The organism is Bacteroides faecichinchillae JCM 17102 (assembly GCF_000614145.1).
GTDB classification, from domain to species: Bacteria; Bacteroidota; Bacteroidia; order Bacteroidales; family Bacteroidaceae; genus Bacteroides; species Bacteroides faecichinchillae.
On sequence record NZ_BAKK01000022.1, the window covers coordinates 1 to 57,671 of the forward strand.

Genomic DNA, 57,671 nt, shown 5'->3' on the forward strand with positions numbered 1-57,671 from the left:
AAAGTTGCAAGGGCTTTCTTTTTATAAGAATTTACATGTTTATAAGAATGTACTAGGACCAAGTATATCGTGCATATATGTTACATTACGTTTTCGTAACATCATTCCACTAGGAGTATAAAAAAGCTGATATTTGATATCTACATTGTCTTGCCCTACTTTTATCACGATAATGGCTTGCCATTTAGGAAATTCTACCATTGTAACATCATCTACTACCCAACTGGCATAAGGACCTGCTACAAAGGAATTGTAAACTGTTGGAGAAAGTTGATCAAGACTTACAAGATCAGTTTGTGTCATTTCCCATTGAGCTTGAGCGTTGAACCAGACGCTTTTGGTGAATCCGTTCATAACAAAGTTGGCACAATAGTAACCGGAATCTTGTGACCAAGCTACACCGCTTGCTTTTGGGTACATCTTTTTAAAAGCTGCCTGTACAATTGAAGGAGGTGCAATGGCAAAGATAGATACAGACAAGAACAACATAATTGTCAATAGACTAAATTTCTTCATAAGCTGTTGGTTTAGGAGATTTTTATCTAACTAAACAGCTTCCAAGAATTTTTGTTTTGTCATGGAAGTATAATTAAGGGTATATCTAGAACTATGTTGGTAATGATAGTTTTTTGTCATCGTCATATTACTGTCTATTTATTAGTGGTACAGCTGTTTAAATTGCTTCATTTAATCTTACAGAACGGTCGTCTTATAAAAGAAATAACGGTTCGTTTTGCATAAACGACCGCTATTTCTTTTAAATTAAGTATATTTTATTCGAATCATCTTTAACTTTTGAAAGACTTTAATCTTTTTGACGATTCTTATATAACTTCTATAAAACTTTTGTCAACCAATTTAAAATGTAATCTTTAATATTTTTGCATTATATCCTCCTACAGAAACTTCTGTAGCCTTATAAGGTAATAAACAAATATCTTCTTTTGCGCTTGTCAATAAATCTATTGCCTGATAAGTGTCCATTTGGGGAATCTGCAAAAAGTCGAATGCGTGTGAAGGTACATTAATTGCAATATTTACCAGCTGACTGTCAAAATTGACAACAATAAACAATAATTCGTTTTTGAATTTTCTCATGAAAGTATACTGTTTATGTTCGTTGAAGCGCCATCCATTTTGGTTAGCATACATAAGATCGAAGAAAACGCCATGTGCAATGGCTCGTTCTTCGTTACACAACGTCAATACTTTCTGATAGACATTGTATAACCTCTTATGCTCTTCAGACAACATCTTACCATCAAACTTTCCACCATTTCGCCAACGACGAATAGTATCTACGCTCCAGTAGTCAAAAATCGTTGTTCTGCCATCTCTTCCACTGAATCCTTCACTATCCATTCCCATTTCTCCAAATTCCTGACCGAAATAAATCATCATAGGATTGGTACTCATACAAGCAGAGACAACGAGAGCAGGAATACCTTTGCGTGGATCACTAGCAAAGAAATCAGAAGCGATGCGCTGTTCATCATGGTTTTCCAGGAAGTTCAGCATTTTCTTTTCAATCCCGTTAAGGCTTTGCCAGCAATGTGTGATAGCCGATGCGGATGTGTATCCACAAGCTACATTGCGAAGTGTGTCGTATAAACCGACTTTATCGTATAGATAATCAAATTTTCCGCGGAACAGATAATTTCTGTATTCATTCGGATTATAGATTTCTGCAATAAAAAGAATATCAGGATATGCTTCTTTAATTTGAGGTATTGCCCATTCCCAGAACTCTACAGGAACCATTTCCGCCATGTCACAACGGAACCCGTCAATATTCTTTGATGCCCAGAATAAAAGGATATCCAACATCTTAATCCAAGTATCCGGAGTCGGGAAGAAGTGGCAAATTCCGCCGTTCTGATAATCTACTCCATAGTTTAACTTGACTGTTTCGTACCAATCGTTAATATTGGGGGTTGCATCGAAACGGTTATTACCTGTAGCTTTAGCAGGAAATTCTCGATAAGGCTCAGCCGCACTTTCTTTCATATCAAATTGTCCACGAAGTTCGGCTTGTGGAATGTAGTAGAAATTGTTGTAAGGACTAAAAGAGTAGCTTGGATCATCATTTGCTCCAAGTTCTGTCGTTCCATCCGGTTGTGCGTCAGAATGATATTGGCGGGCAACGTGGTTAGGAACAAAATCAATGATCACTTTCAAACCTGCACGATGAGTACGGTGTACCAGATTCTCAAACTCTCTCATTCGTTCCGGTACATCATTTGCCAGATCTGGATCTACGTCATAATAATCTTTGATTGCATAGGGTGAACCGGCTTTTCCTTTTACAATTGCCGGATGGTCAGGACGTATATTATATCTTCGGTAATCAGTCTGTGTGGCATGTTCGATAATTCCTGTATACCAAATGTGGGTGGTTCCTAACTTTTTAATTTCATTTAAAGCTTTGAGAGTAAAGTCTGCCATTTTACCACATCCGTTAGTGGTAATATCTCCATTATATATGCAATGGTTGTTATTGTTCCCAAACAGGCGGGTAAACACCTGGTAAATGATTATTTTCTTATCGTTATTCATATAGAGTAGATTTTTATTTCCAAGTTTTTCCTTTCTTTTCAAGCAGTTGCTTTATTATATTATTAGCAGTCTGGTAACCTTGTCCGAAGATCTCTTCCGCTTTTTCCAATTCCGTATTGCCATAGCCATAGAGATTGTATGGTTCGACTAACAGATCGCATTTTTCTCTTTCGGGAAAGGTATTGGCACGGAACATAAAATGAAAAGAACGCATAGCAATACTTACAATATTCATTTTATAATCTTCTGCCATGATAGGACTTACATTGATTGCTACTACTTTGTCGCAAATCCTGCGGATGGTGGAAACTGGAAGATTCATCATTAATCCACCGTCTACATAGTTTGTTCCTTCGATATTGACAGGGGCAAACATAACAGGCATACAGCAGGAAGCTGCAACTCGTTCGGCAATGGAACCGCGATGGAAATGGACCATACGTCCATGATCGAGGTCAGTAGCTGTGATTATAAGTGGGATTTGGAGCTCCTCCAGATTCTTTACTTTCAGATTGGTTCGGAGAAAGTCCATGAATTCGCATAAATCGAATAATCCCTTTTTAGGAATCACGAGCTTTGTCAAATCCTGAAATTTATGTCCGGAAAAGTAATCGAGTACTTTATGTGGTTCATTGCCGTCAGCATAGAAGACTCCTGCAAGTGCTCCGGCACTAACACCAGAGATGATATCAGGTTTGATATCATGCTCTAACAATGCTTGCATTACTCCCAAATGTGCAAATCCTTTAATAAATCCTCCGCTTAAAGCGTATCCTATTTGATATTTACGGTTATTCCAATTGTTGGTAATTACTCCATGAGTTATTTCCTTTCTTTTATTCGGTACGAATTTAGTGAAATTATTGATAGTAGAAGGAATATAACAAATAGTTTTTTGAATAGTTCCCAATTCCGGGAACGATTATTCGTCTTTGTATTACAATTTAGAATCCGAAATCGTCTACTTTTACATTTTGTTCTTCTGTCTCTTTGAAGGGTTTCGCTTCTTTCTGAATGGAATTTCCTTCAATATATACTGCACGAAATGGGCGGGATGGACATACATATTCACATCCGCCACAGCCTACACATATTTCTTTATTAATTTTGGGGAGAGTTAATCCATTTCTGAAAGGTACCATAGAAATAGCCTGTGTAGGACAGTGTTCGGAGCATGCTCCACAACTTGTCCCTTCAGTATATACAATACAATTCTCCTCAACAAAAACGACATATCCCATTTGATTGAGATGTTTTTGTTCTACAGTTAGCGGACGAATAGCACCATTGGGACAAACATCACCACAAACTGTACAGTCAAAATTACAAAAACCTTTATCGAAGTTTACGGTAGGTTGCATCATGCCTGAAAGTCCATATTCGGAGAAAGATGGTTTCAATACATGAGATGGACATTTGCTCACACAAAGATGACATGATGTACATTTCTGTTGGAATTCTTCTCTGCTAACTGATCCCGGAGGAGTAATTGGATTTTTCTTCGTGTATGGCTTCTGGCCTCCCATAGTAGCAACAGAAGCTTTGGCTTTAGTCAGAATCTTAGGAGTTGTTCCAGCCATAATGCCTGCTGTCAAGAAACGGCGTTTAGACATATCTACAGCCGTTATTTCCTTTTCTACTGAAGTTTTCCGCTTTTTCTTAGGAGTGTTCTCTTTTTGCTTTAAGGAAGGGCTATATATTAAAGCTTTCTGTTTACAAACATTTAAACAATCGAAACAATTTACGCAACGACTATGGTCGATAAAGTGTTCTTTACTATCAATACATGCTGCTTTACATTTAGTTGCACAAAGACCACAGCCATTGCATTTGTTGGTATCGATCCGGATTTTAAACAGTGAAAATTGACTCAAGAATCCCAAAACAGTTCCTACAGGACAAATTGTATTACACCATGTACGTCCATGCTTCCAAGCAAGTATAATGATGATTCCTAACGTAACGATCGCAATGACAAAAGATGAAAGACTAAGAATAGACGCATCTACCCGATAGAACGTATAATTATCAAACTTAGAGAAAATAGATTCCAGCAGGTTGTTGCCTAATATGTATACAGGTTTGAATACATTGGTAATAATTCGTCCGAAAGCACTGTATGGATCAAGCAAACCCAGTAATAGAGGGAGTTTGCATAAAAAAGTAATGATAACTACCCCCAGTATACCCCAGCGTAATATGTTTTTAGCTGCACTGTAATTATATCTTTTTTTCTTTTTTCCGGTTGATTTTGAAATCCTAGCAATAATATCTTGCAAAATTCCCATCGGACAAATGGTAGAGCAGTAAATACGGCCGAATAATAGACTAAGCACTATCAATACAATAAGTATACCTACACTGAGCGAAAGCAGGGCAGGAACGAATTGTATATGTGCCAACCTATGAAAACTGTTAGGTAATAGCTCTGCAAAATCGAGAAAATAAAAAGTTATCAGTGCAAATAATATAACTGATATTCCTATACGTATCTTTCTTAACATTGTGTTTTACATCTTAATTCGCTTCACATTCAGTTTGTCGATATCCATTGTTCCTACTTTCAGTGCTTCTCCTTTAGAGAGATGTCCTACTGTATCCAAAGGCATATCCCGTACTTGATTGAAGAATTTGGCAGCAGCAGTATCTACTGCTACAATATCCGGAGAAATGAACAATCCTTTTGCCAACACTACATCTGATTCGGAACGTCCACGTGGACCATTTGTTTTCATGATACGATAGGCATCGACGACATTGAGAACTGCTTTCTTTTCCATGGTACAAATATCTGCAATACATTGTTGTAAATCATGTTGATGGAAGAATCCGCGATCCCATACAATGCCCATATGGTTCTTCATAGAAATCGTCAGATTAGCTCCTCCATGGTTTTTGAGTATAGGCACATTGATCCATGCATCACAGTTTACGATAGCCTCATGTACTTTTGCCTTTTTCATATTTACACCGTTTGGTAAGTCTATCTGTTTATAATAAGATTCCAGATGAGCTGGCATTATTTTTGCGCCGGTGTTTTTTACTACAGCTTCAATACCACTATTTTTGTAACATTTCTGCCAATCGTCACAAGTGTGATCGAATACAGTTACTTCTTTTGCTCCGGCAGCAAAACATTGTTTGATGATTTCAGCCACTAATTTAGGGTTGGTGTTTCCAGCTAACTCAGGAACTTTATCCCAACCAATATTGGGTTTAACGACTACTTTTTGACCGGGCTTTATGAATTGTTTCATGCCACCTAATTCTTTAATAGCACGTCGAAACATCTCTTCCGGTTCTCCACCCATAACAGCCACCAAGTCCGGTTTACCTCCTTTAGGTGCATTGATTGTCTGAGTAAGAACTTCCATTGCCTCAGACCGTTGTATTGTAAAAGCAGCACCAGTAATTGCTACTGCTTTAAAGAAGTCTCTTCTATCCATTTTTATAGTTTTAAAGTTTAGCTATTGCTTTCAGCAAGGCGTAGCCGCCGAACCATTGAATAAGCATTCCCGGTATACCCATGCGGAAATCCTGTGCTGCTACATAGAAATCTCCTACAAGTATCCATTCGAATGCAGTCCCTATGATTTGATAAGAGAGCACAACTCCGAGAACTGCTAACAGGGAGACTGACTTTACAGTTCGAGCTGCAATTGCAGCAGTTCCTGCAAGTAAAGTTGATTTTATCAATATTGCTGGTAAAACTGCGGCTGCAGGCATTGCAAATAGCAAATGATTGATGACAGGTGAGAGAATAGCCGTTAGCAATCCTACCCGAAAACCATATTTATACGAAGCAATTAACGTGAAAAAATAGAGGGGCAATAAAGTCGGACCACCAAAAGGAACGAGATGACATAATTGTGGTAGAGCGATGTTACCTGCTACAAATAATAAAGCGAACAGGTATGTTTTCACGTTGCTGTAATTCAGCGAATAGAGTTTGGCAGATGTTTCCATTTTCATTAATAACTTTAATGTTTAGATTATAATATCTTAAGAATTAGACCTTTCTTGATGGAAAAGGTTTAATCAGACTTGTATAATTTCGTAATTCATTGTTCCTAATCCGATCTTTTCGGCATGTTCCAGTCCGGCAAGCCAATTGGTATTGGGGTGCATCAAATGAAACTTATCGTGTCCGCAGAGATCATTATGTTCATGTTTTTCGGATAATCGGTTACCACTGTGTAGAATAGGGGCTTTGATTACCATATCGGCGCAAGCTTTATCCAGTGCTACCGGATCGAGTGAAGCAAGTATTCCTAAATCTGGAATAATAGCTGCATCGTTATGATTCCAACAATCACATTCGGGTGATACGTTCATAATAAAACTGACATGGAAGTGAGGTTTGTCTTTAACCACTGCTAATGAGTATTCTGCGATCTTATAATTTAGCCGTTCGGAAGTATCTTCATCGCCCATAATAGCTCCGTTATACTGGCAAAGGGCTACACATTGACCGCAACCGATACATTTGTTATAGTCAATTTCTGCTTTTCGCCGAATATTTAAATGTACGGCATCGTGGGCGCAATGTTTTACACAGATGTTGCATCCTATGCAGCTTTCCATATCTATTTTAGGTTGAGAGGCACTATGAAGTTCCAACTTACCGGCAACACTAGCACATCCCATACCTAGATTTTTCAATGCTCCACCAAAACCTGCCTGCTCGTGCCCTTTGAAATGATTCATACTGATGATAATATCTGCATCGGCAATGGCAGTTCCTATCTTTGGTGCTTTGCAATATTCACCATCTAATGCTATTTCTTTACAGTCTGTTCCTTTCAGGCCATCACCAATAATAACCTGACATTGAGCAGAGATTGGATTGAAACCATTTTCCATTGCACTTTGCAAATGATCTACAGCATTAGCTCGACGACCGGAATAGAGTGTATTACAATCTGTCAGGAATGGTTTAGCACCAGAACTTCGAAGTAAATTAGCCATTCTTGCAGCATAATTGGGACGAATATATGCTAGGTTTCCTGGTTCTCCAAAGTGTATTTTGATAGCGACAAAACTGTCTTTCAGAGGTAGGGTAGTGATACCTGCTTTCTTTACCAGACGTTCCATTTTATCCAAAAGATTGGACGTAGGAGTAGTTCTAAGATTTGTATAATATACTTTTGACGTTTGCATAGTTAGTAATTTGTGAGTTTATTGCTTACAAAAGTAATGTAATTTTTGAATAGCACATTGTTATTCTGTTGTTTTTTCGCAAAAAAAGCTGAAAAAAGGCAGTCATTATCCAATTTTTAACGCTCTTATGTACCCTATGTTTTCTCATTTTTAAAGACTATTGTGAAAGTAAATCTAATCAAGAGGAACCCGAATATAATGTAAAGTGAAATAGAAACTAAAGCAAGAGACCGTAAGAGGTAATCAAATTTTAGTTTTGCAATAGGTTTACGTTTAGTTTCATTAGGATGAAACTTCTAGTTTCACACTTTGAAACCAACAGTTTCATCGGGTGAAACTATTGGTTTCAAGGCATGAAACTGTTTCTTGTATTAGATGGAACAAAATTTTGTGACTTTATATTAGATATAGAGGCATGGACTATGATTGGTAAAGGTTCTTATTCAGTCGTTCTTCTCATAATATTTCATAGTCTATATGGGGGTACTTCAATAAAATTTGGAGGAGACAATAATGACCAATGACACACTGTTCTTTTTTATGAATATGTATGTCATAACAATAAAAAGGGCTGATACTCAAGAACTATTGAATTTTACGATAAACGTCATCAAACGGCACCCTGCACCGTTCTCCCCAGATTCCTTTATTTCCATCCCGTATACCGCAGGGGATAACCATATTTATTTCAGCTCCATAAGGCAATTTCAGGGCTCTTTTAAGCCTCCGACTATCCAAACCTTCTAGCGGACAGGTATCATACCCTTCGTTTGCCATTGCAATCATAAATGTCTGAGCAGCGAGTGCACAAGATTTATGTGCAACAACACGCATATCATTTTCAGAAACCTCGAGCATCATCGGACGGAAAATACTGATGACGTTAGCCAGCAGTTTTCTGAACAGCCCTAAAATTCCGAAGAAACGGGCATAAACAAACGGCATTAATATCCCATAGTACAATTCTCTGTCTTTAATACGTTTAGCTTGACGTTCTTTCGGACTATTACGGTGAATATTTTCCTTCTCAAACTTAAGTACATACTTTGCACGCTTCCTATATAGATCTCGTCGTACAACAAAAACGACCACTTGTGAAGCAGTGGCGGTCGATTTCTGGTCGAGACAAGCTTTTGAAACTTTTGCTAGCAATTCTGGTTGTATGATATGGTAAAATTCCCACAATTGCATATCTGAACTGTTAGGAGCTAACGTTGCCAGTTCCAAGCAATGTTTTACCTTTTCCGGGTCTATAGTTTTTTCTTTATCATACGCCCGTACGGAACGACGGTAATGGAGAACTTCATCTATATTCATAATTCTGCTAATTTGATTAAAATACTTTTTTTAGATTTAATAATTGCCTGAACTGTGTCGGAGAATCAGACATTTCATTTTTGAACAAACGATGGAGTAATTGAGAATGTTCAAATTTCTACTTCATTTGTTTAAACTCAGGGTTCCTTACTTGAAACAATTTATAGTAAGGTAACATTGGTTTTACCTAATCTATGATTATATTCTAATGTATACTGTTTTTATCGTCTTTGTTTTTATTTTATCATATGGTGTCTATATCCTAAAATCTTTATATATTGTTTTTGTTTACATCGATATACATTTAAAGAAGAACTACTTAACCTTTTTATTCAAGAAAAAACTATTTTCGGGATATAAACTATGGAAGTTGCATCCTTTCCTTAATCTTTCCCCACGCATGTGTATCAAACAGACAACTTTGGCGCATTGTCTGATACATCTCTTTGAATCTGGAAATTGGTATCGTATAGCTCAATTTATCCGGTTCAAAATAAGGTCGCACAGATGGATCAAAGAAACCGATAAAAGTTCGTTTGCCATTTTTTCGGTTTTCAATGGTGGCTTGTGTCACCACTGTGCTACAGCCAGAACCAAAGGTAGTTACGACACAATCATGTGCATTATTATCAAAGAAAGCCCAAGTTGTCAATCCTGATAGCATATCAGGATTTGCCAGAAATATAATTCCTTCTTTATCCTCTAAATCTTCTATCATATCTATACGAGCAAAATGAAGATATTTCTTCTCGGTTCTGGGTACTTCCATTTGACGAATAAAGTCAGTCACCATTTCAGGAGTTTGCTTGTATCGCTCTTTAAGGGAAACGAATGTTGGTATATGTTCCGACATCTCAGTAAATCCTGTATAGAATTTACCTCCTCCACAACCGATTGTTTCAGCATTCAGACTGATAATTCCCCCGTTTCTAACGGTTTTCATTCCTTTGAAGAAACAGCCATTTATTTTCTCAGTTTCTCCTTCCAGAGTATCAGAGTACCAGAAGACAAGAGGTAGTTCTGCTGATTCACCGAATGCCTCTTTAAAGTTTTGAATAAATGTTTTGATTTCCATGACACATTGGTTTTTATTTAACTTTGAAGGTTATATACAAAGTTAGAATAAAAAAAGCGATACACCAATTGTTGAGAAATTAATAATTATAAAATTAGAAATTAATATCGGAAACCTTCTTCTTACATTTTTCAAGCTTCTCCAATCCTTCTTTTGAGAGTGTGGGATAATGTAAATTCAGTCTTTTTATACGCTCACCAATGATTTTGCCTACTGCATAACGCATAAACCATTTATTATCAGCGGGAATAACGTACCATGGAGCCACTTCTGTAGAAGTTTTTGTAAGTACATCTGCATAAGCTTTCATATATTCATCCCAAAATTGACGTTCTTTGATATCAGCAGAAGAGAACTTCCAATTTTTAGACTTATCTTCCAGTCGTTCCAAGAAACGTTTTTTCTGCTCGGCTTTCGAGACATTAAGAAAGAACTTTAGGATAACTGTTCCGTTTTCCGTCAGGTATCGTTCGAAATCATTAATTTGGCGGTAACGACGTTTCCAGAAATCAACATCTATATCATCTATTTTTTCAATGCCTGGGAGTTTATTCGACAGAATAATTTCAGGATGCACTTTAGCAATCAATACGTCTTCATAATGTGAACGGTTGAAAATACCTATTCTTCCTCTTTCAGGAAGGCAACGATTAATACGCCAAAGGTAATCATGATCCAGTTCTTCGGTAGATGGTTGCTTGAAAGAGAAAACTTGGCAACCCTGTGGGTTGATGCCGGACATTACATGTTTAATGGTTCCATCTTTTCCGGCAGCATCCATTGCCTGAAAAATGATAAGAATGGAATACCGGTCCTGTGCATAAAGCATACTCTGGAGGTCGGAAAGTTTTTCAATATCCTTTGCTAATTGTTCCTTAGCATCTTGTTTAGAGATACCTCCTGTAAAAGAAGAGTCGAAATCAGATACCAGATGATTCTTTCCCGGTTTAGCCAATAAGTCCTTAAAAATGTCTTTTTCCATAAGTTTGAAATTTGAAAGTTTCTACTACTCTAATAAAAACATTTAGAGAGATTGATTAGTTTTTTGATGGCGATAGATAAAATATGTGTTTTAACTATATGTCTTAAAAGATAATTACTTATATTTGTCTCTGTGACTTTAAAATGGTTATCATGAAAAACAATTTTAAGATTATTGTATTAAAACTATACAACAATAAAAACAACCAATTATGAATCAAGAACTATCAATGAATGCCAATCAATTGGTGGCATACTTGCAAAAGCCTACCTCAGAGTTTACTAAGGCAGACATTATCTCATTTATTCAGCAGAACAACATTCGCATGGTGAATTTTATGTATCCGGCGGGTGACGGGCGTCTGAAAACATTGAATTTCGTTATCAACAATCAGGCTTATCTGGAAGCTATTCTTACTTGTGGAGAGCGGGTCGATGGTTCCAGCCTTTTTTCTTTTATAGAAGCGGGGAGTAGTGATCTTTATGTTATTCCTCGTTTCCGTACCGCATTTGTAGATCCTTTTGCGGAAATTCCCACATTAACCATGCTTTGTTCTTTCTTTAATAAAGACGGCGAACCTTTGGAAAGTTCTCCTGAATATACACTTCACAAAGCTAGCAAGACATTTACGGAGGTTACAGGGATGGAGTTTCAGGCGATGGGCGAACTGGAATATTATGTAATTGCACCGGATATAGATATGTTTCAGGCAACCGACCAACGCGGATATCATGAATCGGGGCCTTATGCTAAGTTTAATGAATTCCGTACGGAATGCATGTCGTATATCGCACAAACCGGTGGGCAGATAAAATATGGGCATTCTGAGGTCGGAAATTTCACTTTGGATGATTGTGTTTATGAGCAGAATGAGATTGAGTTTCTACCTGTGCGTGTGGAAGAAGCTGCGGATCAATTAATGGTGGCAAAATGGGTGATACGTAATTTGGGATTACAATATGGGTATAATGTGACATTCGCTCCTAAAATTACAGCAGGAAAAGCCGGATCGGGACTACATATTCATATGCGTATAGTCAAAGATGGTAAAAATCAAATGTTGAAGGATGGAGTTTTGTCGGAAACAGCACGTAAAGCAATTGCAGGTATGATGGTTCTTGCCCCTTCAATAACAGCTTTCGGAAATACGAATCCAACTTCTTATTTCCGTCTTGTCCCTCATCAGGAAGCACCGACAAATGTATGTTGGGGGATCGTAATCGTTCTGTATTAGTTCGTGTCCCTCTGGGATGGGCTGCTCAATCGGATATGTGTGTACTGGCAAATCCGTTGGAGGTTGAAAGTCATTATGATACCAGTCAGAAACAGACAATTGAGATGCGTTCACCAGATGGTTCGGCAGATATTTATCAATTGCTTGCTGGGTTAGCTGTTGCTTGTCGGCATGGTTTTGAGATAGAGAATGCTCTGGATATTGCTGCTAAGACTTATGTGAATGTAAATATTCATCAGAAGGAAAATGAAGATAAATTGAAATCGTTGGCTCAGTTGCCGGAAAGTTGTGTGGCATCTGCTGATTGCTTGCAGCAACAACGTGCTATCTTTGAACAATATAATGTATTTAGCCCGGCAATGATTGAAGGGATTATTCGTAAACTTCGCAGTTATGAGGATAAGACGTTACGTGCGGAATTGGAGGGTAACCCACAAGCAATGCTTGATTTAGTGAATAAGTATTTCCATTGCGGATAATGAAATCAATGTAATAATATACTAAAGCTTAAATCCTATATTCATGATGAAGTCGGATTTAAGCTTTTTGTTTTTCTATAAATTTCTGGTTAAATCTGTAAAATGAGTCATTATTCCACAACTGTGTATTGAAATTCCACATCATTCTACACTAATTTTACATTTATACTTGCTAGACTTTTTGTTATTTTGTTGAATATCAATGGATAATTGTGTAATATCCACTTTGGCATTTGCTTTGTATTAAGATAAGCATTGGAGAGAATAAATAAATGTTTTATCATTTACATTTAAACAATTACGATTATGAAAAAGGTATTAGTAGCAGTATTAATGGGATTAGGAAGTTCTGTAGCATTTGCACAGGTAGTTAAGGACTCTATAGCAGTAGAAACTGTAGTACAAAATCCACAGGATGAGTTTACCAAAATTGAGATGAAGGATTTACCCGAAGCTGTAACACAGACAATTGCGAAAACCTATGAAGGTTCTTCTATTAAGGAAGCTTTTGTTGCAGAAAAGGAGAGTGGTAAAGTTTATAAAGTGATAGTTACTACAAAAGAAGCTAAAGATGTAACCGTTTTGATGAATGAAAAAGGGGAAGTCGTTGAATAAAAGTATCACTAAATTAGTTTATGTTATATAGACTGTAAACTTCTCCATAAAGAAGATAATGAATATAATATAAACTAATGAAGATGATGCAATTAAGCAAAACTTTATTGTAATAAATAGCCTATGGTAAAGTTCCGGTTCGTGATGAATCGGAACTTTACAATGTTTATATAGGTATAGATTATTCTATCTTTTTACGAATATGGCTAATCGTTTCCGGAGTAACCCGGAGAAAAGAGGCAACTTCTCTGAGTGTAATGTAATTTTGAAAGTCAGGGGAGCGGCTTACCAAATCCCAATATAGTTCAGTTGGAGTTTTACAATAGACATCCAATAAACGTTTATAGGTTTGTACAAACAATTCTTCTGCCAAAATTCGTTCCAATTGTTGGTTAGCTTCATTAGTTGTGAAGAATTTCCTCATTTCTTCAGCCGGGGCATAATAGATTATTGAATTGGTGGCAGCCTGTATACTTACCATTGCTTTTTCTCTTCTGAGACAAGCAGGATAATCACCTACATACTCTCCGGCAAAAGAGTAGCCTACGATATGCTCGCATCCTCTGTCGTCTGTACAAACATATCGAAATAAGCCTTCTTGTATATACGCTCCATTCCCTGTCTGAAATCCCTGTTGGGCAAAATACTCTTTCTTTTTAATCTCTTTGTATTGACCATATTTCAGAAAAAACTCTTTGAACGCAGAGAACTCTTCACGTTCAGCATAATGGTTGAAGTTCTTCATACATAGTTGTTTTCGTGTTTTTATTGTCAGCAAATATATTTGAAAAAGTAATATTGCGACTAATCTTTGTTTATTTAAAAAGATAATTTAAATATGTGCCCGTTTCTGAACACAACTTTTTCATTTATTAAAACTATGTATGATTTATCGTAGATACTTATTGTCAAAGAATAAATGAATGTATTGAATATTAATGTGCATATCAATCCAATCGTCTGAGACAAAATTCTGTTGCAATAACTCACTTTTTCTAATACGCGCATAAAATATATGGAAAAGAAAGCTCATTCTGGCAATTATCCCATATCTTTTTATTATTCAGATGCTTAGATAGCCAATGACTGGACATCTGAATCTTTCCAAGTTCGGAGTATATATTCTATAATCTTTCTGATTATTTAATCTCAAATCTAGCCTTCATTTCATATTTATATTTAATTTTTCGGAGTGCTGTTGAATTTGGATCTCCCGGTGAGGCAAAAGCAGCATTGCTAAATGAAGTTTGCGCAGGCATGAAATGATTGCCTTGTTCTTCTGGCTCTATAATACGTATAATATCTCCCAATCGTTTCCCCATACAATCGACAAGATAAGTTGCTTTCACTTTTGCAGCTTTTAAGGCTTCTATTTTTCCCAGTTTGCGATATGTTGCTTGATCTTTATTTTTCAATTCTCCGAAGTGGAGTGCATTTATTCCTTTATGTTGATATTCTTGATAATTGTATCAACGATCTTGAAATTATCAAGCTTCAGATCGAATTCTTTGCTGACTAAGAAGTCTTTACCAGTTTGGCGCCAATAATTACCTATTTCCCATACACGAATATTAGAAGAGGCAACTCCTATGCTTTGCAAAGTAGCCATTAAGTCCTTTTCGATGTTTTCGATAGGAACTTTTGTCTTGTATTGTTCAGGTTTGGTATTATCCTGAAACTCTTCTTCCCAATATTCTTGAATCTGGATGATTAGATGAATTTCATCCGGATCTACTTCAATTTCAGAGCTACCGGTTACTTCAATGTACTTTGATGAATCATCATTCTGTGCATGAACCATTACTGAATAACTAATCAATAAAACGCTTAATAAAATAACTTTTCTCATATTGCTGATTATTTTGAGTTTGATATATGGGCAAAGTTAAAATAAAAAAGTAACTAATGTGGATAAAGCTGTAAAATATATATTGGAGGTCATTATTCGCAGATATTTTATTTGAAAAGATAATGTTAAGTATTGGACTATAATTATAAAAAAGATGTTTTATGATAAAGAAAATGAGTATTTATAGTGCATTATTCGTAGAAAATAGCTTTCTTTGTACCGAACAACAATAAAAGGTTTATTTCGATTTGATTATTTCATATGTATTTTCTCATTTATTGAGTATATCCATTTCTGATTAAGAACTTCCAAAAAACTTTCTTGTTGAATTATTAATTTTTTATATTTGAATTTTATGAATTTGTATGTTGGAAATCTTAACTATAATGTTAAGGAATCAGATTTGAGACATGTAATGGAAGAGTATGGAGCAGTTGCTTCAGTTAAATTAATCACTGATCGTGAAACAAGAAGATCTAAAGGTTTTGCGTTTATCGAAATGCCGAATGATACCGAAGCTGCAGATGTTATCAAGAAATTGAACGGTGCAGAATATGTTGGTCGTCCAATGGTTGTAAAAGAAGCATTGCCGAAGAACTAATTGAAAATCAATATTAGTATAAAGAAAGAGTGCGTTATCTGCTGATAGCGCACTCTTTTTTACATTGATTACTAATCCTCATTGTTATCCTCTTCGTCATCCACCATATTATTGAGTTCCAGTTCCAGATTTACCAAGTTTTGTTCCCATAATTTCAGGATATCTTTTGGTGTATCCTTTGCTGCCTTTTTAATCCTTTCCTGAGCAACAGATACTTCATGTTCTAATTGACTACGTCTACTCATATTTGTTATTGATTTTTAATTGACGAGATTATAACATGCAAGTATAACAAATGGTTCAACAAAATCAATAATGATAATATAGGGTGAACTATTCGTTATAGTGGCTGTTGTAAATCAGAATCTTTTAATACATATAATTATGCTCAATCTGATCGCTGTATTTTTAGTATGTTCAGGTGTTGGAATTGCTGTTCATATAGCAATAGACCTGTCTCGTCATCCGCAATCTATGAAAATAATGAATACAGTATGGATATTGACTGCGCTTTGGGGAAGTTATCTGGCTTTATGGGCTTATAATAAATTTGGTCGAAGTACTCCAATGGAATCGGGAGATATGAAAATGGATATGTCTGGCGTGAAAGGGACAGATACGTCTGAAATGCAGGGAATGTCATTGGATATGTCCATGGGGGGGATGAGTCGCTCTCATTGGCAGTCCGTAGCATTGTCTGCACTCCATTGTGGAGCTGGTTGTACACTAGCAGATATTATTGGCGAGGGGTTCACAAACTATGTCCCTGTAACAATTGCAAGCAGTCAGGTATTTGGGAACTGGGTACTTGATTTTATATTAGCTTTGATTATTGGAATTAGTTTTCAATTTTATGCTATTCGTGAAATGGAAAAGATTTCTGTGAGGAATGCTTTGTTTCGTGCTTTCAAGGCTGATTTCTTCTCACTTTTGTCTTGGCAGATTGGAATGTATAGTTGGATGGCTATTGTTATATTTATTTTATTTGCCGCTACTCCGTTGCCGAAAGATACTTGGATGTTCTGGTTTATGATGCAAATTGCCATGCTTTTCGGTTTTATTTGTGCTTATCCGATGAACGCTTTATTAATAAAAAATGGAGTAAAGAAAGGTATGTAATTTGATAACTTATTAACAAATGAGGGAGACTAGATTAATTTTTAGCTTCCCTCACTTAATATTATTCTATTCACTTAGCAGTGATTTTAGAAGTATGGGAATTTCAGCCGGTTCCTTGGCCACTTGAATTCCCGCAACTGTAAGTGCAGTGATCTTTTCTTGAGCAGAGCCGGAGCTTCCAGAAATTATAGCTCCTGCATGTCCCATTTGTTTTTCCGGAGGAGCGGACTGTCCTGCAATAAAAGCAACTACGGGTTTGGTGATATGCTTTTGTATGTACTCGGCAGCTAGTTCTTCGGCATTTCCACCGATCTCTCCAATCATAACAATTGCTTCTGTTTCATCATCATTTTGAAACATTTCTAATAATTCACGGAAATAAAGCCCAACGACCGGATCACCCCCCATACCAATGGCAGTCGATTGTCCCATGCCATTTGTTGTCAGATGATAAACAATCTCATAAGTTAAAGTTCCACTACGACTGATTACTCCAATATTTCCTTTCTTAAATACGTTTCCCGGTAGAATACCCACAAGGCTTTCTTCCGGTGAAATTAGTCCAGGGCAATTCGGACCAATTAATTTAGCACCTTTGAGCTGGGTGAAACGATAGGCTTTGATGACATCTAATGTAGGCACGCCTTCAGATATACAGATAATTAATTTGATTCCTGCATCTGCTGCTTCCATGATAGTATCAACTGCATGACTTGCGGGGACAAAAATGATAGAGGTATTAGCTTGCGTTTGTTTTACAGCTTCATACATCGTATTGAATACCGGAAGTCCGTCGATTTCAGTTCCTCCCTTTCCTGGAGAAGTACCTCCTGCGACATTGGTACCATATTCTTTCATTTTCACAGCATGAAAATGTCCGTCTCTTCCTGTTATTCCTTGTACTAATAAGCGAGTCTCTTTATTAATAAGTATGCTCATACATTTCCTCCTTTCACTGATTGTACTGCTAATAAAGTTGCTTCATTCATTGTTTCTGCTACTTGAAAATGACTATGGTCTCTTAATAATCCTCGACCTATATTTTCATTCGTTCCGGTCAGACGAACGATGACTGGAATATCTGTTTGTAGTTGGTCAAAAGCTTGAATTAATCCTAACGCTACATCGTCACAACGAGTAATGCCACCGAAAATATTGATGAAAACAACTTCTACTTTTGAATCATTTAATAATAGCTTCATAGCTTCAACTACTTTTACAGGATTTGAGCTTCCTCCGATATCCAGGAAGTTAGCAGGAGAACCTCCATGAAGTTTAATCATATCCATCGTGGTCATTGCCAATCCGGCGCCATTTACCATACAGCCAATGTTTCCGTCCATATGTACATAACTAAAGCCTCTGTTTTTTGCTGTCACTTCTATTCGCTCTTCAGGAGTTGGCTCAAAAAGAGCATGTATTTCGGGGTGCCGGTACAATGCATTATCATCGAAAACCATTTTGGCATCAAGAGCTATAAGTGTACCTTGGGGTGTTAGTACCAGTGGATTGATTTCGGCTAACGAAGCATCAGTTTCTATAAATGTCTTGTAAAGTTTTTGTAGAATAGAACTCATACGTTCTACTAATTCATTTTGCTTGAAGAATGAAAAAGCGAAACGATGTGCCAAATATGCAGGAAGTCCGATAAATGGATCAATGCTGTAACGGATAATTTTCTCTGGAGTTTTGTGAGCTACTTCTTCGATATCTATTCCACCGGATGCACTTATGATCAAAACAACTGATCGCGTATTTCGATCGATCGTAAAACTAAGATAATATTCGGCAGCTATATCAACAGCCTCACTAACAAGTATTTGTTTTACAGGAAATCCTTTAATAGTCATGTTTAAGATTTCATTAGCATATTGACGTACGGATTCTTTGTTGTTGGCAAGTTTAATGCCCCCGGCTTTTCCGCGGCCACCTGTCAATACTTGAGCTTTTATAGCTACTTTGTCTGTTACTATTTCTTGATAGGCTTTTATAGCTTCGTTGGCAGTGTGACATAACACATGCTGTTCGACTGGAATCCCATACTGAGAAAAAATCTCTTTTGCCTGATATTCATGTACTTTCATGGATGATGGATTAAGTGTTTCTTATATAGAAAACAATCAGGCTAACCAAAAAGTTGTAGGATAAGTAAATGAAAGAGGATAAATAAAAAGGAATGCTCCCATGAAAAGAGCATTCCTTTCTGTGAATTATTTAATTTATTCGATTATGCTATGCCGTGAGCAACAACCGTAGAATCAATTTTCTTGATCAAACCTTGCAACACTGCACCAGGACCACATTCTGTGAAATCTGTTGCGCCATCAGCAACCATATTCTTAACAGTTTGAGTCCAACGTACAGAAGCAGTCAGCTGAGCAACCAGATTCTTTTTGATTTCTACAGGATCAGTATGTGGAAGTGCATCTACATTCTGATAAACCGGACATTTGGGAGTATGAATTTCAGTAGCGTTGATTGCTGCTTCTAGTTCTATTTTAGCAGGGCCCATCAATGGGGAGTGGAATGCACCACCTACCTTCAGCGGGAGTGCACGTTTTGCTCCGGCAGCTTTCATCAGTTCGCAAGCTTTTTCGATACCTGGAACGGATCCGGAGATAACGATTTGTCCTGGACAGTTGAAGTTAGCAGGAACACAAACATCACCTTCAGCATTTACTGCAGCACAGATTTCTTCTACTTTTTCATCCGGCAATGCGATGATAGCAGCCATAGTAGAAGGAGTAGCCTCACAAGCCTTTTGCATAGCCATCGCACGTGCATAAACCAATTTCAAACCATCTTCGAAACTCAAAGCTCCGGCAGCAACCAATGCAGAAAATTCGCCTAAAGAGTGACCGGCAGTCATTTCAGGTTTGAAATCGTCACCCATGCAAAAAGCGGAGATTACAGAGTGCAAGAATACAGCCGGTTGAGTAACTTTTGTCTGACGCAGATCTTCGTCAGTTCCGTTGAACATGATATCTGTTATGCGATATCCGAGGATATCATTTGCTTTTTCAAACAATTCCTTTGCTAAAGCAGAATTTTCATACAGGTCTTTACCCATTCCTACGAATTGAGCTCCTTGACCGGGAAATACAAATGCTTTCATCTTATTCAATATTTAAATTTATTGTTAATTGCGGGTGCAAAGGTACAGATTTTTATAATATAATGGCACAATTTGTTTATTTTTGTGCAGTTCGGTTGGGAAAATGCCATAATGGTCCATTGCCATGACCAATATTTAATTCCTTTCCTGCTGCAATTGCGCTATTGATATATTCTTTGCTCTGACGAACAGCTTCATTCATTGAGTATCCTTTTGCCAGATAGGTTGCAATAGCTGAGGAGAGAGTACAGCCTGTACCATGTAGGTTTTTACTTTTGATTTTTTTTTCTTTATATACATAGGTATTACCATCTAATGTATGAAGTACGTCACACATTTCGTTGTCTGGTAGATGTCCTCCTTTTATAAGAACAGAAATATTATATAATTCAGAGAGTTTCCAAGCTACTTCTGTCATTTCATCCGGAGTATATAATGTTTTTCCTATAAGAACCGCAGCTTCATCCAAATTAGGAGTAATTAAAGATGTAAGTGGAAATAGTACTTTTTTTATTTCTAGAATTGCATCTTCGGTCATTAATTGGCGTCCGCTGGTAGATGTCATAACTGGATCATAAACTATATTTTGGGGCTTATATTTCTTGATACAATCAGCTATAACGTGAACAATGGAAGTGTCATCAACCATTCCTATTTTGATACTATCCGGTTGCATATCGTCCATCACAGCTTCAATCTGTTTGCAGACAATTTCAGAAGGTAATGGGTGTACAGCTTGTACTCCTAATGTATTTTGAATCGTAATGGCTGTAATAGCAGACGCTGCATAGCCTCCTAGTGCAGAAATAGTTTTGATATCTGCCTGAATGCCTGCCCCTCCCGAACAATCAGAACCGGCAATGGATAAAATGATCGGATAACATTTCATTTTAGACTTTTTTTATCGTTCTTCCGCAAAGATAGAATAAAAATAGTAAGGTACAAAATGACATATTGTTTTAAAATTCAATACATTGCTCATGATTATGTTAGTGTTCGTGGTTTTAAAGGTACTTTTCTGATTGAACTGCAATCCATGAAACCGATTAAACATCAATATAATGTAGATATGGTGACTGTAATTGGCTTTTTTGAAAGTTCATAGACTGGATAAAGACTTCATAGTGAGTATCGAGGTAAACCATGCTACTTTAGCCGGACACACTTTAGATTTCGAATTGATGCAAACAATGATGCAAATTATCCGTAACGGTGGATTGGGTATTAGTGGTACGAACTTCGATGCTAAAACCCGTCGTAAGTCTACTGACCTGAAAGATATTTTCATTGTTCATGTTGCAGGTATGGACGCTATGGCATGTGCACTTGAAAATGCGGAACTTTGTTGAATGAATCTCCTTACAAGAAGAAGTTGACTGACCGTTATGTTTCTTTTGATACAGGCAAAGGTGAGGAATTCGAAGAAGGGAAATTACCATTGGAAGATGTAGTTACTTTTGCTAGAACCAAAGGTGAACCAAAACAAATTAGCGGTAAACAGGAACTTTACGAAGCGTTTCTGAACATGTATCATTTTAAAAAAATGTGGCAGTTTCAAACAAAATGACCGCTAAATTAGGTCGCATAGAGGTTAATTCTCTCCAAATTATACGGTCATTTTATCTTCAATATCTTCTATCCTTTACCGGATGTTCCGCTTTCCAAAATACTAACGATAGAGAATAATGTGAAGCAAATAGCTCCGAGCCCTGTCAGAACGCGAGATGGAATAAAGTAATCATCATGCATTGAAGCAAGCTCAAATACGAAAGCAGCAAGGAACAAACAACTCAGTGCTGTCATTATTGGTATCAAAGGAATGCGATTGGATAGTTTGAATTCGTGTCTCCAGATTTTTGCCAGTAAAATCACTTTGCTGGAAATACTGTAGCAGACTAATCCCAATCCGATCATGATATATCCGATTACACCATTTGTACTACTTGAATCAGCAAAAATAACAAAAAGTCCCCAAACGAGAGAGGTTGTTCCCATCAACAAAACGAGTTCCGGCCATTTGCTGCGTTCCTTCTCTGAGTATACATTACGAATTTGACGAGCAATCGTAGCTACTAAAGCAATCAAGCTAGTACAAATACATGCAATTCCTGCCATGACATGACCTGCTACGAAATAGGCGGGATGTGAGTGACTGCTTCCCAATAGAATAAATGCCCATATCCAAGCAACTGTTGATGTGACAATAGCTACTAATTTTAAGATACGTTCCTGTCCTTCTGAAAAAGCTCCATTAGGTATGTCATTTCCGATACTTTTAGAATTAGCAGGAATTAGAGAAAAACGTGTGGAAGAAGTTGCAGCCGTTGCTACGCACATGGTTATCAATCCTACACCTGCTACTACATGACCTGCGACAAAAGAAGAAGAGGAAGTCGAATTTGTGAATATGCATATACCTCCGATGATGGTAATGACTGCAGCTGCATAGGCAAGTATTGGTAGACCATACTTTGACGATTTATTATAAGTATGTATGATTTGCCTAATGATTGTTGCTGCTGTACAGAACAATGCAATACATATCATACCTAGTGAAAACACAACAGGACCAGCCACTACGCGGCTTGGTGCATCTCCATATCCGTAAATAAATGCACCATATCCGAAGCAAAAAACAGCCATTATCAGAGGGATTGCTCTGAATAAAATACTCATTCCGTAATTCATAATTAGATTGCTTTAAAATTTCAACTAAAACAAGGGTACACTCGTTTTGTTTAGGTCCAAAGGTAATTTCTAATTGATAACTTCATGTGAATCCTATTAAAAGTCATCGCTTTTTGCTCGATTAAACAAATGTTTTTGTAAATTTGCACCCTTAAAAATGGGGATACCCCTCAAATTGTAAATTGTAAATAGTAAAATCGTAGATGCAACCATGGGTAAGAGATTTACTGAATATTCGCAGTTTGACCTTTCACAGGTGAACAAAGATGTGCTGAAGAAATGGGACGAAAATCAAGTTTTCGCCAAGAGTATGACAGAACGTGAAGGCTGTCCTTCGTTTGTATTTTTCGAAGGACCTCCCTCAGCTAACGGTATGCCGGGTATTCACCATGTAATGGCTCGTACTATTAAAGATATTTTTTGCCGTTACAAAACGATGAAAGGTTATCAGGTAAAGCGTAAAGCTGGATGGGATACTCATGGACTGCCTGTAGAGCTGGGTGTGGAAAAAGCATTGGGCATTACGAAAGAAGATATTGGTAAGAAAATCTCTGTTGCTGAGTATAACGCAGCTTGCCGTAAGGATGTGATGAAGTTTACCAAGGAATGGGAAGACCTGACTCACAAGATGGGATATTGGGTAGATATGAAACACCCTTATATCACTTATGACAATCGTTATATTGAAACATTGTGGTGGCTGCTGAAACAGTTACATAAGAAAGGTTTACTCTATAAAGGATATACTATTCAACCGTATTCACCAGCGGCCGGAACAGGATTGAGCTCTCATGAGTTGAATCAACCCGGTTGTTATCGGGATGTAAAAGATACAACGGTTGTTGCACAGTTTAAGATGAAGAATCCTAAACCAGAAATGGCAGAATGGGGAACACCTTATTTTATCGCTTGGACAACGACACCTTGGACATTGCCCTCAAATACAGCACTTTGTGTTGGTCCGAAAATTGACTATGTAGCTGTACAATCATACAATCCTTATACAGGAGAACCCATAACAGTAGTTTTAGCGAAAGCTTTATTGAATACTCATTTCAATCCCAAAGCTGCTGAATTGAAATTAGAAGATTATAAGTTGGGAGATAAACTAGTGCCATTCAAAGTGATAGCCGAATATAAAGGTCTGGATTTGGTTGGTATGGAGTATGAGCAACTCATTCCATGGGTGAAACCGGTTGAAGTATTCGAAGATGGTAGTTGGAAAGCTAGTGATAAGGCATTTCGTGTGATTCAGGGTGATTATGTAACCACAGAAGATGGTACAGGTATTGTTCATATCGCGCCTACTTTCGGTGCAGATGACGCAAATGTAGCACGCGCTGCTGGAATCCCGTCTCTTTTCATGATCAATAAGAAAAGTGAGACTCGTCCTATGGTAGACCTGACAGGAAAATTCTATTTATTGGATGAATTAGATGAGACCTTTGTAAAGGAGTGTGTAGATGTCGATAAATACAAAGAGTATCAGGGAGTTTGGGTAAAGAATGCATATGATCCACAATTTACAGTAGATGGAAAATTTGATGAGAAGTCAGCACAGGCTGCCGAATCGTTAGATATTGCTATCTGCATGATGATGAAAGCAAATAATTTAGCTTTCAAAATAGAGAAGCATGTTCATAATTATCCACATTGTTGGCGTACAGATAAGCCTGTACTTTATTATCCGTTGGATAGTTGGTTCATCCGTTCTACAGCATGTAAAGAACGCATGATGGAATTGAATAAGACTATTAGCTGGAAGCCAGAATCTACAGGAACTGGTCGTTTTGGTAAATGGTTGGAAAACTTGAATGATTGGAATCTAAGCCGTTCCCGTTATTGGGGAACTCCATTACCCATCTGGCGTACGGAAGATAATACGGATGAAAAGTGCATTGAATCAGTAGAAGAACTTTATAATGAAATTGAAAAATCGGTAGTGGCCGGATTCATGAAATCGAATCCATACAAGGATAAAGGTTTTGTGCCGGGTGAGTATAGCGAGAATAATTATAATAAGATTGATCTTCATCGTCCATATGTGGATGATATCATTCTTGTATCTAAGAATGGAAAACCGATGAAACGTGAGATGGACTTGATCGATGTTTGGTTTGATTCAGGTTCTATGCCTTATGCACAGATTCATTATCCTTTTGAAAATAAAGAATTGTTGGATAGCCGTCAGGTGTATCCGGCTGATTTTATAGCGGAAGGAGTAGATCAGACACGTGGTTGGTTCTTTACATTACATGCTATAGCTACAATGGTATTTGATAGTGTATCTTATAAGGCTGTTATTTCTAATGGTTTGGTACTTGATAAGAATGGTAACAAGATGTCTAAACGTCTTGGTAATGCTGTTGATCCATTCTCAACCATTGAAAAATATGGTTCTGATCCATTACGTTGGTACATGATTACTAATTCTTCTCCATGGGATAACTTGAAGTTTGACGTGGAAGGTATTGAAGAAGTGCGTCGTAAATTTTTTGGAACTTTATATAATACATATTCATTTTTTGCACTATATGCTAATGTGGATGGATTTGAATATAAAGAAGCTGATGTGCCGATGACTGAACGTCCGGAAATTGATCGTTGGATTTTGTCTGTACTGAATACTTTGATTAAAGAAGTTGATACTTGCTACAACGAATATGAACCGACTAAAGCGGGTCGTCTGATTTCAGACTTTGTTAATGACAACTTGTCTAACTGGTATGTACGCCTGAACCGTAAACGTTTCTGGGGTGGTGAATTTACTCAGGATAAATTGTCTGCTTACCAAACTTTATATTCTTGCCTTGAGACAGTGGCTAAGTTGATGGCTCCGATTTCTCCATTCTATGCAGATCGTTTGTATATGGACTTAATTGCAGCTACAGGACGTGATAATGTGGTTTCTATTCATTTGGCTGAATTCCCGAAATATCAGGAAGACATAATAGACAAGGAATTGGAAGCACGTATGCAGATGGCTCAGGATGTTACATCTATGGTGTTGGCCTTGCGTCGTAAAGTGAATATTAAAGTTCGCCAACCATTGCAATGTATCATGATTCCGGAAACAGACGAAGAGCAGAAAGCACATATTGAAGCTGTAAAAGCTTTAATTATGAATGAAGTTAATGTGAAAGAGATCAAGTTCGTTGATGCTGCTGCTGGAGTATTGGTTAAGAAAGTGAAATGTGACTTTAAAAAGCTGGGGCCGAAATTCGGCAAACAAATGAAGGCTGTTGCTGCTGCCGTAGCTGAAATGTCACAAAAAGCAATTAATGAATTGGAGAAGAATGGCAAATATTTACTGAACTTAGATGGTGCTGAAGCTGTTATTGAAGCATCGGATGTTGAAATCTTCAGTGAAGATATTCCGGGATGGTTGGTTGCTAATGAAGGTAAGCTGACTGTAGCACTTGAAGTTACAATAACCGAAGAATTGCGTCGTGAAGGTATTGCTCGCGAATTGGTAAACCGTATCCAAAATATTCGTAAATCAAGCGGTTTCGAGATTACAGACAAAATAAAAATAACAATCTCGAAAAATACGCAAACGGATGATGCGGTAAAAGAATATAATACTTATATTTGTAACCAAGTTTTAGGAACATCGCTCGATTTGGTAGATGAAGTGAAGGATGGTACAGAGCTAAACTTTGACGATTTCTCTTTGTTTGTCAATGTGATAAAAGACTAATACTAAATTATTGATTAACCTTTTAAACTAGTAAAGTTATGGCAGAAAAGACTAGATATTCGGATGCGGAACTCGAGGAATTCCGTGCCATTATTATGGAGAAGTTGGAATTGGCTCAACGAGATTATGATCAGTTGAAGATGAGTCTGATGGGATTGGATGGTAATGATACCGACGATACATCTCCTACATATAAAGTTCTTGAAGAAGGAGCAAATACGCTTTCCAAAGAAGAAACAACTCGTTTGGCGCAGCGCCAACTAAAGTTTATTCAAGGATTGCAAGCTGCTTTAGTACGTATTGAGAATAAGACATATGGCATTTGCCGTGAAACTGGAAAGTTAATTCCTGCCGAACGTTTGCGTGCTGTTCCTCATGCAACGTTAAGTATCGAAGCAAAGAACAGTGGTAAGAAATAATAGTTAGCTACAAGCTACTAGTGACGAGCTACAAGTAGCTGCGCAATATTTTCGCACGGCACTTGTAGCTCGTTATTTTTAATTTTAGATAGACAAATGAAGAAACTACTTACAAAAGGGAGAATTGCTCTGCTTGTTATCTTTTCTGTATTAATTATCGATCAAGTTATTAAAATATGGATCAAAACACACATGTATTGGCATGAAAGTATACATGTGACAGATTGGTTTTATATTTATTTCACCGAGAATAACGGAATGGCTTTTGGAATGGAAATATTCGGAAAACTGTTCCTTACTACTTTCCGTATTGTGGCGGTTGGCTTGATTGGTTGGTATCTTTATAAAATTATTAAGAAAGGTTTTAAAACGGGTTATATTATCTGTGTATCTCTGATCTTGACAGGGCTTTGGGGAATATTATCGATAGTGTATTTTATGGAGTAATATTCAATGAAAGTACTCATTCACAGATTGCTAGTTTTATGCCTGAGGGAGGAGGATATTCTACTTGGTTCTATGGAAAGGTAGTAGATATGTTTTATTTTCCGATAATTGAAACAAATTGGCCGACATGGATGCCGTTTGTAGGTGGAGAGCATTTTGTTTTCTTTAGTCCAATCTTTAATTTTGCAGACGCTGCCATAAGTTGCGGTATTATTGCTTTATTACTTTTTTATAGTAAATATCTGAATGAATCTTACCATTCATTGGATAATAAAAAGGAAAATGTGGATCATGAAAAATAGATTTCGATTTCATCTGTGTTACATCTGTATATTCGCGCTGGCGATTGCTGGATGTAAAGTGAAAAGACCCGACGATGTCATTCCGGAATCGAAAATGGAAGATATATTGTATGATTATCATATAGCAAAAGCTATGGGAGAAAATTTGCCTTATAATGAAAATTATAAGAAGTCTCTTTATATCGATGCTGTTTTTAAGAAGTATGGTACTACAGAAGCTGTGTTTGATTCATCAATGGTTTGGTATACACGTAATACAGAGGTTTTATCGAAAGTCTATGAAAAGGTGAAAAACCGTTTGAAGAGTGAGCAAGAGACTATAGGGGATTTGATTGCTAAACGCGATAAAAAGCCAAAAATAACAAAGAATGGTGATAGTATTGATGTTTGGCCTTGGCAACGTATGATACGTCTGACAAGTGGGATGATGAATAACCGATATTCATTTGTTTTGCCAACAGACTCGAATTACAAAGATCGTGATACATTGGTATGGGAGGTACGTTATAGTTTTTTGGAACCGGTACTTGCTGATTCTTTGAGAGCAACGACAATGGCTTTACAAGTAATATATGAAAAGGATACGGTTAGTCATTGGAAAACATTCACCTCTCCGGGTATTCAGCAAATTCGTATGTATGCTGATACATTAGGTGGTATGAAGGAGATAAAAGGTTTTATTTTCTATTCGGTGGAAGATAGTTTGAAGAGTAGTGTACTATTGGCTGATCGTTTTGTTATGACTCGTTACCACTGTAAAGATACACTTTCGTTTATTGTACGTGATTCTTTGAATAAGATTGAAGCTTTAAAAGCGGATTCTTTGAAGAAAATTTCTGCTACTAAAGAGAAAAAGGATTCTCTAAGGGCTGAAGAGGGAAGAAAGGATGACAATCAGCGTTTAACTCCAGAAGAAATGAATCGTCGCCGGTCGGGATCTCGCCCGGAAAAGAAACCGGAACAAATTGAAGTGGAACAGCATATTCAACAAGAAAGAATAGAGCAGAGAAGAGAACGCCAGATAAATCAGCGCAGACAGCAGCAGAGGCGCCAGCAAACTACTCGTTAATTGTATGAAACGTTTTGCGGCTCATTATTTGTTTTTGCCGAGTATTGGTTTTATCAAACAATATGTGGTAGAGATTATTGAAGGGGGAAGTGTACAGCATATTTTTCCATTAACTGAGGAGATTGAGTCTATTGAATGGATGCCGGGAGTAATTGCTTTGCTTTCCACAAATGAAATAAAAAACATTGGGATGATTTTTACAAACATCTCAATGTTTGAATCCAATCTTCCCAATGTTTCAAATCAATCTTCCCAATGTTTTTTAAAAGCATTCGAGGAGTCATTACATAAAAGTAAAGCTCTGTATCCTTGCTTATTTTATCCTTTCGATTTTATTTCCATGCAGCCTGTCGCCGAAACTCGGCACAAATTACTGCAGTAGCAATTGCCACATTAAGAGATTCTGAAGTTTCCTTACCTTGAGGATAATTGGGAATATATAGTTTCCGATTAATCAATGTTTCCACTTCTTTTCCTATTCCGTTACCTTCATTACCCATTACAATAATTCCATTGGTGCTTAATGGTTGCTCATACATGTTTTTTCCGTTTAGGAATGTACCGAATATTGGTGTATCGTCTCCAAGAGAACGAATAAAATCTGATAGGGGAGTATAATACACTTTCACTCTGGCAATTCCTCCCATAGTGGCTTGTATGGTTTTGGGGTTGTATACATCTACTGTATTAGATGAACAGATGATATGTTCGATGCCAAACCAATCGGCCAAACGTATAATTGTCCCAAGGTTACCGGGATCTTGTACGTCATCCAAAGCAAGACAAAGTGATCGGTGAACGATCTCTGGATTTAATTTATATTTTGCTTGTTCAAAAACAGCAAGTACTTGTTGCGGGGTTTTCAACAAGCTTGCACGAGAAAGTTCTTCTTGTGAAATTTCTATGATTTCATCTGCTTTACATTCCGGGTGGCTCTGTAGCCAAGAACTTGTAGCAGCTAGAAAGCGACAAGGAAAATGTCCAAGCAAATCACTAACTAGCTTGGGACCTTCTGCCAGAAATACTTGTTCCTCTTTACGTATCTTTTTTAGTTCCAACGAGTGGATATATTTAATTTTGTTCTTGCTTAATGATTCCATATATTTGATATTTTGGGCAAAGCTATAAAGATATTTCCAATTAATCGGTTATTATTTCTATTTTTTCCTGATAATTATTTGGTCTATTAATAATTGTTGTGTAAATAAAATATGCTATCTGCTTAATTTTAGTAGTTTTGCTTAAAAATAGTAGTTTGATATTCAATATAAAATAGAGAATGTATGGAAGGATTGACACATCAAGAGAAAGAAGTAATGATTTACTTTTGGAGAATGGGACCAAGCTTCATCCGAGAGGTAGTAAATGAAATGCCGGATCTAAAGCCTCTTTATACAAGTGTAGCTTCAGTCGTTCTTAATTTAGAGAAGAAGAAGTATTTGTCGCCATTCAAATTTAGGAAATTCTATTCAATACCATTCATTGGTGAAAGAAAGCGATTATAAACGTAACTTTTTGAATGGGATAGTAACGGACTATTTTACCGGTTCGTATAAAGAAATGGTTTCATTCTTTGTCTGGGATCAAAAGATCGGTAAAAAGGAGCTTGAAGAATTGATGAAAATAATAGAAAATGAGGAATCATAAACTGAATACGTATGGAACCTTTTGCAATTTATTTAATAAAAGTCTGATTGTATTATATGCTTTTTATAAGTTGTCTTTTAGTAAAGATACATTTTTCAAATTGAGACGAATGATGTTACTTTTAATATGTGTGATTTCATTTGTTTATCCTTTTATTGATTTTCCGGTTTGGACTGATTAGGGTAATCATTCGGTGGGAAAAACACTTGCAGTTGTTTATGCAAAAATTCTGTCAGAAATTTCAATTTATGCTTCTGTTGTATTTTCTGGTGCCGAGAATACAAGTTGGGCAGTTGAAACTTATTTATGGATAATATATGGAATAGGGATTGCCCTACTGATGCTACTACGATAGTGGTTAAGATTGACGATCGTAACCATGATACGAAAGAAATGGCAGAAATGGGAAACCGGTGAATGTTAAATTTACAATTCCTGTCATGTTCAGAATTGGATGATTGAATTCTGTTAGAATTTTCATAGTTTGCGGAAATTATCACAGACATGCTATTAATCATGCATTTATTATAGTTGTGAAAATTTCCGTAACTGTGGTGAAAAGTACATTTTAAATGTCATTTATCGTTTTGATAATTTTCCCGAACGGAAAATATGCTCTATCTTTGCCATACATTTTACTTCAGGTTTATAGAGATACCGTATGAGGAAAGGATTTCATGGCTTATTTACTTGTGCTATTATTATTTTGTTGCTAGCTTCGTGTACTGCTACGAAGTTTGTGCCGGATGGCTTTTATCTGTTGGATGAAGTCAAAATTCATACAGATAATAAGAATGTTCGTCCTTCATCCTTAAAAATGTATGTACGTCAGAATTCCAATGCTAAATGGTTTAGTCTCATTAAAACACAACTTTATGTTTATAACCTTTCAGGACGTGATTCAACTAAATGGGGAAATAAGTTTCTGAGAAGAATAGGTGATGCTCCTGTTATATATAATGAGAGTGAAGCTCTTCGTTCTCAGGAAGAAATTATGAAAGCAGTGCATAATATGGGTTATATGGCTGCTATCGTAAAAAAAAACGACAAAAGTTAAGAAAAAGAAGATCAAATTACTGTATGATGTAACGGTTGGTGAGCCTTATATTATTCAATCTTTAAAACTCGACATAAATGATACTAAAATAGATTCTCTTTTAAGACAGGATTCGGTGAAGAGCTTATTAAGAGAGGGAATGATATTTGATGTAAATGTATTGGATGCAGAAAGGCAACGTATAACTAATAAACTACTTCAAAACGGTTATTATAAGTTTAATAAAGATTATATCGGATATACGGCGGACACTGTCCGTAATACTTATAATGTAGATTTAACATTACATTTACGTGCGTACAGAGCTCATGAGAATGATTCTGCTGAAGCGCATAAACAATATCAAATCAATGAGATAAATTTTATAACAGATTATGATGTATTGCAGTCGTCAGCATTAAGTAGCGTTAATATAAATGATTCTATTCATTATAAAGGATTTCCTATATATTATAAAGATAAACTTTATTTGCGTCCTAAAGTGCTGACGGATAATCTTCGTTTTGCTTCTGGTGATATATATAAAGAACAAGATGTACAGCAAACTTATTCTAGTTTTGGTCGCTTGTCTGCATTAAAATATACGAATATTCGTTTTATAGAGACTCAGGTAGGTGATACGGCAAAACTTAACTGTTATGTAATGCTGACTAAAAGTAAACATAAATCTATTGCTTTTGAAGTGGAAGGGACGAATTCCGCTGGCGACTTGGGAGCAGCAGCTTCCGTTTCTTTTCAGAATCGGAACTTGTTTCATGGATCGGAAACTTTTATGGTCAAGTTTCGTGGAGCTTACGAAGTTATTTCCGGGCTTCAGGCAGGATACTCAAATAATAATTATACAGAATTTGGTGTAGAGACAAGTATTAATTTCCCAAATTTTCTATTTCCATTTGTGTCTTCTGATTTTAAGCGTAGAATTAGAGCTACGACGGAGTTTGGATTACAATACAATTACCAGCTACGTCCTGAATTCTTGCGTACAATGGCTTCTGCATCATGGAGCTACAAGTGGTCTCAACGTCTGAAAATTCAGCATAAAATTGATTTGATTAATATCGGTTTTCTTTATTTGCCACGTATTTCTCCTAAATTTAGAGAAGATTATATCAATAAAGGACAAAATGATATTTTCCAATATAATTATCAGGACCGACTGATTATTAATATGGGGTATAGTTATCACTACAATAGTACAGGAGGTTCTATTGTGAATAATACAATATCATCTGATTCTTATTCTGTACGTTTCAATTTCGAATCGGCAGGAAATATTATGTATGCTTTATCTAGAGCGACAAATATCCGCAAGAATGATAATGGTGAATACGCTATTTTAGGAATCCCTTATGCGCAATACATTAAAGGTGAATTTGATTTTGCTAAAAATATAAGAATTGATCACCGTAACTCATTGGCCTTTCATGTAGGTATGGGAGTGGCTGTACCTTATGGTAATGCAAAGACGATTCCATTTGAGAAGCAGTATTTTTCCGGTGGGGCCAACAGTGTTCGAGGATGGTCGGTTCGTGATCTGGGGCCAGGTTCTTTTGCAGGAAAAGGAAGCTTAATGGATCAATCAGGAGATATTAAATTAGATGCTAGTATTGAGTATCGCAGTAAGCTGTTTTGGAAGTTTCAGGGCGCGTTATTTATTGATGCTGGTAATATCTGGACTATTCGTGATTATGCTAATCAACCGGGAGGAGTCTTCAAATTTAATAGATTCTATAAGCAGATAGCTGTGGCATATGGCCTGGGACTTCGTTTAGATTTGGATTTCTTTATTCTTCGTTTTGATGGAGGTATGAAAGCTATAAATCCAGCTTATGAGACTAAGAAGGAACATTATCCGATCATTAATCCTAAGTTTAGTCGTGATTTTGCTTTCCATTTTGCGGTAGGATATCCTTTCTGATACAAAAACTAAGCTGTTTCAAAATGAGACAGCTTAGTTTTTGTATCAGTTCTTTTAGTTCTTAACGAGCTGCAAAAAACATTGGATTAGTTGTTGTAGCCTGACGAGCTGCAATCATACCTTGGGCGTCAAGGGTTACGTTCATTCTTTCGCCGTTTGGCATGAACATATCAGCAGTGCCGTCATTGTTCATTTTAACAAGGGGAGCGGTCTCACCATTGGCAACCACATTCCAAGTGTTAGTTGCTTGATCATAGATCAAATCCATAGAAGCAGTTTCGCCTTCTTTAGTAATGGAATAACCATTCTCGAGTGTTTTTACCATGTAATTTCCATTTTCTCCTTTCACCTTTTTCACGTCTCCTACATTAGCCATCGGATTGGTTCCACTCCAGAATTCGATAGAATTGATTACTAAAGCATCGGCTAGATAAGCCACACCGTAAACAGGAATGATGTTGAATGCCAAAAATACAAGTTCATTTACAAATTTGGTTCCAACAGATTGGTTCCAAGAAGTCAGACGATTAAATAAACCAAATGAACCTACACAGGAACTGAATAGTAAACTTCCACTCAGTACAACTGCTACAAATGTTAGTTTGTTTCTTTTCATAACTTAACAAATTCTGATTAATAAATAATGTTACTAATATAGTTCTTAATTGAATGCAAATATAATATTTTTTAATCAGCTTAAGTTATGAATTCTCATTTTTGTTTTATCTCATTTTCCTTTTTATTAGTTGATTTCCTATAAAATAATCAATAGAAAATTTACCAGGTCCTGCAATATACATAAGTATAAAGACTACTAAGTAGATGAATGCTAACTCTTTTACTGTAAAGACATCATTGGCATGAATCACAAAAAAAGCGACGGATATTGTAAAGATCATTGGAATCATAGCTAGTCTATATAAAAAACCAATGATGAAACCCATTGAACATACAAGTTCTCCAAAAATGGCTAATCCGAGAGATAGGGGACTTCCAAAACCTAGAGGATCAGGAAAAGTCATCGAAAGCTCCTGAAAATTACTCCATTTCTGAATGCCATGATTCATTAATAATATTCCGAATATAATTCGGGCTGCCAATAAGAACAATGATACTTTAGTTGTATTTGGCTTAGTTGGAAATAAAAAATTGTAAACCATAAGTTATTCTATTTTAAGTTTATCTTCATATTTATAAACATAAAATATCTTGATTTTGTTCTTTATGGAAAGTAAATATTAAAAATAAATAATGGGAATAAAGTAGTAGGTATACCTTTTTTATTCCCACTATTTATTAAATGTCTATGATTTAAAGATTATTCTTTATTCAAAATATAATGTTCTGCAAGTTTACCGGTAACTTCTTTTTTATCTGCCATCAGTTTACTCAGATGGTTTTTGCCTACTTTATAGTACGATTCTTCTCCGCCTTCTTCTTTTAAAGTCAATATGTTATCTTTCAAGGTGTAGGTGCCTTTTTCGTCAAAAGAACTATCTCGGTCGATATAAACGGAATGGAGAGTAAATGTTTTGTCTTTATTTAAAATGAGAGTTATTTCGATACCGGGACAATCAGCTGCCGGAAAAACTCCTTTATAAGTACCTTCATAATCGAGGGATATTTCTGCATTGTGCGTATCGATTATTTTGGTAGAGGTACTATCAATTCTAGTGCCTTTATTAGCCTTTGAGCCGTTTCCACATGCTACAAGGAGCATACATGAACACGTTAAGATGAGAATCTTTGTCATGATTTTACTTTTTTAAATTTTATCAAATCTGCTTATTAGGGTATAAAGATATGAAATAATATTTAGTATATCTACCATGAAAATGAACTGCAACTTTATTTATGAATTAATAAACTTATTATCTTTGTGAAAAATTACAGTGAATATGACACAACATACTTATGACAATGAATCGGTTCAAGAATTAATAGGCTGGGCGAAAAAGATGCTTGAGACTAAAAATTATCCAACGGAGAAATATCAAATTAATAAATGTACGTCCATAATTAATGGAAAACTTTATTTAGAATCATTGATTGCAATGATCTCTAGAAATTGGGAGAATCCAACGTTTCATTCTACTATTGAACAACTGTGGGAATACAGAGAAAAGTGGGAGAGTAGAGAAGGATAGTAAATATAAAAGTGGAAATTAGAGAACTAAGTTCTTCATTTATTGATGATGCAAAATAATAGGAATTTAAAAAGAGTTATTCCGTATTTTGCATCATCAACTATTGTAATGACAACGTTATTAAAATGGAAACCATTTACTCTTTTTCTTTAGAGTTGTAAGCTTTTTTATGTCTGAATTATATATTTCTGCAAAAGTCTTTTTTTCTTTTATCATTTTATAAATCAATCCCCAATCGGGAAGCCCGCCAAGATTTCGATCATCAATAAATAAATCGGCTTTTAATTTTCGCGTGTAACTTTGGTGATCTTTTTGTTCTTCAGGATAATCTTTATTGACTGCGTAAAATTCCAATCCTCTGTTTTTACACCATTCTACTGCTTCATCTAATAATTTGCCTTCCCGCACACTCCACAAGATTAAACGATGTTGCTCTTGTTGCAATAATTTCAGAGTTTCAATAGCAAAGGGGATTTCTTTTCCAATACCAGGATATCGATGCCTTACAATTGTTCCGTCAAAATCAACCGCTATAACCATAACTTATGTTAGAATACGTAATTTGTAACAAAGATACAAACAGTATGCTAAAAAAATGTATCTTTGTCTCGAATTAACATTTTAATAAAATACATTTTACATGAACAATTCCCCTCAGCGTGCTGCCAAAGGTTTTACACGAGCTTTTTGGGTTAGCAACACAGTCGAACTGCTTGAACGTATGGCCTATTATGCCGTATTTATCGTTCTCACTATTTATTTATCCAATATTCTAGGTTTCAATGATTTTGAAGCAAGTATGATTTCCGGTCTTTTCTCTGGTGGATTGTATTTATTACCTATATTTTCAGGGGCTTATGCTGATAAGATTGGTTTCCGGAAATCAATGATCTTAGCTTTTACTTTGTTGTCTATTGCTTATTTAGGGTTAGGTGTCTTGCCTACATTTCTCGAAGCGACAGGATTAGTAAACTATGGTGAAACTGTTCAATTCAATGGTTTACCGGATAGCTATGCTCGGTGGATAATTATTCCTATTTTATTTATTCTGATGATCGGCGGGTCTTTTATTAAGTCCATTATTTCAGCGTCGGTAGCGAAAGAAACAACTGAAACAACACGTGCTCGTGGATATTCCATCTTTTATATGATGGTTAATGTGGGGGCTTTCACTGGTAAAACAATTATAGATCCTCTGAGAAATATGATTGGTGAACAAGCTTATATCTATATTAATTATTTCTCTGGGGCAATGACTATCATTGCTTTATTTGCTGTAATTCTTTTTTATAGATCGACTCATACAGCCGGTGAAGGAAAGAGCTTACATGAAATAGGACAGGGCTTTATGAGAATTGTAACGAATTGGCGTTTATTGGTTCTTATTCTGATAGTGACTGGTTTCTGGATGGTACAGCAGCAACTTTATGCAACAATGCCTAAGTATGTAATACGTATGGCTGGTGAAACAGCAAAACCAGGTTGGATTGCCAATGTAAATCCGTTTGTCGTGGTATGTTGTGTTAGCTTTATTACGCGCCTGATGGCAAAGCGCAGTGCAATAGCTTCTATAAATGTGGGAATGTTTTTGATCCCAGTTTCGGCTTTATTGATGGCTTGTGGTAATATTTTAGGATACGATATTATTTCCGGCATGAGCAACATTACTTTGATGATGGTAGCTGGTATTGTGGTACAAGCACTTGCCGAATGTTTCATATCACCGCGTTATCTGGAGTATTTCTCATTACAGGCACCCAAAGGAGAAGAGGGTATGTATTTAGGATTTAGTCATTTACACTCTTTTCTTTCATCTATTTTCGGTTTTGGATTGGCGGGAATCTTATTGACGAAGTATTGTCCGGATCCTGTGTTGTTTGAGACTCGAGGGGCATGGGAGGCGGCTAGCGCAAATGCTCATTATATTTGGTATTATTTTGCTGCAATTGGGTTGATTGCTGCTGTAGCTCTATTTTTATTCGCTAAAATAACCGAATCCATCGACAAAAAGAAGGAATCTTCTCGATAGTTATCTTCTTTTTTGCGTATATTTGCCGTCACTTTGCTGTAAAAGTGGCGGCATTTTGTTTTTTAATGAAGGAAGATAAAACATGAAAGTAAGATTTATAAGTCTGGCAAGTGGCAGTAGTGGGAACTGTTATTATCTAGGCACCGAAACCTCTGGAATATTAATAGATGCAGGAATTGGCATTCGCACTATAAAGAAAACGCTGAAGGACTTCAACATTTTGATGGATAGCATACGAGCTGTATTTGTCACGCATGATCATGCAGATCACATTAAAGCCGTAGGGCATCTGGGAGAGAAACTAAATATTCCTGTATATACAACAAAACGTGTTCATGAAGGTATTAACCGTAGTTATTGCATGACGGAAAAACTTACTACTTCGGCTCGTTATTTAGAGAAACAGGAGCCTATGCATCTAGATGATTTTAATATCGAATCTTTTGAAGTTCCTCATGATGGCACTGATAATGTTGGATATTGTATAGAGGTAGATGGAAAAGTATTCTCTTTTCTGACTGACCTTGGTGAAATTACTCCTATAGCAGCTCATTATATTTGTAAAGCCAATTATTTGATACTGGAAGCTAATTATGATGAGGAAATGCTTAAGATGGGACCTTATCCTCAATATTTGAAAGAAAGAATCACAAGTAAAACTGGACATATGAGTAATTCTGATACTGCTGAGTTCTTAGCAGAAAATATCACTGAACATTTGGAATATATCTGGTTATGCCATCTAAGTAAGGACAATAATCATCCGGAGTTGGCATACAAAACTGTAGAATGGAAATTAAAGAACAAAGGAGTTATTGTTGGCAAGGATGTGCAACTGCTTGCTTTAAAGCGAAATACGCCTTCTGAGCTTTATGTGTTCGAGTAACAACGAAAAAAGACAGTAAAAAAGCTGCATTATTGTTTGGATAAATGAAATAAAAGACCTACTTTTGCAACCGCAAATGAGGAAAAGGCACTCTTAGCTCAGTTGGTAGAGCAACTGACTCTTAATCAGTGGGTCCAGGGTTCGAATCCCTGAGGGTGTACAGATCTCAGTTGGCAATTATAATAATTTCGCACTCTTAGCTCAGTTGGTAGAGCAACTGACTCTTAATCAGTGGGTCCAGGGTTCGAATCCCTGAGGGTGTACGAAGACAATTAAGGAGAGCTTTTTAAGTTCTCCTTTTCTTTTTTTGTTACTTACTATTTTATTAGGGTCAGTCCGAAACCCCTGTGGGTATGTTAAATCTACACAGTTAGTTTGCATAATCTAAAAATAAAGAATGGTATATCTCCGACTCCCCTAAACTGTGCTCTGAACGCTTTAATTTTTGTATTGAATGATTCTGCAAATGCATTTGTTTCCCTGTTAACGAAATAGTTTAGTATTGTTTCATAATAGTTCTGCATGGTATTTGTTACGGTTCTGAAACATCGGTATCCAAGCTTTTCTATTTTATTGTACCACAAGGCAAGCTTTCCACGTGCCACATCTTTGTCATAGTGCTTATTATGGGTCAGTCCGATATTATCGTATTCTTTTTTTTAAGATTTAATTTATGTGCCTCGAGAGGAAATCATTTTTGAAAATATTTTTTAGTCTATTTATTATTGGATGTTTGGAATTTATGAAACTTCTTTAGAATAGCGCAAAAATTGAAGGACTGTAATTTAGGTATAACTACCTGTAATTGATATACAGTTTCTAATAAAAACTTCCTGTAATTTTGCAGTAAATAAGATGGGAGCAAAAGAGAAAGGAGATAAAAAGTTTTATTTGATTTTTATTAATAATGTAGATAATATGAAAACAAAGTTTGTAATTCTAATGATGATTCTAATGTCTATACTAGAGATGAATGAAATGTCCAGACAGCACAACCAACTGAAAGCAAAAAGGTATTGAGAGCTTTATTCACGTCGTGGAAATAATTATCGAAATGGATAGATTGAAGATTTAAAAGTGGACAATACAGAAATCGTTCATGGGAAAATTAAGGCATTGAGTTTTATATTGAAACGGTAAGATTCTATCTGACAAATTACCAGGAGACCCTCAAGTAGCTCAGAAAGAGCAAAAAGAGAATGCTCGTCCTGCTATCAAAGGAAAAATGGCGAATATGTCTGACTATGATGTGATTTATTTAGGTTATTCTAATTGGTAGGGTACAATACTCATGACAGTATTTAGATTTTTGGAATCTTGTGATCTTTCAGGTAAAAAGGAATTGTTCCCTTTTGTACGTATGTAGGTAGTGCAATGGAGCATAGCAAACAAGATATTAAAAAGATTTGCCCTGAAGCAATTGTACTGAAAGGACTTTCCATTCGTGGTAATAACGATGCAGATAAAGCTATTAAGAATTGGGTGAAAACTGTAAAATAAGAAATAAGAAAAGTACATGAAAAGGAATTTATTAATATTAGTATTATTGATGTTTAGATACATTCCTGTTTTTTCACAAGATACATTAAATTCTGAAACAGAGAAGAGTATGGATAGAATTGACTTTTGCAAGAAGGACTATACAACCTTATTTGGTGGAGAGGCTTTAACAGGACAGGGAACAGATCCTGAAATGATGGATATACTTCAGAAATTCATTTTTGGAGAAGTATTTCGTACAGGAAATCTGGATATGAAAACTAGAGAAATGATTACTTGTGTTACTCTTGCAACAATGCAAACTTTACCACAACTGAAATCTCATGCCAATGCTGCATTGAATATTGGCGTTACTCCAGTTGAACTTCGGGAAGTGATTTATTTGAGTGCTCCATTTATTGGATTTCCCAGAATGTTAAATGCATTAGGAACAATCAATGAGGTGTTTAAAGAACGTGGAATCTCTCTACCTTTGGAAAAGCAGGGTATTGTCACAGAAACAGACCGCCGTGAAAAAGGTAAAAAGATTCAAGACAAATTGTATGAAGGTGGTATCCATAGTGTGATGGAAGGTATTCCCGGAAATATGGGTAACGACGTGGAGCGTTTTCTCACCGAATATTGTTTTGGTGATATCTATACTCGTAACGGACTTGATCTAAAAACACGCGAATTGCTGACTTATTGTATATTGGCTACTTTAGGAGCGGAGAGTCAATTACATTCACATTTACAAGGGAACTTGATTGCGGGAAATACTCCGGAAACAATTGTTGCTTCAGTCATTCAGTGTCTACCATATATTGGTTTTCCTTCCGCCATCAAAGCACTTAAGATTATTAAGGAAGAAATTTCTGGAGGAAGAAAATAATAGTTTCAACCAGGTAAAGATCTTTTGGAGAAAGGTCTCGAATCATTTCAAGGCCTTTTTTCTTTGATTAATATTGTCAGCTGAAACAATAGGAATTGTATTTTTGATTATAATATCTATATCTTAAAGTAAGACTTATTCCTATACCATCATGATATAGTACGATAAATTGAATAAAATCAATAAAAAGATATATCTTATACTATTAACCTTATTATCTACAACACAAATATTTGTACACAAGAAGAGTTTATTACCTGCTTGTATGATTCTGAATTATACCTATTGCCATTTACAAAACACAAAAAGAGAATTCGAAAATGAAAGTCGTAATCTTTAATCATGGATACGATGGCAATAAGAACATTAAGTCGAATTAATTATGCGCATATCTAAAAAGCTTTCTAGCGTAAAAAGGCATATATGTTATTAGTATTCAGCACGAATTACCAGACAATCCTCTTTTGGCAAAGAATGAGGATTTACAAAGACACGTATGTCAAGATTGGAAGAGAGTAGAAGAGAATAATTATCTTTAATGGATATGTTTTCAGAAAGCTAAATAAGCGTGCCAAAATTTTTGTGGACATGGAAAAGCTTTGTTGTAGTCCGCTATTGATGATATAAGAGTACAGGGAAAGGACGGATTAGTTACAGTAGTAGGTATATCAGAATTTCATTTTATGAGTGATACTAAATGGATGCTTAAACAGGGATTTAAAACGGTTTGAGATACTTCCTAATAAATTTAGCCTTTTAATATTGTAAATTAATAATAATGCATCTGATCCTTCGCTCAGAAGATGTGTTTTTAGTGGTGAATGTCCAGAGAAAACAGGTTTAGTTGTCTACTGTACTAATCGTTGTCCATTTACGGAGTATCATGTTTGCAATTCATTGGTCAATATAGCTAAAAATAAACATATACCGCCGAAAGTAATTAAACTGGAGACTATGGAGCAAGCGCAGAATGTACCCTCCGGCCACTATATTTACTCTCCTCTATAATGGCAAATTTATAACTACCGGCTTGAGTGTATGTACCGATAAACGATTCAATAAAATTATGGGAGTGTAAGTCTCTCATTCTATTAAGGGGATTATAATTTTGATTAACGAAGAGAATTATAACTAAAAACGCTGTCCAAGCTAATAATAACTTCAAGACAGCGTTTTATTGTAAATGAATCTTTAACAGTTAAAACTTAAAAAAATTCTTCGCATTATTATAACTGATATCTTCAATCATCTGGTTCACTCGTTCCATTTCAGATGCAGGGATTTCTCCATTTTCTATGTCTCGTCCCACAAGATTACATAACGTACGGCGGAAATATTCATGACGCGGATAAGAAAGGAAAGAGCGAGAATCTGTGAGCATACCTACAAATCGACTTAAGAGACCTAATACAGAAAGGGTATTCATTTGTTTTTCCATACCATCTTTCTGATCTAGGAACCACCATCCGGAACCGAATTGAATTTTACCAGGAATAGAGCCATCCTGAAAATTACCAAGCATTGTTGCGATCATTTCATTGGCACAAGGATTCAAGTTATATAAAATAGTTTTTGTTAATTTACCATTAGAATTCAAACGGTCGAGGAATTTTGACATTGATTTGGCTGTTGTAAACTCACCGATGGAATCGAATCCAGTATCAGGACCTATCAATTTGAACATTTTGGTATTATTATTCCGTATAGCACCATAATGATATTGTTGTGTCCATCCTTTTTCCCAATCCATTTCTCCAAAAATAATTAGCATTGCTGATTTAAACTTCCGAATTTCTTCTTTTGAGAGCTCTACACCACCATATACTTTATTAAAGATAGCTTTGATTTCTGCATCAGTGTAATCTTCGGCATAGAACTCTTCAATTCCATGATCAGATAAACGGCAACCTTGTTCTGCAAAGAAGTCATGGCGTTTGTGAAGAGCAACAATCATGTCATCAAAATTGGAGATACTAATATTGCTTACAGCTGAAAGCTTCTCTACATACAAACGAAAGTCGGCAGGGACTTCAATAGCCATTGCTTTATCAGGACGCCATGTAGGTAACATTTTGATTTCAAATCCACTCTCACGTGTTTTAATATGATATTCCAACGAATCGATCGGATCATCAGTAGTGCATACTACTTCAACATGGTACCGACGCATCATTCCTCGAGCTGAATATTTTGGTTGGGCTAATTTCTCATTACATTCATCGTAGATTTCACGCGCAGTTTTGGAATTTAATATTTTGTTGATTCCAAAAGCTGTTTTTAATTCCAGATGAGTCCAGTGATATAAAGGATTGCGGAATGTATAAGGAACTGTTTCGGCCCACTTTTCAAATTTTTCCCAATCTGTGGTATCTTTACCTGTACAAAAGCGTTCGTCTATACCATTAGTACGCATCGCACGCCATTTATAGTGGTCGCCACCTAACCATATTTCAGTAAGTGACTTAAATTGATAATCGTCAGCTACCATTTGAGGACTTAAGTGGCAGTGATAGTCAATAATTGGCATTTTAGCCGCGTGTTCGTGATATAGCTTCTGCGCAGTTTCTGTTTGCAACAGAAAGTTTTCATCCATGAAGTTTTTCATTTTACAGTGTTTTTAGTATATATAATTCTTACTTTTGGGGTTTATACTTATATAGTATTGATAATAAAGATGATATGAGTGTGAAAATGATTTATATTAATCAATCGTTATCGAACACAAAAATAAAATATTTACTTATAGCAACAAAATAATTCATATGTTTGAGATGATTATTTATAATATTTAAGTTTTAGATTATGGAGGACTAAAGCTATAACATTAGGATATGGTTTCTATGTTTCCGCAGAGAAGGAGAGTCTTAGATGAAAACTATTATCTATCTGATGTATTTGCTAAAAATGAAAAGACAATACCATATTTAAGTGATCAATGAAGGGCTTTTAAAAGAAGAAGGTACAGTTCTATCGTAATATTTGATATTTATCTAGTTTGCTTGGTTGAACAGAGAACTATAATGTATTTTCTTTATTTCTCTGGTGATATCAAATAACTATAGTTTAGAGTCTAATTGCTTCCTCATAAATAACTTATAGTTTTCTCGTGCGTGAAGCGAAGTTATGAAACTCTCAAGATAGATTAATCTGATTTTGTATTAAACTAAATAATAAGAAGAAATACATAAGATTTTTTGCATAATTTACACTTTACTCTGCTGTATGTAGTATAAAGGTAGTAGCTCCAATAGTAACAATAGCCCCATCTTCAATACGAATCTGGTCCCTATCTCCTAATATCTCATTCATAAGAAAAGTGCCAGTGAGACTAGGAGCGTCTCTTAATGTGTAAATCAACTTTCCTTGTTTATTACGTTTTATATTAATAATACAATGACGACGATCCATACTCATATCACCGCTTTCTATTGGAGTATTAATAACTGTACCTATGCAACGACGACCAATAACATTGTCACCCTCTTGTAAGGGAAGGACTTGTTTATATCCAAATACATTTTCGATAATTGTGATATACCCAAATTCCTCTTTGAGAGCTTCTTCTGCTGCTTCCAGATTTTCTTCTTTACGAATAGCTTTTATTTTGCTCTTTCCAAGTCGAATACTAAATTGTTTACCACAATGTTCACATTCGAATACGAGTGATTGACCTTCACTGTATTTGGTTTCATTAAAATATAGATAATTTTCGCATTTGGGACAAAGAACTCTCTTCATGTTTTTAAAAGGGGATTTTTATTTTGCCAATAACCAGGCGCTTTTATAAATTTCATTTTTTCTTAATTCCAATAATTGTTTGGTTGCTTCTTCGCGATTATTGAATGAGCGTATACTTACACGTACTTTTCCGCCATTATTTAAAACCATAGCTTCGGCAAATCCTTTAGTCTGTAATTGGTTAGTTATTGTTTCTGCATCTTTCTGACTGATTCCTCCTGCCACAATTATATGGAAAGGATTATTGGCTTGAGGATGAGATACTTTTACTACAGGAACTTCCGATTTGGCAACCTTTACTTCTTTTACAACAACCGGTTTTGTTATTTGTCTTTTATTAGCTACAACCTTTTTAGATTGGGAAGCAATCGTTTTTTGAGACTTCTGTTGAGCTGTTTTGGGGTGTACTTGAACAGGAGTCATTGCTACTGATTGGTTCTCAAATTGCTCAAATAATTCGGTAGGAAGAAGCTGAGCATAATTATTCTTTTGAATATATGTATTCTCTATAGGAGTTGAGAAAGCAAAGAACAATACGATAGCAGCAATCATAGCTGCAACATTACGTATTAAGGTACGGTTAATGCTGATCTCATAAGTCTTCTTCTTTGGGGATAAATTAGCTGGTACTAACACTCTCTCTCTTTGTTGCAGTACAGAAAGCTCTTGCATCTCAAAAGTGTCGAGCCCGTAAAGAGAAGGAGTCGTAATTTTATAATCATAAGGTACGAACTCAAAATTACCATAAATATTATAATGAATTTCGCCAATATTATCTAGATGTACCTTTCCTTCTTCATGAAGAAGTCCGATCAATTCAGCCACTTCCTTTTCTACTAATCGGGTAGCATCGGAGAAACTGGTATCATGCACTGACATATAGGATTGAACCAATATCCCGTCATTTAATCTCAATTGCGGATTAAAACCGACGATACGGGTAGGAGGTAAAAAAAGATTTTCTTCTTTTATATATGAAGCGGGTGCATAGTGAGATACGAAACCGCCAAAATTGGGAACGATTACACAATCGTTTTCTAATAAGAGTGATTCTATATGTTGTGCTAATTCAATCATGTGTGCAAAATTAAGAGATAAATTGCATATATCCCAGAAAACTGCGAAAAATTCACTACTTTTGCATCGTTTTATTTATTACTATTAGCAATGAACTATATACAAACAGAAATAGACGGAGTCTGGTTGATAGAACCAAAGGTTTTCTCCGATGAAAGGGGATATTTTATGGAAGCATTCAAACAAGATGAGTTTGAAGCAAACATTGGTCCAGTGAATTTTATACAGGATAATGAATCAAAATCTTCATTCGGAGTATTGAGAGGACTACATTATCAAAAAGGAGAATATAGTCAATCAAAATTAGTACGTGTTATCAAGGGAAAAGTAGTAGATGTTGCAGTTGATTTACGTCAGTCATCGACTACATTTGGAAAGTATATCAGCGTATTGCTTAGCGAAGAAAACAAAAGGCAGTTTTTCATACCTCGTGGATTTGCACATGGTTTTGCTGTGTTGAGTGAGGAAGCTATTTTCACGTATAAGGTAGATAATAAATATGCCCCTCAGGCAGAAGCGTCTATTATATATGATGATGAAACATTAGGAATAGATTGGCCGTTGGCGAAGTCTCAAATGCTACTGTCTCCCAAAGATAAGCAGGGAATAGCATTTAAAGATGCTGTATATTTTGAATAAAGTTCTAGCAAATAGTAGATATGAAAATAGCAATTGTAGGAACCGGATACGTTGGGTTAGTAACAGGAACGTGTTTCGCTGAAATCGGTGTGGATGTAACATGTGTAGATACTAACAACGATAAAATAGAATCTTTAAAGAAGGGAATTATTCCTATCTATGAAAATGGATTGGAAGAAATGGTACTTCGAAATATAAAAGCGAAACGTCTGAAGTTTACAACCTCATTGGAAAGTTGTTTGAATGATGTAGAAGTTATATTTAGTGCTGTAGGAACTCCTCCGGATGAAGATGGGAGTGCTGACCTCAGTTATGTGTTGGAAGTGGCACGTACAATTGGGCGAAATATGAACCAATATAAGTTGATAGTAACTAAAAGTACGGTTCCGGTAGGTACTGCCCGTAAAGTTCGTGCCGTTATTCAGGAAGAGCTAGATAAGAGAGGCTTGAATATTACATTTGATGTCGCTTCCAATCCCGAATTTCTGAAAGAGGGAAATGCAATCAGCGATTTTATGAGCCGGATCGTGTAGTGGTTGGAGTGGAATCAGAGCGTGCCGAAAAACTGATGTCTAAGTTATATAAGCCGTTTTTGCTTAATAATTTCAGAGTTATTTTTATGGATATTCCTTCCGCTGAGATGACTAAGTATGCTGCGAATTCAATGTTGGCAACCCGTATTAGCTTTATGAACGATATTGCTAATCTCTGTGAATTGGTTGGAGCTGATGTCAATATGGTTCGGAGCGGTATTGGTTCTGATACCCGTATAGGACGTAAATTCTTGTATCCGGGTATTGGATATGGGGGATCTTGTTTTCCTAAAGATGTAAAAGCTTTAATAAAGACAGCTGAGCAGAATGGATATACAATGCGTGTGCTTAGTGCTGTAGAGGAAGTAAATGAACTACAGAAAGGTGCCTTATTTGATAAATTGGTGAAGCAATTTAATGGTAATATAGAAGGCAAAAACATTGCTTTATGGGGATTAGCATTTAAACCGGAGACTGATGATATGCGGGAAGCTCCATCGTTAGTGCTAATTGATAAGTTATTGGAGGCAGGTTGTCATGTCCGGGTATATGATCCAGCTTCAATGGAGGAATGTAAACGGCGAATAGGAGATATTGTTTATTATGCATGTGATATGTACGATGCCGTACTTGATGCTGATGTTTTGATGTTGGTGACAGAATGGAAAGAATTTCGTTTACCTTCGTGGGCCGTTATTAAGAAAACAATGGCTCAGCAGATTGTATTAGATGGTCGTAACATTTATGACAAAAAAGAAATGGAAGAATTTGGATTTATTTATTCATGCATTGGAAAATGAAATAAATAAAGTATCTTTCGTGCAAAAATTAGACAAATGACAAAGTATGTAGCGATATCGTTTATAGCGATTTTGCTTTCGGCATGTAGCAGCAGTAGCAAAAAGTCGGAATTTTCTCAACAAAAAGAAGATTTAAATGCCAAAGAATTACTGCAAGGTATCTGGGTAGATGATGAATCAGAAGAACCGCTGATGTATGTAAAAGGAGATACAATTTATTACTCTGATGCGCAAAGTGCTCCAATTACATTTAAAATTATCCAAGATACTCTTTATACGTATGGTAATGATACTACTTGTTATAAAATAGATAAGCAGTCAGAATATATTTTCTGGTTTCATTCTATGGTAGATAATACGATTAGACTACGTAAATCAGAGGATGACATTGATTCTTTATCTTTCGTAAATCGGTCTACAGTGATTCCAATTTATACAGAAGTAACGAAACGAGATAGTGTTGTGAATTACGATGGTATTCGTTATCGTGCTTATGTGTATATTAATCCTTCACAGATGAAAGTGATGAAAACTACTTATTCAGTGGATGGATTGAGTATGGATAATGTATATTATGATAATGTAATGCACATTTGTGTCTATGAAGGAAAGAAAAGCCTATTTGCAAGTGATATAACCAAGCAAATGTTTGACAATGTGGTTCCTGCAGATTATTTGAAACAATCAATTTTATCTGATATGCATTTTATAAAAGTAGATCGAAATGGTTTCCATTATCAGGCTGCTTTATCCATTCCGGAAAGTGTGATTTATAATATGGTGAACTTAATTGTTAGTTTTGATGGTAAGTTGACTATATCTTCGGTTAAGTAAGTTTAAATGTCCTAGTTCTTTTGAGAAGAAGGACGGAAATTTCCTTTTTTATAGCTCGGTCTTTTCCCGCGGAAATTTTTTCTCTTATAATCGGATTCTCTTTTTTCAAATGAACGTGGTCTATACTCGGGAGTTTCGCCCAACTCTGTTGGAATGGGAATCTTATAAATATCTTTCTCGAGGAAGTTCTCAATATTTTTGAAATTTGTCTGTTCTTTCTCGCTAACAAAAGTTATTGCTACTCCATCATTATTAGCACGTGCTGTACGTCCAATACGGTGTACATAATCTTCACTATCATGTGGCACATCAAAATTGATGACTAATCGTATGTCATCAATATCAATACCACGTGCAACAATATCAGTCGCAACTAAAATATTGATTCTTCCCGCTTTAAATTCGTACATAACAACTTCCCGTTGAGCTTGTTCCAAATCCGAATGCATTTCTCCTACATTCAATTTCATCATTTTAAGTGCTTTAGTTACTTCTTTTACTTTTATTTTAGAAGAAGCGAAAATGATAACACGTTCTGGAACTTCATCAGAAAATAGACTCCGTATGATTCCTAGTTTTTGATTCTCATAACAGATATATGCTGCCTGAATAATCTTATCGGCCGGACGTGAAACAGCAAGTTTGACTTCTATCGGATCATGCAATATAGTCTTTGCTAATTGTTGTATCTTAGCAGGCATGGTAGCCGAAAACATAATTGTTTGACGTTCCTTCGGCAAATATTTCACGATTTGCATGATATCATCATAGAAACCCATGTCAAGCATACGATCTGCTTCATCTAATATAAAATAAGAAACCTTGGAAAGATCTACATATCCAAGGCTTAAATGTGCAATTAACCGTCCGGGAGTAGCGATAACTACATCAGCACCTAAGGTTAATCCCTTTTTCTGCTGCTCAAATAATACTCCATCATTTCCACCATATACAGGAACACTTGATACAGGCATGAAATAAGAGAAGCCTTCCATTTGTTGGTCTATTTGTTGAGCCAATTCACGGGTAGGAGACATTATGACACAATTAATAGCATCTTCTGGATGACCTCCTTCAGATAATCTATTAAGAACGGGTAGTAAAAATGCTGCAGTTTTACCAGTACCGGTTTGTGCTACTGCTATCAAATCTTTACCTTCAAGTATTATTGGAATTGCTTGCTCTTGTATAGGCGTGCATTCGTCAAATCGCATTGCGTCAAGCGCTTCAAGCACATTTGCGTTTAGTTGTAGTTCGGAAAACTTCATTATCTAAAATTATTTGCCAACAAAGATAGAATAAATTTTGCTCTCAATTACATATTTAAATAAGAATCTTTGAATCCCAGAAAATAGAGTACTCCATCCAATCCGATAGTATTAATCGATTGTTTCGCATTCGCTACAACTTTCGGCTTTGCATGGAAAGCAATACCCAATCCGGCAATTCCTAACATAGGAAGATCATTAGCTCCATCGCCAACAGCTATTGTTTGAGCTATATCTACTTTCTCCACTTGAGCTATTAGGCGAAGAAGTTCTGCTTTTCTTTTGCCATCAACGACGTCTCCTAGATAACGTCCAGTCAGCTTACCGTCTATTATCTCCAATTCATTCGCATATACATAGTCAATGCCGTATTTCTTTTGTAAATACTGTCCGAAATAAGTAAACCCTCCTGAAAGAATAGCAATTTTATACCCATATTTCTTCAAAACATACATCAATCGATCTACTCCTTCGGTGATCGGCAGACTTTCAGCGATTTCTTCCATAACAGACTCATCCAACCCTTTTAAAAGAGCTACGCGACGTGTGAAACTTTCTATGAAATCTATTTCTCCACGCATGGCACTTTCAGTGATTGCTTTTACTTCTTCACCTACACCTGCACGTATAGCCAATTCATCAATAACTTCTGTTTCGATCAATGTAGAATCCATATCAAAACAAATCAGACGACGCATGCGACGATACATATTGTCTTGTTGGAAAGAAAAGTCCATCTCTAACTCACTGGCAAGCTGCATCAATCGCTCTTGCATAGCAATTCGATCTTTGGGAGTTCCTCGTACTGAGAATTCTATGCAGGCGCGGGTAGGGGTATCAGTCTTACCTTCGTCTAAAGGAATACGTCCTGTCAAACGTTTGATCGCATCTATATTCAAACCTTGCTCTGCCAAAACACTAGTTGCAGCAGATATTTGTCGTGCAGATAGCTTACGTCCTAATACAGTCAGTATATATCGGTTTTTACCTTGCATTCCTACCCAATTCTCATATTGTTCTGTAGTGATAGGTTCAAATCGGATGCTTACTCCTAATGATGAAGCTTTGAACAATAACTCCTTCATAATGAATCCAGAATGTCGTTCTTCACTTTTAAAAAGAATTCCCAATGATAAAGTATTATGAATATCTGCTTGACCGATATCAAGGATAGTAGCATCATATTTAGCCAGAATTTCGGTTACAGAAGCTGTCAGCCCGGGACGGTCTTCACCGGTAACCCTAATCAAAATTAATTCAGTATTTGATGGTTGCATAAAAAATAGACTTTTATCATGCAAAAGTAGAGAAAAAAGTTTGTTTTTATGCTAAATAACATAAAAAGTTATACTTATTAAGTAAGAAATCTACTTGTTTTCTTGGAAGTTAATTTAATAATTACTTACCTTTGCACTCGGTTTCAAAAATAAAGGCACTGATAATCAGCGGATTCCTCTTCGCCTGATGCCTGGAAAGACGATGTTTCGGGAAGAAACCACTGTTTGAGGACAGTCCCGGATAGTATTAACTAAAACCGACTTACATGAGACATGTAAAATGGATTTTTGTTGTATTACTGATTTGTTCCTTGACCGCTTTCGTTGAGAAAGACAAACCTACCGGAGGTTTGAGTGCGGGTGACGTAGCCCCTGATTTTAAAATCGAATCTACGTCAGAAAAGCAACCTTTATTTAAGCTAGCTGATATGAAAGGTAGATATGTGTTGCTTAGTTTTTGGGCAAGTTATGATGCGCAATCCCGGATGCGAAACGTGAGTTTGAGCAATGTGCTTCGTTCTTCCCATAATGTGGAAATGGTTTCTGTTTCGTTTGACGAGTATGAGTCAATCTTTGAGGAAACTATTCGTAAGGATCAAATAGTTACGCCCACTTGTTTTGTAGAAACAGAAGGCGAGGATTCCGGATTATTTAAGAAGTATCGTTTGAATCGGGGATTCACTAACTATTTATTGGATGGAAATGGTGTGATTATTGCCAAAAACATCTCTGCTGCAGATCTTTCTGCTTATATAAAAAAGATTTGCTAACAATCTTTTGATGTGAGGAGAAAGTTAAATTTTCCATCTTGCCTTTTAGCGAGATGATAGAGAATAGACAAAAGAGGAAATGAATACAACAAAAAAGTTCCGCCTGTTCTTGCTGACAGCATGAATAGGCGGAACTTCTATATTAGTTATACTTTTTTTATTTTGGAGCTTTTCTGTACAAGAAGAATGCTATACCTGCATAAAGAATATTTGGAATCCATACAGCAATAAAAGGAGGTACATTTCCATTAACAGCAAAAGTTGAAGTTACTGTCTGGAATAAGATATAAGAAAAACTTAGTCCTAGTCCAATACCTAAATGAAGACCCATACCGCCTTTGGTTTTTCGAGAAGAAAGAGAAACACCAATGATTGTTAGAATGAAAGATGCAAATGACATTGCAATTCGTTTATGATACTCAATCTCAAACTCTTTTATATTGGCAAATCCTCTTCGTTTTTGTTTATCAATGTATTCGCTCAATTGAGGCTGGTAAGCATTTCTTGCTGATTTTTCATGATCAAGAAATCAGAAGGTCCATATTAATGATAGAGTCTATCCGATCTCCCTTAGTGATTGTTTCTTTCAATCCATCCAGCTCTCGAATCATATAATCGTGAATAGTCCATTTATTAACGGTCGTTGTATCATATGTGATACGTCGTGCTGTCAGATGTGAAACTAATTTTTTATCAACAAATTTATCCAGTGAAAAACGATTACCGGTTTTTAAAGCATCATTATAGCTATTGATATAGGCAATCACCCCATCAGCCACTTCCAACTGTACATTCTGTGCGGTATTCTTTTTTTTAGGTTTAATATATCTATCCTCGAAATTCAAACGTGTTACACTTCCCCTGGGAATAATATATGAACTCAACGTAAAAGTTATCACAGCAATAATAGCCGCAGAAATCATATATGGACGCATCATTCGCTTGAAACTCATACCAGTAGAGAACATGGCAATAATTTCGGAATTCTCAGCCAATTTGGAAGTAAAGAAAATAACAGCAATGAATACAAAAAGCGGACTGAATAAGTTTGAAAAATAGGGGATAAAATTCATGTAATATTCGACAATGATTTTATTCCATGGAGCCTCATGTTCCATCAACTTATCCATTTTCTCATTAAAGTCAAATACCACTGCAATAGAAATAATTAATGCAATAGCAAATACGTATGTCCCCAAGAATTTCTTGATGATATACCAGTCCAGCCGTTTTAAGAATCGATTGCTTTTCATTTCTTATAATCTTGATGACACCTTTTTTACCATCATCGGTTTCCATGTAGAAAAATCTCCGGCAATGATATGCTTTCGTGCTTCTCCCACCAACCATAGATAGAATGCTAAGTTATGTATTGAAGCAATTTGCATTGCCAATAATTCTTGTGCATGGAAAAGATGACGCAAGTAGGCTTTGCTATATAATGTGTCTACAATGGAGGCTCCGTCAATCTCAATAGGAGAGAAGTCTGTTTCCCACTTCTTGTTTCGCATATTAATGATACCGTCTTTGGTAAACAACATACCGTTTCTTCCGTTTCGGGTAGGCATAACACAATCAAACATATCCACGCCACGTTCGATTCCTTCAAGTATATTAACAGGGGTACCAACACCCATCAGATAACGAGGTTTGTCTTTAGGAAGAATCTCATTAACAATCTCGATCATTTCATACATCTTATCTACAGGTTCACCAACCGCCAGCCCTCCAATAGCATTACCGTCGGCATTCTTAGAGGCTATGAATTCTGCAGATTGTTTACGCAGGTCTGGGTATACACATCCTTGTACAATAGGGAAAAGCGATTGTTTATATCCGTACTTAGGTTCTGTTTCGTTAAAGCGCTGGATACAACGGTCAAGCCATCTATGAGTTAATCCCAATGATTTCTTAGCATACTCATAATCAGAATCTCCCGGAGGGCATTCGTCAAAAGCCATCATGATATCGGCGCCAATCGTACGTTCAATATCCATTACTTTTTCAGGAGTAAAAATGTGTTTACTCCCATCGATATGTGAACGAAACTCTGCACCTTCTTCTCTAAGTTTGCGAATACCGGCTAAAGAAAATACTTGAAACCCACCACTATCGGTTAGCATTGGACGATCAAAACCATTAAAACGGTGTAATCCACCAGCTTTTTCAATAACGTCTAATCCCGGACGCAAATATAAATGATAGGTATTTCCTAAAATAATTTGTGCCTGAATATCTTCTTTTAATTCTGTCAGATGTACTCCTTTTACTGTGCCTAAAGTACCTACAGGCATAAAAATAGGCGTTTGTATTTGTCCATGGTCTGTTGTTATCAGACCAGTACGGGCATTACTTTTGGTGTCTGTATATTGTAACTCAAATGTCATTCCTGGCTGGGTTTCTTTACAGATAAATCAATAGCATCAGAAACTTTCTCATTAGTTAAAGCGATAGCGAAAACTTCTTTAACATCGTTTACATAATGGAAAGTGAGACCTTTCAAATAAATATCCTGAATCTCGTCAATATTCTTTTTATTTTCGGAGCTCATGATAATTTCCTTAATTCCGGCACGTTTGGCTGCTAATATCTTTTCTTTGATACCTCCTACAGGAAGCACTTTACCACGAAGAGTAATCTCTCCGGTCATAGCAATGTTAGCTTTCACTTTACGTTGTGTTAAAGCAGAAGCTAATGATGTAGCCATCGTTATACCGGCTGAAGGACCATCTTTAGGGATTGCTCCTTCGGGCACATGAATATGAATATTCCAATTCTCAAAAATATCTTCCTCCAAATTAAGTATAGAAGCATGAGCTTTGATGTATTCAAGTGCCAACATGGCAGATTCTTTCATCACATCTCCAAGGTTACCGGTCAATGTAAGACGTTCGCCTTTACCTCGGCTTAAGCTGGTTTCAACAAAAAGAATCTCACCACCAACTGCTGTCCATGCCAATCCTGTGACAACACCTGCGTAATCGTTTCCTTGATATTTATCACGTGTATATTCCGGTGCACCCAAAAAATCATAAAGATCTGATGGCTTAATTTCTTTTTTAGCAAAGTAACCATCCGTTGCGTATTGGCGTGCTGATTTACGAAGGATCTTACCTATCTTTTTCTCTAATTCACGTACGCCACTTTCACGAGTATAAGATTCAATAATAGCTTCCAACGTTTCTTTAGGGAATTTGATATCTGTCTTATTCAGACCGTTTGCTTCTAATTCCTTTGGGAGTAAATGCTTACGAGCAATCTCTATTTTTTCTTCTGTGATATATCCGCTGACTTCTATTAATTCCATACGGTCAAGCAATGGACCAGGGATTGTATTTAGGTTGTTAGCTGTGGCAATAAACAATACTTTGGATAAATCATAGTCACATCCAGAAAATTATCATGGAAAGCTGTATTCTGTTCGGGATCTAGTACTTCCAATAATGCAGAAGACGGGTCTCCTTGACGATCAGCGCTAACTTTGTCAATTTCATCAAGAATAAATACAGGATTAGATGCACCTGCTTTGATCAAGCTTTTTATAATACGTCCAGGCATTGCTCCTATATATGTTTTACGGTGACCGCGAATTTCTGCTTCATCATGAACACCCCCTAAGGACATACGTACATATTTTCGTTTCAATGCAGAAGCTATGGATTTACCCAGTGATGTTTTACCAACTCCTGGAGGGCCATACAAACAAATAATCGGTGATTTCATGTCACCTTTGAGTTTCAGTACTGCCAAATGTTCCAAAATGCGTTCTTTTACTTTCTCTAGTCCATAATGATCCTTGTTCAACGTCTTTTCTGCATTCTTCAGATTCAGATTATCGGTTGTATAAGTTCCCCAGGGGAGGTTTAGCATTGTTTGCAGATAGTTCAGTTGTACACTAAAATCCGGTGATTGTGGATGAGTGCGTTCCAATTTAGCTAACTCTTTCATGAAAGTTTCCCTGACCTCAGTATTCCAACGCATTTTTTCAGCTTTCTGACGCATTTCTTCAATTTCCTGTTCTTGACCGCCACCGCCTAACTCATCCTGAATCGTCTTAATCTGTTGCTGTAAGAAATATTCTCTTTGCTGTTGATCGATATCTTCCCGAGCACGCATCTGGATAGATGCCTTAATTTCTGCTAACTGAACTTCACGGTTCAGAATCTCCAAAAGATGGTATGTACGTTCTCTTAAAGAATTGATAGCTAATAAATCCATCTTCTCGTCCTTTTTAAAAGGGAGGTTGGAACAGATGAAATTAACTAAAAACATCGAATTACTGATATTCTTAATGGCAAATGTCGAATCCTGATGCATTATATCCGATGATTTGATGTAACGCATTGTCAAGTCTTTACACGTTTCTACTAAAGCTTGAAACTCTTTATCATCTTTATTAGGTATTTCTTCATTTAGAAGTTCTATTTCTCCCTTTAAATAAGGATGGATTTCTATGATGTCTTTCAGTTGCATACGTTTCATTCCTTGTAGAATGACGGTGGTCGTTTGATCCGGCATCTCAAGTACACGTACAATTCGCCCTACAGTGCCAATTGCATGTAGATCTTCTAACTTAGGATCTTCTATCTGAGCAGATCTCTGGCATACAACTGCAATATCTTTATTTTTCTTCTCGGCATCACGAACCAGTTTCAATGATGTTTTCCGTCCAACAGTTATTGGTAGAAATACTCCAGGAAACAACACCATATTACGAAGGGGAAGGACCGGAAGAATTTCACCTGATTTTACATTAACATCAAACGCGTGTTCGTCGTTTCCATCATAGTCTGTGATAAGTGAGAAGTTGTTATCACTTACATCTTCCAATAAATATTTATCTTTCATCTTTTCGTTTTAATTTAGTTTATGTCATAACTGATATGCATAAATCGTTTGCAAAGTTAATTGATTCTCTCTAATAATAAAGCGCATGTAGAATAAAAATACAAAAACAATGCCAAAATTTCAATGGACAAAGGATATATTCCATAATAATTATTTATTTTTGGCGGTTTTCAGTAAAATATGAGTAAGAAACAGGTTTAGAATAGAGAGAATTATGTCGAATCCTTATTTTCAATTTAAACAGTTTGTTGTATGGCATGACAAATGTGCCATGAAAGTTGGTACTGATGGGGTATTGTTAGGTGCTTGGACCTCTATTCAAGGAGCTCATCGAATTTTAGATATTGGAACAGGTACGGGGCTGGTCGCATTGATGTTAGCTCAACGCAGTTTATCAGACTCCTATATTGTCGCACTTGAGATTGATGAAGCTGCCGCTGAACAAGCAAAAGAAAACGTGTCTCGTTCTCCTTGGAAAAATCGAATAGAGGTTTTACAAACTGATTTTAGATTTTATCATTCTGCTGAAAAATTTGATGTTATTGTTTCTAATCCTCCTTATTTTGTCGATTCTTTAACTTGTTCGGATCAACAACGAAGTACAGCACGACATAATAACTCATTGACTTATGAAATATTATTTAAAGGGGTGTCAGAGCTACTTGCAAAAGAAGGAAAGTTTGCGATTGTTATTCCTACAGATGTTGTAGATAGAGTGAAATTGATTGCCGTTAATTATGGAATATATGCTTTCAAACAATTGAATGTGGTAACAAAACCTGGGGGGACTCCTAAACGGACATTGATTTGTTTTTCATTCAAGAAACAAGTATGTTTGATTGAAGAGCTTTTGACGGAAGTGTCCAGGCATCAATATAGTGAAGAATATATCGCTTTGACGAGAGAGTATTATTTAAATATGAAATAAATAAAACCTTTATATAGCTTAAAGTAAATATAAAGGTCTTATTTTATCGTCGGGGTAGCGGGATTCGAACCCACGACCCCCTGCTCCCAAAGCAGGTGCGCTAACCGGACTGCGCTACACCCCGCTACTTTATAAGGGTTGTTCTTTTCAAAAGCGGTGCAAAGATAGGGAGTATTT

Annotated in this window: 45 protein-coding genes, 3 tRNA genes and 11 pseudogenes; 26 read left to right on the forward strand and 33 right to left on the reverse strand. The window is 36.2% G+C overall.

The window, feature by feature from the left end:
• Positions 1–39: 39 nt before the first annotated feature.
• The 10 genes from JCM17102_RS11905 to JCM17102_RS11955 all read right to left on the reverse strand — a co-directional run bounded on the left by JCM17102_RS11905 (position 40) and on the right by JCM17102_RS11955 (position 11,090).
• On the reverse strand, positions 40–516 hold the full coding sequence (locus JCM17102_RS11905) for a PepSY-like domain-containing protein (RefSeq protein ID WP_025075290.1): 477 nt from the start codon (positions 514–516) through the stop codon (positions 40–42).
• Positions 517–858: 342 nt separating this feature from the next.
• Entirely contained in the window at positions 859–2,556 is a 1,698-nt protein-coding gene (locus JCM17102_RS11910; RefSeq protein ID WP_025075291.1) for an alpha-amylase family protein, read from the reverse strand.
• 13 nt (positions 2,557–2,569) lie between these two features.
• On the reverse strand, positions 2,570–3,382 hold the full coding sequence (locus JCM17102_RS11915; RefSeq protein WP_373278887.1) for a patatin-like phospholipase family protein: 813 nt from the start codon (positions 3,380–3,382) through the stop codon (positions 2,570–2,572).
• A 118-nt stretch (positions 3,383–3,500) separates the two neighbouring features.
• Complete coding sequence (locus tag JCM17102_RS11920) at positions 3,501–5,060, reverse strand: 4Fe-4S dicluster domain-containing protein (RefSeq protein ID WP_025075293.1); 1,560 nt, start codon at positions 5,058–5,060, stop codon at positions 3,501–3,503.
• A gap of 6 nt (positions 5,061–5,066) precedes the next feature.
• Complete coding sequence (locus JCM17102_RS11925; RefSeq protein ID WP_025075294.1) at positions 5,067–6,002, reverse strand: DUF362 domain-containing protein; 936 nt, start codon at positions 6,000–6,002, stop codon at positions 5,067–5,069.
• A 10-nt stretch (positions 6,003–6,012) separates the two neighbouring features.
• On the reverse strand, positions 6,013–6,522 hold the full coding sequence (locus tag JCM17102_RS11930) for a hypothetical protein (RefSeq protein ID WP_025075295.1): 510 nt from the start codon (positions 6,520–6,522) through the stop codon (positions 6,013–6,015).
• A gap of 72 nt (positions 6,523–6,594) precedes the next feature.
• Positions 6,595–7,716 (reverse strand): DUF362 domain-containing protein, encoded by a 1,122-nt coding sequence (locus tag JCM17102_RS11935; protein ID WP_025075296.1) that lies wholly within the window; start codon positions 7,714–7,716, stop codon positions 6,595–6,597.
• Between the two features lie 585 nt (positions 7,717–8,301).
• Positions 8,302–9,033, reverse strand: coding sequence for a nitroreductase family protein (locus JCM17102_RS11945; RefSeq protein WP_025075297.1), 732 nt, complete (start codon positions 9,031–9,033; stop codon positions 8,302–8,304).
• A gap of 361 nt (positions 9,034–9,394) precedes the next feature.
• Entirely contained in the window at positions 9,395–10,108 is a 714-nt protein-coding gene (locus JCM17102_RS11950; protein WP_025075298.1) for a DUF169 domain-containing protein, read from the reverse strand.
• Positions 10,109–10,202: 94 nt separating this feature from the next.
• Positions 10,203–11,090 carry a polyphosphate kinase 2 family protein gene (locus JCM17102_RS11955; protein WP_025075299.1) on the reverse strand — a complete coding sequence of 296 codons (888 nt, stop codon included), beginning with the start codon at positions 11,088–11,090 and terminating at the stop codon, positions 10,203–10,205.
• Positions 11,091–11,427: 337 nt separating this feature from the next.
• On the opposite strand from JCM17102_RS11955, the pseudogene JCM17102_RS27400 reads away from it, so the two are divergent.
• Positions 11,428–12,803: pseudogene (locus JCM17102_RS27400) on the forward strand (glutamine synthetase beta-grasp domain-containing protein).
• A gap of 306 nt (positions 12,804–13,109) precedes the next feature.
• Positions 13,110–13,418, forward strand: a complete 309-nt coding sequence (locus tag JCM17102_RS11965) for a hypothetical protein (protein WP_025075300.1) — start codon at positions 13,110–13,112, stop codon at positions 13,416–13,418.
• A 181-nt stretch (positions 13,419–13,599) separates the two neighbouring features.
• Here the strand turns inward: JCM17102_RS11965 and JCM17102_RS11970 are convergent, their stop codons facing one another.
• Positions 13,600–14,163 carry a Crp/Fnr family transcriptional regulator gene (locus tag JCM17102_RS11970; protein ID WP_025075301.1) on the reverse strand — a complete coding sequence of 188 codons (564 nt, stop codon included), beginning with the start codon at positions 14,161–14,163 and terminating at the stop codon, positions 13,600–13,602.
• Positions 14,164–14,557: 394 nt separating this feature from the next.
• Positions 14,558–15,267 (reverse strand): annotated as a pseudogene (locus JCM17102_RS27405) (SIMPL domain-containing protein).
• Between the two features lie 355 nt (positions 15,268–15,622).
• Here JCM17102_RS27405 and rbp point away from each other — a divergent pair.
• A complete protein-coding gene (gene rbp / locus JCM17102_RS11980; RefSeq protein ID WP_025075302.1) occupies positions 15,623–15,868 on the forward strand; it encodes an RNA-binding regulator in 246 nt (81 codons plus the stop codon).
• A gap of 71 nt (positions 15,869–15,939) precedes the next feature.
• Here the strand turns inward: rbp and JCM17102_RS30915 are convergent, their stop codons facing one another.
• The gene (locus JCM17102_RS30915; protein WP_168770340.1) at positions 15,940–16,113 is read right to left on the reverse strand and encodes a hypothetical protein; all 174 of its coding nucleotides are present in this window, start codon (positions 16,111–16,113) and stop codon (positions 15,940–15,942) included.
• A gap of 139 nt (positions 16,114–16,252) precedes the next feature.
• Here JCM17102_RS30915 and JCM17102_RS11990 point away from each other — a divergent pair, with 139 nt between their 5' ends.
• Complete coding sequence (locus tag JCM17102_RS11990; RefSeq protein WP_025075303.1) at positions 16,253–16,987, forward strand: DUF4396 domain-containing protein; 735 nt, start codon at positions 16,253–16,255, stop codon at positions 16,985–16,987.
• 66 nt (positions 16,988–17,053) lie between these two features.
• Here the strand turns inward: JCM17102_RS11990 and sucD are convergent, their stop codons facing one another.
• The 4 genes from sucD to thiD form a co-directional block, all read right to left on the reverse strand.
• Positions 17,054–17,926 carry a succinate--CoA ligase subunit alpha gene (sucD, locus tag JCM17102_RS11995; RefSeq protein ID WP_025075304.1) on the reverse strand — a complete coding sequence of 291 codons (873 nt, stop codon included), beginning with the start codon at positions 17,924–17,926 and terminating at the stop codon, positions 17,054–17,056.
• A complete protein-coding gene (gene sucC / locus JCM17102_RS12000) occupies positions 17,923–19,071 on the reverse strand; it encodes an ADP-forming succinate--CoA ligase subunit beta (protein WP_025075305.1) in 1,149 nt (382 codons plus the stop codon). The genes sucD and sucC overlap by 4 nt, the downstream gene beginning before the upstream one ends.
• A 143-nt stretch (positions 19,072–19,214) precedes the next feature.
• Positions 19,215–20,102 (reverse strand): ACP S-malonyltransferase, encoded by an 888-nt coding sequence (gene fabD / locus JCM17102_RS12005; protein WP_025075306.1) that lies wholly within the window; start codon positions 20,100–20,102, stop codon positions 19,215–19,217.
• 76 nt (positions 20,103–20,178) lie between these two features.
• Complete coding sequence (gene thiD / locus JCM17102_RS12010) at positions 20,179–20,991, reverse strand: bifunctional hydroxymethylpyrimidine kinase/phosphomethylpyrimidine kinase (protein WP_025075307.1); 813 nt, start codon at positions 20,989–20,991, stop codon at positions 20,179–20,181.
• Positions 20,992–21,075: 84 nt separating this feature from the next.
• On the opposite strand from thiD, the pseudogene JCM17102_RS29710 reads away from it, so the two are divergent.
• Positions 21,076–21,669: pseudogene (locus JCM17102_RS29710) on the forward strand (apurinic/apyrimidinic endonuclease family protein); the annotation flags it as partial.
• A 68-nt stretch (positions 21,670–21,737) separates the two neighbouring features.
• Here JCM17102_RS29710 and JCM17102_RS12030 read toward each other — a convergent pair.
• Positions 21,738–22,790, reverse strand: a complete 1,053-nt coding sequence (locus JCM17102_RS12030) for a DUF2776 domain-containing protein (protein WP_025075310.1) — start codon at positions 22,788–22,790, stop codon at positions 21,738–21,740.
• A gap of 211 nt (positions 22,791–23,001) precedes the next feature.
• Between JCM17102_RS12030 and ileS the strand changes: the two genes are divergently transcribed.
• From ileS to JCM17102_RS31690, 5 genes and pseudogenes are all read left to right on the forward strand, one after another.
• Entirely contained in the window at positions 23,002–26,490 is a 3,489-nt protein-coding gene (ileS, locus tag JCM17102_RS12035) for an isoleucine--tRNA ligase (protein WP_025075311.1), read from the forward strand.
• Positions 26,491–26,528: 38 nt separating this feature from the next.
• Positions 26,529–26,909 carry a TraR/DksA family transcriptional regulator gene (locus JCM17102_RS12040; RefSeq protein WP_005931903.1) on the forward strand — a complete coding sequence of 127 codons (381 nt, stop codon included), beginning with the start codon at positions 26,529–26,531 and terminating at the stop codon, positions 26,907–26,909.
• Between the two features lie 96 nt (positions 26,910–27,005).
• A pseudogene (locus tag JCM17102_RS27415) lies at positions 27,006–27,658 on the forward strand (lipoprotein signal peptidase).
• The gene (locus JCM17102_RS12050; RefSeq protein WP_025075312.1) at positions 27,648–28,727 is read left to right on the forward strand and encodes a DUF4296 domain-containing protein; all 1,080 of its coding nucleotides are present in this window, start codon (positions 27,648–27,650) and stop codon (positions 28,725–28,727) included. Before JCM17102_RS27415 ends, JCM17102_RS12050 begins: the two are co-directional and overlap by 11 nt.
• A gap of 4 nt (positions 28,728–28,731) precedes the next feature.
• A complete protein-coding gene (locus tag JCM17102_RS31690; protein WP_033886790.1) occupies positions 28,732–29,109 on the forward strand; it encodes a hypothetical protein in 378 nt (125 codons plus the stop codon).
• Here JCM17102_RS31690 and JCM17102_RS12060 read toward each other — a convergent pair.
• Entirely contained in the window at positions 29,060–29,827 is a 768-nt protein-coding gene (locus JCM17102_RS12060) for a TrmH family RNA methyltransferase (protein ID WP_025075314.1), read from the reverse strand. The genes JCM17102_RS31690 and JCM17102_RS12060 overlap by 50 nt on opposite strands.
• A 183-nt stretch (positions 29,828–30,010) precedes the next feature.
• Here JCM17102_RS12060 and JCM17102_RS27420 point away from each other — a divergent pair.
• Together JCM17102_RS27420 and tamL are read left to right on the forward strand one after the other, a co-directional pair.
• Positions 30,011–30,374: pseudogene (locus JCM17102_RS27420) on the forward strand (BlaI/MecI/CopY family transcriptional regulator).
• Between the two features lie 661 nt (positions 30,375–31,035).
• Positions 31,036–33,349, forward strand: a pseudogene (tamL, locus tag JCM17102_RS27425) (translocation and assembly module lipoprotein TamL).
• A gap of 61 nt (positions 33,350–33,410) precedes the next feature.
• Here the strand turns inward: tamL and JCM17102_RS12085 are convergent.
• The 3 genes from JCM17102_RS12085 to JCM17102_RS12095 all read right to left on the reverse strand — a co-directional run bounded on the left by JCM17102_RS12085 (position 33,411) and on the right by JCM17102_RS12095 (position 35,102).
• Positions 33,411–33,965 carry a DUF3332 domain-containing protein gene (locus JCM17102_RS12085; protein ID WP_025075316.1) on the reverse strand — a complete coding sequence of 185 codons (555 nt, stop codon included), beginning with the start codon at positions 33,963–33,965 and terminating at the stop codon, positions 33,411–33,413.
• Between the two features lie 106 nt (positions 33,966–34,071).
• A complete protein-coding gene (locus JCM17102_RS12090; RefSeq protein WP_025075317.1) occupies positions 34,072–34,509 on the reverse strand; it encodes a DoxX family protein in 438 nt (145 codons plus the stop codon).
• A 158-nt stretch (positions 34,510–34,667) separates the two neighbouring features.
• Positions 34,668–35,102: a copper resistance protein NlpE gene (locus JCM17102_RS12095; protein ID WP_025075318.1), complete on the reverse strand. Its 435-nt coding sequence runs from the start codon at positions 35,100–35,102 to the stop codon at positions 34,668–34,670.
• Between the two features lie 145 nt (positions 35,103–35,247).
• Between JCM17102_RS12095 and JCM17102_RS12100 the strand changes: the two genes are divergently transcribed.
• The gene (locus tag JCM17102_RS12100) at positions 35,248–35,496 is read left to right on the forward strand and encodes a DUF6965 family protein (RefSeq protein ID WP_025075319.1); all 249 of its coding nucleotides are present in this window, start codon (positions 35,248–35,250) and stop codon (positions 35,494–35,496) included.
• Between the two features lie 120 nt (positions 35,497–35,616).
• On the opposite strand, the gene JCM17102_RS12105 is transcribed toward JCM17102_RS12100, so the two are convergent.
• Entirely contained in the window at positions 35,617–36,036 is a 420-nt protein-coding gene (locus tag JCM17102_RS12105; RefSeq protein WP_025075320.1) for a BT0820 family HAD-type phosphatase, read from the reverse strand.
• Between the two features lie 100 nt (positions 36,037–36,136).
• Between JCM17102_RS12105 and JCM17102_RS12110 the strand changes: the two genes are divergently transcribed.
• The 4 genes from JCM17102_RS12110 to JCM17102_RS12125 all read left to right on the forward strand — a co-directional run bounded on the left by JCM17102_RS12110 (position 36,137) and on the right by JCM17102_RS12125 (position 38,674).
• On the forward strand, positions 36,137–37,525 hold the full coding sequence (locus JCM17102_RS12110; RefSeq protein WP_025075321.1) for a peptide MFS transporter: 1,389 nt from the start codon (positions 36,137–36,139) through the stop codon (positions 37,523–37,525).
• Between the two features lie 82 nt (positions 37,526–37,607).
• Entirely contained in the window at positions 37,608–38,411 is an 804-nt protein-coding gene (locus JCM17102_RS12115; protein ID WP_025075322.1) for an MBL fold metallo-hydrolase, read from the forward strand.
• A gap of 87 nt (positions 38,412–38,498) precedes the next feature.
• Positions 38,499–38,571, forward strand: a tRNA-Lys gene (locus JCM17102_RS12120).
• A 30-nt stretch (positions 38,572–38,601) separates the two neighbouring features.
• Positions 38,602–38,674 (forward strand) — tRNA-Lys (locus tag JCM17102_RS12125).
• Between the two features lie 99 nt (positions 38,675–38,773).
• Here JCM17102_RS12125 and JCM17102_RS29715 read toward each other — a convergent pair.
• Positions 38,774–39,052 carry a transposase gene (locus JCM17102_RS29715; RefSeq protein ID WP_073350077.1) on the reverse strand — a complete coding sequence of 93 codons (279 nt, stop codon included), beginning with the start codon at positions 39,050–39,052 and terminating at the stop codon, positions 38,774–38,776.
• Positions 39,053–39,552: 500 nt separating this feature from the next.
• Here JCM17102_RS29715 and JCM17102_RS32465 point away from each other — a divergent pair, with 500 nt between their 5' ends.
• The 4 genes and pseudogenes from JCM17102_RS32465 to JCM17102_RS29720 form a co-directional block, all read left to right on the forward strand.
• Positions 39,553–39,690, forward strand: coding sequence for a flavodoxin (locus JCM17102_RS32465; protein ID WP_373278888.1), 138 nt, complete (start codon positions 39,553–39,555; stop codon positions 39,688–39,690).
• A 62-nt stretch (positions 39,691–39,752) separates the two neighbouring features.
• Positions 39,753–39,911, forward strand: a complete 159-nt coding sequence (locus JCM17102_RS31695) for a flavodoxin (RefSeq protein WP_373278889.1) — start codon at positions 39,753–39,755, stop codon at positions 39,909–39,911.
• Positions 39,912–39,927: 16 nt separating this feature from the next.
• Positions 39,928–40,758, forward strand: a pseudogene (locus JCM17102_RS12140) (carboxymuconolactone decarboxylase family protein); the annotation flags it as partial.
• Between the two features lie 605 nt (positions 40,759–41,363).
• A pseudogene (locus JCM17102_RS29720) lies at positions 41,364–41,860 on the forward strand (YoaP domain-containing protein); the annotation flags it as partial.
• A 120-nt stretch (positions 41,861–41,980) separates the two neighbouring features.
• On the opposite strand, the gene uxaC reads toward JCM17102_RS29720, so the two are convergent.
• From uxaC to JCM17102_RS12155, 3 genes are all read right to left on the reverse strand, one after another.
• Entirely contained in the window at positions 41,981–43,387 is a 1,407-nt protein-coding gene (gene uxaC, locus JCM17102_RS12145; protein WP_025075324.1) for a glucuronate isomerase, read from the reverse strand.
• A 605-nt stretch (positions 43,388–43,992) separates the two neighbouring features.
• Positions 43,993–44,520, reverse strand: coding sequence for an FHA domain-containing protein (locus JCM17102_RS12150; RefSeq protein WP_025075325.1), 528 nt, complete (start codon positions 44,518–44,520; stop codon positions 43,993–43,995).
• 18 nt (positions 44,521–44,538) lie between these two features.
• On the reverse strand, positions 44,539–45,597 hold the full coding sequence (locus JCM17102_RS12155; protein WP_025075326.1) for an HU domain-containing protein: 1,059 nt from the start codon (positions 45,595–45,597) through the stop codon (positions 44,539–44,541).
• A 90-nt stretch (positions 45,598–45,687) separates the two neighbouring features.
• Between JCM17102_RS12155 and rfbC the strand changes: the two genes are divergently transcribed.
• The 3 genes and pseudogenes from rfbC to JCM17102_RS12170 all read left to right on the forward strand — a co-directional run bounded on the left by rfbC (position 45,688) and on the right by JCM17102_RS12170 (position 48,403).
• Positions 45,688–46,236, forward strand: a complete 549-nt coding sequence (gene rfbC, locus JCM17102_RS12160) for a dTDP-4-dehydrorhamnose 3,5-epimerase (protein WP_025075327.1) — start codon at positions 45,688–45,690, stop codon at positions 46,234–46,236.
• Positions 46,237–46,256: 20 nt separating this feature from the next.
• A pseudogene (locus JCM17102_RS27435) lies at positions 46,257–47,569 on the forward strand (UDP-glucose dehydrogenase family protein).
• A gap of 36 nt (positions 47,570–47,605) precedes the next feature.
• A complete protein-coding gene (locus JCM17102_RS12170) occupies positions 47,606–48,403 on the forward strand; it encodes a DUF4738 domain-containing protein (RefSeq protein WP_025075328.1) in 798 nt (265 codons plus the stop codon).
• Positions 48,404–48,414: 11 nt separating this feature from the next.
• On the opposite strand, the gene JCM17102_RS12175 is transcribed toward JCM17102_RS12170, so the two are convergent.
• Both JCM17102_RS12175 and serB read right to left on the reverse strand, forming a co-directional pair.
• Positions 48,415–49,671 carry a DEAD/DEAH box helicase gene (locus JCM17102_RS12175; RefSeq protein ID WP_025075329.1) on the reverse strand — a complete coding sequence of 419 codons (1,257 nt, stop codon included), beginning with the start codon at positions 49,669–49,671 and terminating at the stop codon, positions 48,415–48,417.
• 47 nt (positions 49,672–49,718) lie between these two features.
• Positions 49,719–50,948 (reverse strand): phosphoserine phosphatase SerB, encoded by a 1,230-nt coding sequence (gene serB / locus JCM17102_RS12180; protein ID WP_025075330.1) that lies wholly within the window; start codon positions 50,946–50,948, stop codon positions 49,719–49,721.
• A 266-nt stretch (positions 50,949–51,214) separates the two neighbouring features.
• On the opposite strand from serB, the gene JCM17102_RS12185 reads away from it, so the two are divergent.
• Positions 51,215–51,718 carry a redoxin domain-containing protein gene (locus JCM17102_RS12185; RefSeq protein WP_025075331.1) on the forward strand — a complete coding sequence of 168 codons (504 nt, stop codon included), beginning with the start codon at positions 51,215–51,217 and terminating at the stop codon, positions 51,716–51,718.
• Between the two features lie 157 nt (positions 51,719–51,875).
• On the opposite strand, the pseudogene JCM17102_RS27440 reads toward JCM17102_RS12185, so the two are convergent.
• From JCM17102_RS27440 to lon, 3 genes and pseudogenes are all read right to left on the reverse strand, one after another.
• Positions 51,876–52,971: pseudogene (locus JCM17102_RS27440) on the reverse strand (LptF/LptG family permease).
• Between the two features lie 3 nt (positions 52,972–52,974).
• The gene (tgt, locus tag JCM17102_RS12195; RefSeq protein WP_025075332.1) at positions 52,975–54,105 is read right to left on the reverse strand and encodes a tRNA guanosine(34) transglycosylase Tgt; all 1,131 of its coding nucleotides are present in this window, start codon (positions 54,103–54,105) and stop codon (positions 52,975–52,977) included.
• A pseudogene (gene lon / locus JCM17102_RS27445) lies at positions 54,102–56,566 on the reverse strand (endopeptidase La). The gene tgt and the pseudogene lon overlap by 4 nt, the downstream one beginning before the upstream one ends.
• 214 nt (positions 56,567–56,780) lie before the next feature.
• Between lon and JCM17102_RS12205 the strand changes: the two are divergent.
• Positions 56,781–57,494: a tRNA1(Val) (adenine(37)-N6)-methyltransferase gene (locus JCM17102_RS12205; protein ID WP_025075333.1), complete on the forward strand. Its 714-nt coding sequence runs from the start codon at positions 56,781–56,783 to the stop codon at positions 57,492–57,494.
• Between the two features lie 49 nt (positions 57,495–57,543).
• Here JCM17102_RS12205 and JCM17102_RS12210 read toward each other — a convergent pair.
• Positions 57,544–57,618, reverse strand: a tRNA-Pro gene (locus JCM17102_RS12210).
• Positions 57,619–57,671: the final 53 nt, after the last annotated feature.

What these genes read in the sequence shown, in the direction of transcription:
- JCM17102_RS11905 (WP_025075290.1), bottom strand. Translation starts at nt 516, where the DNA reads ATGAAGAAATTTAGTCTATTGACAATTATGTTGTTCTTGTCTGTATCT.
- JCM17102_RS11910 (WP_025075291.1), bottom strand. Translation starts at nt 2,556, where the DNA reads ATGAATAACGATAAGAAAATAATCATTTACCAGGTGTTTACCCGCCTG.
- JCM17102_RS11920 (WP_025075293.1), bottom strand. Translation starts at nt 5,060, where the DNA reads ATGTTAAGAAAGATACGTATAGGAATATCAGTTATATTATTTGCACTG.
- JCM17102_RS11925 (WP_025075294.1), bottom strand. Translation starts at nt 6,002, where the DNA reads ATGGATAGAAGAGACTTCTTTAAAGCAGTAGCAATTACTGGTGCTGCT.
- JCM17102_RS11930 (WP_025075295.1), bottom strand. Translation starts at nt 6,522, where the DNA reads ATGGAAACATCTGCCAAACTCTATTCGCTGAATTACAGCAACGTGAAA.
- JCM17102_RS11935 (WP_025075296.1), bottom strand. Translation starts at nt 7,716, where the DNA reads ATGCAAACGTCAAAAGTATATTATACAAATCTTAGAACTACTCCTACG.
- JCM17102_RS11945 (WP_025075297.1), bottom strand. Translation starts at nt 9,033, where the DNA reads ATGAATATAGATGAAGTTCTCCATTACCGTCGTTCCGTACGGGCGTAT.
- JCM17102_RS11950 (WP_025075298.1), bottom strand. Translation starts at nt 10,108, where the DNA reads ATGGAAATCAAAACATTTATTCAAAACTTTAAAGAGGCATTCGGTGAA.
- JCM17102_RS11955 (WP_025075299.1), bottom strand. Translation starts at nt 11,090, where the DNA reads ATGGAAAAAGACATTTTTAAGGACTTATTGGCTAAACCGGGAAAGAAT.
- JCM17102_RS11965 (WP_025075300.1), top strand. Translation starts at nt 13,110, where the DNA reads ATGAAAAAGGTATTAGTAGCAGTATTAATGGGATTAGGAAGTTCTGTA.
- JCM17102_RS11970 (WP_025075301.1), bottom strand. Translation starts at nt 14,163, where the DNA reads ATGAAGAACTTCAACCATTATGCTGAACGTGAAGAGTTCTCTGCGTTC.
- rbp (WP_025075302.1), top strand. Translation starts at nt 15,623, where the DNA reads ATGAATTTGTATGTTGGAAATCTTAACTATAATGTTAAGGAATCAGAT.
- JCM17102_RS30915 (WP_168770340.1), bottom strand. Translation starts at nt 16,113, where the DNA reads ATGAGTAGACGTAGTCAATTAGAACATGAAGTATCTGTTGCTCAGGAA.
- JCM17102_RS11990 (WP_025075303.1), top strand. Translation starts at nt 16,253, where the DNA reads ATGCTCAATCTGATCGCTGTATTTTTAGTATGTTCAGGTGTTGGAATT.
- sucD (WP_025075304.1), bottom strand. Translation starts at nt 17,926, where the DNA reads ATGAGCATACTTATTAATAAAGAGACTCGCTTATTAGTACAAGGAATA.
- sucC (WP_025075305.1), bottom strand. Translation starts at nt 19,071, where the DNA reads ATGAAAGTACATGAATATCAGGCAAAAGAGATTTTTTCTCAGTATGGG.
- fabD (WP_025075306.1), bottom strand. Translation starts at nt 20,102, where the DNA reads ATGAAAGCATTTGTATTTCCCGGTCAAGGAGCTCAATTCGTAGGAATG.
- thiD (WP_025075307.1), bottom strand. Translation starts at nt 20,991, where the DNA reads ATGAAATGTTATCCGATCATTTTATCCATTGCCGGTTCTGATTGTTCG.
- JCM17102_RS12030 (WP_025075310.1), bottom strand. Translation starts at nt 22,790, where the DNA reads ATGAATTACGGAATGAGTATTTTATTCAGAGCAATCCCTCTGATAATG.
- ileS (WP_025075311.1), top strand. Translation starts at nt 23,002, where the DNA reads ATGGGTAAGAGATTTACTGAATATTCGCAGTTTGACCTTTCACAGGTG.
- JCM17102_RS12040 (WP_005931903.1), top strand. Translation starts at nt 26,529, where the DNA reads ATGGCAGAAAAGACTAGATATTCGGATGCGGAACTCGAGGAATTCCGT.
- JCM17102_RS12050 (WP_025075312.1), top strand. Translation starts at nt 27,648, where the DNA reads ATGAAAAATAGATTTCGATTTCATCTGTGTTACATCTGTATATTCGCG.
- JCM17102_RS31690 (WP_033886790.1), top strand. Translation starts at nt 28,732, where the DNA reads ATGAAACGTTTTGCGGCTCATTATTTGTTTTTGCCGAGTATTGGTTTT.
- JCM17102_RS12060 (WP_025075314.1), bottom strand. Translation starts at nt 29,827, where the DNA reads ATGGAATCATTAAGCAAGAACAAAATTAAATATATCCACTCGTTGGAA.
- JCM17102_RS12085 (WP_025075316.1), bottom strand. Translation starts at nt 33,965, where the DNA reads ATGAAAAGAAACAAACTAACATTTGTAGCAGTTGTACTGAGTGGAAGT.
- JCM17102_RS12090 (WP_025075317.1), bottom strand. Translation starts at nt 34,509, where the DNA reads ATGGTTTACAATTTTTTATTTCCAACTAAGCCAAATACAACTAAAGTA.
- JCM17102_RS12095 (WP_025075318.1), bottom strand. Translation starts at nt 35,102, where the DNA reads ATGACAAAGATTCTCATCTTAACGTGTTCATGTATGCTCCTTGTAGCA.
- JCM17102_RS12100 (WP_025075319.1), top strand. Translation starts at nt 35,248, where the DNA reads ATGACACAACATACTTATGACAATGAATCGGTTCAAGAATTAATAGGC.
- JCM17102_RS12105 (WP_025075320.1), bottom strand. Translation starts at nt 36,036, where the DNA reads ATGGTTATAGCGGTTGATTTTGACGGAACAATTGTAAGGCATCGATAT.
- JCM17102_RS12110 (WP_025075321.1), top strand. Translation starts at nt 36,137, where the DNA reads ATGAACAATTCCCCTCAGCGTGCTGCCAAAGGTTTTACACGAGCTTTT.
- JCM17102_RS12115 (WP_025075322.1), top strand. Translation starts at nt 37,608, where the DNA reads ATGAAAGTAAGATTTATAAGTCTGGCAAGTGGCAGTAGTGGGAACTGT.
- uxaC (WP_025075324.1), bottom strand. Translation starts at nt 43,387, where the DNA reads ATGAAAAACTTCATGGATGAAAACTTTCTGTTGCAAACAGAAACTGCG.
- JCM17102_RS12150 (WP_025075325.1), bottom strand. Translation starts at nt 44,520, where the DNA reads ATGAAGAGAGTTCTTTGTCCCAAATGCGAAAATTATCTATATTTTAAT.
- JCM17102_RS12155 (WP_025075326.1), bottom strand. Translation starts at nt 45,597, where the DNA reads ATGATTGAATTAGCACAACATATAGAATCACTCTTATTAGAAAACGAT.
- rfbC (WP_025075327.1), top strand. Translation starts at nt 45,688, where the DNA reads ATGAACTATATACAAACAGAAATAGACGGAGTCTGGTTGATAGAACCA.
- JCM17102_RS12170 (WP_025075328.1), top strand. Translation starts at nt 47,606, where the DNA reads ATGACAAAGTATGTAGCGATATCGTTTATAGCGATTTTGCTTTCGGCA.
- JCM17102_RS12175 (WP_025075329.1), bottom strand. Translation starts at nt 49,671, where the DNA reads ATGAAGTTTTCCGAACTACAACTAAACGCAAATGTGCTTGAAGCGCTT.
- serB (WP_025075330.1), bottom strand. Translation starts at nt 50,948, where the DNA reads ATGCAACCATCAAATACTGAATTAATTTTGATTAGGGTTACCGGTGAA.
- JCM17102_RS12185 (WP_025075331.1), top strand. Translation starts at nt 51,215, where the DNA reads ATGAGACATGTAAAATGGATTTTTGTTGTATTACTGATTTGTTCCTTG.
- tgt (WP_025075332.1), bottom strand. Translation starts at nt 54,105, where the DNA reads ATGACATTTGAGTTACAATATACAGACACCAAAAGTAATGCCCGTACT.
- JCM17102_RS12205 (WP_025075333.1), top strand. Translation starts at nt 56,781, where the DNA reads ATGTCGAATCCTTATTTTCAATTTAAACAGTTTGTTGTATGGCATGAC.